The sequence below is a fragment of the Belliella kenyensis genome, from assembly GCF_022549675.1.
Taxonomy (GTDB): domain Bacteria; phylum Bacteroidota; class Bacteroidia; order Cytophagales; family Cyclobacteriaceae; genus Belliella; species Belliella kenyensis.
The window spans coordinates 57,672-115,342 of record NZ_JAKZGR010000001.1; the positions used below are offsets into that span (position 1 = coordinate 57,672).

Here is a 57,671-nt window from a genome sequence, read left to right on the forward strand (position 1 = left end):
ATAACATTATATTCACAGGGTTATCTAGTATTGTGGTGATAGCTGTTGTGTGGTTTTTGACTGATAGAGTAATCGAACCAAGATTGAATAAGACAAACAAAGTAGATGCAAACTTAGAAGACATTCCAGAGATGCAGACATTGGAGTCGAAGGAGAAAAAAGCTTTTTGGATTGCTTTTGGAACATTGATCTTAGGTTCAGTTTTACTTTTCTTTTGGGTACTTCCAGAAGATTCAGCAATGAGAGATCCAGAAGGAAATATTACTTCCCGAACTGCTCCATTGATGGCCTCAATCGTTCCTTTAATATTTATTTTGTTTTGGATTCCAGGTTTGGTTTATGGGTTTGCAAGTGGTGCTTATACTTCCATGAAAAACATGGTAGAAGGCATGAGCAAAGCAATGGGCAGTATGGCACATTATATTGTGATGGCTTTTTTCTGTGCTTTGTTTATTTATGCTTTTACAGCTTCAAAAATGGGGAGTATTGCTGCATTCAAAGGAGCAGAATTTCTTCAATCACTTGGTCTTCCAGCACAATTGACAATCATTGGAATCATTTTGCTTACAGCTGTTGTGAATTTGTTTGTAGGATCTGCGTCGGCTAAGTGGGCACTTATCAGCCCGATTTTTGTTCCCATGCTCATGCAGTTGGGAATTTCACCGGACCTTACACAAGCGGCATATAGGGTAGGAGACTCTGTTTCTAACATCATCACCCCACTACTACCTTATTTTCCTTTGATTGTGGTATTCTGCCAGAAATATGTAAAATCTACAGGAATCGGTACACTCGTTTCCATCATGTTACCTTATGCCATTACCCTTCTTATCGTCTGGACGATTTTCTTATTGGTATATTGGACCTTAGGTATTCCTCTAGGATTCCAATCGACCTATGAGTATGTGATGGTGAAATAGGGTTTAATGGAAAACACATTATCCCTTGGCATCGATCTGGTCTATGATAGGGTGAACAATACCATTTGAAAAAGATATTTTAGAATTATTCTAAAACGATGATATCTGACATTTTTATTTTTGGGAGAAAAGCTCGCAAAATAAATTTGGTCTCTTTATGGCTTGAAAATATTTCCAACCTCTCGATGATATCACTATGTTGATTGATTTCATCTTGATTATCTATGAAGCAATAGCCTTTGAAAACTCCTTTCTCAAACAGCATGGCTGATTTTTCTGAATGGGATCTCCCTTGGTCTCTGATGATTATACTATCAGCTTTTTCTTGAATACTATTCAAGAACTGCTCCACTCGCTCATTGTATGCTGAAGGTGTTTCTTGATCACAACAGGCGCCTTTGCAGGTATTGACTTGGTAGTCGTAGCAAGCGCCTTTTGGTGTTTGCAAGCTTGCAAGCTTTGGGCATAGGTTGTATTTTGAAACTGCTTCTGTCAAAAATTTCCGTGCTTCAAAATTACTTTCAAATTCTCTAATCGAAGAGGGGAGGTTTATACCTTTTGCTACTTGAAACCGAATGTATCCAGCACCGTCAAGATATTGGATCACATGCCATCCAGCACTGATGAACTTTTGAGATTTGTTGTACTTAGGCCAGAGTTTCTTGATCTCTTGCATTTCTATCAAATAGGCAAGCATTTCGCTTCCAGTAAGTTTCCAAGTTACTTTATGGATTTCCTGCTTGAGTTTGTGTTTTGCATTTCCTTGTGAGCTTCCTGTAAAATGTCCTTTGAATCTACTTTTGATATTTAGCGCTTTTCCGACGTAGATAATCTTACCATGAACATCATGAAAATAGTAGATTCCTGTCTTCTCGGGCAGTTCTTCATATTGCTGCTTTGAAATATGTGGTGGCAAAAACGCTTCACCATTGTTCTTTTTCAAAGCACTTTTAATGGTATCTGGTGCTGTTTTTAGTAATTTTTCAAATAGTAAAACTGTGGCCTCTGCATCTCCAAATGCTCTATGGCGAGAATGAATAGGTATATCCAGCTGCTCACAAAGCAGGCCTAAGCTGTAAGATTTCATGCCTGGGAAGATTTTTCTACTTTGTCTTACTGTACATATTTTTTCAGGTTTGAAAACAATCCCAACACGATCAAAAGCTTTTTGAATAAAAGTACAATCGAAGTTTACATTGTGAGCTACAAAAACTCGGTTGTTCAGCAATTCAAATATAGTAGGTGCAACTTCTTCAAAAGTTGGTGCATCGGCAACCATTTTTGCATCTATTCCCGTTAAACCAGTGATAAACCCAGGAATAAAACGCTCTGGATTGATCAAAGTCTGATACCTGTCAATCACCTCCTTGCCATTATGAATCAAAATTGCAATCTCTGTAATCCCTAATCCAACACCAGGATTTCCTCCAGTGGTTTCTATATCTACTATGGCGAATTCTCTATCAAGCATGCTGTAAATTTATAAAACAGCCGTCAGTTCATCTCATCACATGACAGTAATTGACTCAAAAAGAATTATAATGTCAATAGATAAACATCAAGCAATATGATAACCTACTTGATGTACAAAAGTTTGATCTCTAAGCTTGGTCTATTGCACGTAAGATAATGTCGCAGGCTTCTTTGATTTGATCATTAGAAATGGTTAGGGGAGGGGCTATCCTCATCGCATCATCACAAAACAGGAACCAATCAGTAATGACTCCATTAGCTATAGCATGATCTATGATAGGTTTTAGCACATCAAATGAATCAAACTCCACAGCCATCATAAGTCCTTTATTTCTGATTCCTTTTATTCTTGGGTGAATCAGAAGTGATTTGAATAGTTCAGCTTTATTGTCTACTTCTTCAATTAGCCTTTCTTCTAAAATGACTTTGATAGTTGCCAATGATGCAGCCGCACTCACAGGGTGTCCCCCAAAAGTAGTGATATGACCCAGAAGTGGGTTGTTTTTGAAAACAGCCATCACCTCTTTGTCAGCAATGAATGCTCCTATAGGCATTCCACCTCCCATACCTTTGGCGCAGACCAAGATGTCGGGTACAATTCCATAATGCTCAAACGCCCAGAACTTCCCTGTTCTACCAAAACCAGCCTGTATTTCATCCAAAACTAGAAGTGTTCCAGTTTCGTCACATCTTCTTCTCAAAGCTTGAAAATATGAAGAATCTGCTATACGAATTCCAGCCTCACCTTGTACAGTTTCTAAAATTATGGCAGCGGTATCAGTGGTAATATGTGTAAGTTGAGCTATTGAACCAAATTCAATATTTCGAACACCAGGAAGTAGCGGTCTGTAGGATCTCTTAAAAATCTCATTTCCTCCAATAGACAGCGCACCTTGTGAAGAGCCGTGATAGGCATTGACACAGGAAATGATTTCTCTTCTATTGGTATACCTTTTGGCAAGTTTCAGTGCTCCTTCTACAGCTTCACTGCCGCTATTGACCAAATAGACATTGTTCAGACTAGAAGGAAGTGTATCGGACAATGCCTTGGCCAATAAGGTTTGAGGACTTTGGACATATTCACCATAAACCATTAGGTGTAGATACTTGTCTAGCTGTTCATGAATAGCAGAGAGAACTTTAGGATGTCTGTGTCCTACATTGCTGACGCCTATTCCAGAAATCAGGTCTATATATTTCTCACCATGAGCTCCATACATGTATACGCCTTCTGCTTTTTCTATTTCTATAAGAAGCGGAAAATCAGTGGTTTGAGCAAGATGAGAAAGGAATAGTTGCCTATTATTCATGAATAGAGATGATTTTAGTGTCATTAGGATTTTACCTTTTCTACGCAACAAGGAAGAGAAAAGGAGATTTTTTGCTTGAGTCTAAATATGTAATTTTTAGAATTATTTTAACTTTCTGAACCTAAAGAAGATTCCTAGCGGTAGTTTTTTGTTAAAATTATCCACTAAGTATAACTCACCATGTTCAGCATTATTGACTTCTTTGAAATTCGAGTGAACAAGATTTGCTGCAATGATGGAACTGAAGCTCAGAGAATACATATTTAGGATCAAAAAATGCTGATTGGGCTCTAAAAGTTCCGCACATAGCTTAAGCATTTCATTGATTTGCTCTTCCAAAATCCATTTTTCTCCATCTGGACCTCTTCCATAGGCAGGGGGATCGAGTATGATTCCGTGATATTTGTTTCCTCTTCTGACTTCCCTTTTGATGAATTTCATAGCATCATCCACAATCCATCTAATACCCTCAAGTCCAGAGGATTCCATGTTATGCTTGGACCAAGTCACTACTTGTTTTACTGCATCGAGATGTGTGACTTCTGCACCCGCTGCCCGCGCAGCAATACTTGCAGCACCAGTGTAAGCAAAAAGATTAAGGATTTTAGGATTCTCTACTTGAAGTTTGTCTACAGTATCTAAAATATAATCCCAGTTGACAGCTTGCTCTGGAAAGAGACCGATATGTTTGAAAGAGGTCATTGCTAAATTCAAGCTCAAAGTTGGCTTCTGCGGCACATGATACTTGATTTGCCAATTGTGAGGAATTTTCTTTTGCTCTATCCATTGACCTTTCTCTGGGTTGTTTTTTTCTTTGGCAAAAATAGCATGAGCTTGTTTCTTCCAATCTTCTGCACTCATGCTTTTGTCCCAAATCGCTTGCGGCTCAGGTCTACTGAGAATGTAAGGTCCAAATCGCTCAAGTTTTTCAAATCCACCTGTATCGATCAACTCATAATCTTCCCAATGCTGGGGCGTAAGAGATAAAATAGTTTCCTTCATGCCACAAAAATATGTATATAATTTTAGTGAGTAGCTATAATCATTCACTGATTTTAATTTTGTACTCCAGCATCCATTGAAAAAGAGTAAAATATAGAAAGTCCACTGATTGGTTCTGCGATAATCTCGTGTCAAATGAAAATATAGTTTAGACTAATGACAGACGCGACAGCCAATATTTAGTTAATCAATAAATTTTGCATATTGAAATAAAACATATATTTCCACCAAAATTTTTTAATTTTAGGCTTTTGAAATTTTATAATTTCAAAATAAATAGAAACTTCTTCTTGATAAGCTTCTTCGAATATTGATGATAATCAATAGATTAAAGGGAACTTTTGGGTAGGAGTGAAGATTAAAATAACAAAAAAGTGAAAGCAAAAGAACCATTTGTAGATGTTGAAAAAATCCTGAAGGAAAAAAATCCAACCCTTCATCGATGGTTGCCTTCGTTCGTGATCCAATATGTGAAGCGTATAGTTCATGAAAAAGAAGTAAATCAGATCATGTTAAAAAATGGGCAATTGCATGGATTAGATTTTGTAAATGCTTTGATTGAAGAATTTGGAGTTCACGTAGAGCTCACAGGGGCTGAAAATATTCCTTTGGAGAAACCTGTGATTTTTGCTTCAAATCATCCACTAGGTGGAATGGATGGAATTGCATTTATGCATGCTCTTGGAAAGTATAGAAAAGACATTAGGTTTTTGGTAAATGATATATTGACCAATATCACCAATTTTGAACCTATGTTTATTCCGGTGAACAAGCATGGGGCAAACAGCAGAGAGGTAAGTAAGCTCATAGAGGATACCTACGCTGGAAATCATGCAGTATTGGTTTTTCCTGCGGGTCTCGTGTCAAGAAAGCAGCATGCTGGAATAAAAGACTTAGAATGGAAGAAAAGTTTTATTTCTAAATCAAAAAAATATCAAAAAGACGTAGTACCTGTTTATATTGAGGGCAAGAATTCTGGATTCTTTTATAACTTAGCGAGATTGAGAAAGCAAATCGGGATAAAGGCCAACATAGAGATGTTTTATTTGGCGGATGAAATGTTCTCACAACGAGGGAAGAAGGTAGTGATTCACATCGGAAAACCAATACCTTATCAATATTTCGATGCCTCAAAAAATGAAAAAGAGTGGGCAGAAGTTGTAAAAGAAACGGTGTATCGAATTGCCAAAAATTAAGAATTATGCAAAAATTAATACCTGCAGTAGATAGAGACCTACTCAAAAAGGAGTTGATAGCGGAAAGGTTTCTTCGATATGCTAACAATGGTAACAATCATATTTATTTAGTAGATCATCACAATGCTCCAAACGTAGTTAGAGAAATTGGAAGATTGAGAGAATTGACTTTTCGAGGAGCAGGAGGAGGTACTGGTCTTGAGATTGATATAGATGAGAATGATACTTGCGAGCATTGTTACCAGCAATTGATCACTTGGAATCCAGAAGATGAAGAGATTGTAGCTGGATATCGATTGATATATTGTAAATATGCCAATATAGATGAAAACGGAATGATTAATCTTTCGACTGCTCATCTATTCAAGTTTTCAGAAACATTTTTACAAGACTACATTCCTCATACCATAGAATTAGGTCGGTCCTTTGTACAGCCCAAATATCAGCCTAGCTTAGACAATAGAAAAGGTCTTTTTTCTCTGGATAACCTTTGGGATGGATTGGGTGCTGTGGTGAAACTTCATCCAGAAGTAAAGTATCTGTTTGGAAAAGTGACGATGTATCCACATTACCACAGACAATCTAGAGATCTATTACTTTACTTTATGAATCACTATTTTCCCGACAATATGGAGTTGGTGAGGCCTTTGGATGATTTGAAATTGGGTTATGAGACAGATATTTCAGAAATGAAGGATCTGTTTGAAGGATTGAACTACAAGGAAGGCTATAAAGTCTTGAATACCAAAATACGTGCAAATGGTGAAAACATTCCGCCATTGATCAATACTTATATGAACCTTTCACCAACTATGAAAACTTTCGGAACAGCACTCAATGATGAGTTTGGCGCAGTGGAAGAGACAGGTATTTTGATTACAATTGATGACATCTATGAGAGCAAAAAACATAGGCACATGGATACATTTGACAGAGACAGAGATTTCAACAGTAGACAATGAAAAAGACACTTATAGTAGGAGCTACTACAAATCCCTCCAGGTATGCTTACTTAGCGGCTGAACTTTTAGGTAAAAAAGGTCAACCATTTGTACCTATTGGGATAAAATCAGGGGTGTTATTTGGAGAAGAAATCATAGATATCAAGTCTATGCCAGAAATAAGAGACTTGGACACCATTACATTATATATAGGACCACAGCATCAAGAAGAATGGTATGATTATTTGATAGGTTTGAAACCTTCAAGAATCATTTTTAACCCCGGAACTGAAAATCCAATTTTCGAAATGAAGGCAAAAGAAAATGGTATAGAGGTAGCTAAAGCTTGTACTTTAGTTCTATTGAGCACAGGTCAATATTGAACTTTTAATACAGTAGTGTCTGAAAATCAGAGAAATTGAAAATTGCAAATGATCATTCATGATCATGTAAGAGATAGTTACATAATCACACCTGCGATTGCCCAGCAATTTTGAAAACTTAAAGCTGTGTGCTCTCGATTTTTTTGTGTATTATTACGGATTAATTCATAGTCTATGAATTCTCTTTTTAATATAAAAGTAGGAGCTTAAAATTAGTTATGAGCGATAACAAACAAGAAAACAATAAGGATTATTCTGCAGGTAATATTCAGGTATTAGAAGGGTTGGAAGCCGTAAGGAAGAGACCTGCTATGTACATTGGTGATGTAGGAATCAAAGGACTTCATCATTTGATATGGGAGGTAGTGGACAACTCCATAGATGAAGCACTTGCTGGACACTGCGACACGATTCATGTCACTGTCAACGAAGACAATTCCGTAACAGTAGAAGATAATGGAAGAGGGATACCTACAGATTATCACCCAAAAGAAAAGAAATCAGCTCTTGAAGTAGTAATGACTGTCCTTCATGCTGGAGGAAAGTTTGATAAGGATACATACAAAGTATCTGGTGGACTTCATGGCGTAGGTGTATCCTGTGTGAATGCACTGTCAACCATGCTAAAAGCCACAGTACATAGAGGTGGTAAAGTATATGAGCAAGAATATGCCATCGGTGTGCCACAATATGACGTAAGAGAGATCGGTACAACAGACAAGCGTGGCACCATCATTCATTTCAAGCCTGATGGAAGTATCTTCAATGCTACTGAATACAAATACGAAACGATAGCCAATAGACTTAGAGAAATGGCTTTCTTGAATGCAGGAATCAGAATCTTCTTGAAGGATCTGAGAGAGCTAGAAGATGACGGCACTCCTAGATCCAATGAGTTCTATTCAGAAGGTGGCTTGGTTGAGTTTGTTCAGTACCTCGATGATACCAAAGAAAAGATCATAGAAGAACCGATTTACATAGAGTCTGAAAAGAATTCAGTACCAGTACAAGTAGCGATGAGCTACAATTCATCTTACTCCGAAAATGTGGTTTCTTATGTGAACACCATCAATACTTATGAAGGTGGATCTCACGTTTCTGGTTTTAGAAGGGCATTGACTAGGACCCTGAAAAGCTATGCTGACAAATCTGGCATGCTGGATAAGTTGAAGATTGAAGTGTCTGGAGATGACTTTAGAGAAGGATTGACAGCTGTGATATCTGTAAAAGTAGCAGAGCCGCAGTTTGAAGGACAGACGAAGACTAAGCTTGGGAACTCAGACGTAGTGGGAGCTGTGGATAGTGCTGTATCAGAAGTACTACAGATATGGCTAGAAGAACATCCCAAGGAAGCTAAGATCATTGTAGGAAAAGTAGTACTAGCAGCTCAAGCTAGACATGCAGCCCGCAAAGCCCGTGAGATGGTTCAAAGAAAGAACGTACTCGGAGGTGGTGGTCTTCCTGGTAAATTGGCGGATTGTGCCAATTCAGACCCTACGGTATGTGAGTTGTACCTCGTAGAGGGGGACTCAGCTGGAGGTTCAGCCAAGCAAGGTAGAGATAGAGATTTTCAAGCGATCTTACCACTCAAGGGTAAAATCCTCAATGTGGAAAAAGCACATGAGCATAAGATCTATGATAATGATGAGATCAAAAATATACTTACTGCTCTTGGAGTGAAATTCGGTACGATCAATGGAGATAGAGAGCTAGACCTTACAAATCTAAGATACCATAAGATTATTATCATGACGGATGCAGATATTGACGGATCTCACATTCGAACCCTAATTTTGACATTGTTCTTTAGGTATCTAAGAAGCTTGATTGAGAATGGATATGTTTATATCGCTCAGCCACCCCTTTACCTATTGAAAAAAGGGAAGGATGAAAGGTATGCCTACAACGAGGAAGACAGAAAACTCATCACGCGAGAGATGGTCGGTGATACAGGTAAAGAAGATAGTATCAACTTGCAGCGATACAAAGGATTAGGAGAAATGAACCCAGAACAATTGTGGACTACCACCATGGACCCGAACACAAGAACCCTGAAGCAAGTTACCATTGAATCTGCCGCAGAAGCAGACCATTTGTTCAGTATGCTCATGGGAGATGAGGTGCCTCCTAGAAGAGATTTTATTGAGAAAAATGCTAAATACGCTAAAATCGATACCTGATTTTGATGTTAGCCTATTAATAAATTCTTTAAAGGGAGCACAAGCTCCCTTTTTTTATTTCGTTAATAAATTCTTAAACTTCGGAAAGATTTTATGGATTATTATTAATTAGCTTTGTCTTAAGTTTATCAATATTATGCAAATAACAACCAAAGATAAGTTCGATAGTATCATTTATTCCAGCGACTTGGTAAGTAGAGATTTGAGTTGGATTAAGTTCAATGAAAGAGTTTTTGACCAATCCGTAAAGGAGAACCGTTCAATTTTTGAAAAGCTCAAATTTTTAGCGATTACCGCTTCCAATTTGGACGAGTTTTTCATGATCAGGGTAGGGTCTTTGTACAATTACTTAGATTATGACAAAGAAAGAGTCGATTATTCAGGATTGAGAGAAGAACCTTTCAAGATGAAATTAATGCTTGAATGCCAAGATTTTCATAAATCTCAACAAGAACATTTTCAAAAGAATCTACTTCCTAATATGGAAGAGTCAGGATTTAGATTGAGTAATGTGAAAAACCTTACTCCTGAAGAGCAGGAATATATCAAGTCTTATTTTACAAAGGCCATATACCCTATGTTGACACCAATGGTCTATGATGGATATAGAACTTTTCCCATCTTGATGAACAAGCTTTTGGTGTTTGGTATAGTGACCTTAGCTCCAGGTGAGAAGAAAGAAAATAGAAAACTATCATTTGTTCAAATTCCAGCTAATATTCCAAGATTCTTTGAAGTGGAGCGTGAAGACGTGGTGATTTATATTCCGATCGAAGAAGTGATTAGAGAGAATCTGATTTCCTTGTTCAGAAATGTCAATATTGAATCTGTAAACTTATTCCGAATCACTAGAAATGGAGATTTTACACTTGAAGAAAGTGAAGATATGGATGCTAACTTCCTCGAAGAAGTAAAGCGTAAACTCAATGAAAGAAAATCTGGCAGGGTAGTCCGTATCGAAATTGAAGAAGGTTACAGCAAATGGATGATCAACCTACTCAAGGAGAGATGGAACATTCAAGACGATAGCATATTTAAAGTAGATAGGCGCAGCATGATGGACTTCACAGGTCTATGGCAAGTGATAGGCAACAAGCGATTCAAAGATAAGCTACCTCAAATGCCAGCTCCTGTTCATCCTCTCTCTTATCCTGAGGAAGGTACTGAAGATATTTTTCAAGTATTGAAAAATAGAGATATCCTTTTGCACCATCCTTATAATAACATAGACTCGATTTTGGAGCTGATAGAAAAAGCAGCAGATGATGTCAATGTGATGGCAATCAAGATGACTATATATAGGCTGGCAAGTGATTCAAGAATAACGAAAGCTTTACTCAGAGCAGCTGAAAATGGGAAACACGTCTCCGTATTGTTCGAAGTGAAGGCAAGGTTTGATGAAGAAAATAATATCAGAGAAGCAAAGAAATTACAAAAAGCGGGATGTTTCGTGATCTATGGTATATCCAATCTCAAGACACATACCAAGCTAATGCTCATCGTAAAAAAAGATGAAAATAGAATCACACGTTTCGTCCATCTTGGCTCTGGTAATTACAACGAGGATACAGCAAGGCTTTACACTGATATTGGTTTGCTGACGACCAATGAAGTGTTGGCAAATGATGTATCTGAATTCTTTAATGTAATCACCGGGCACTCTATACCTGATACATATGACAGTTTGATCACTGCTCCTCGTGATATGAGGAATCAATTGATTAGTTTTATTGACCAAGAGTCAGAAAATGCAAAACAGGGTCTACCTAGTGGTATTTTTATAAAAGTAAACTCTCTTGAAGATTCTGAAATTATTTATGCATTGTATAGAGCATCCCAAGCAGGGGTAAAGATTAAGCTAATCATCAGAGGTATTTGCTGTCTAAGACCAGGTAGAGAAAACCTAAGCGAAAACATCGAGGTGCTTTCTATTGTGGGTGATTATTTGGAGCATTCTAGAATATACCACTTCCATAATAATGGCAAAACAAGAACCTATGCAGGTAGTGCCGATATGATGGTGAGAAGCTTCGATAAAAGGTTAGAATCCTTGTTCAGGGTAGATTCGCCGCTGTTGGAAAAGCAATTGATGAATATACTGTCTTATAATCTACGAGACAATGTCAATTCCTACCGCATGCTAGAAGATGGAACCTACGAAGCAAAAGTTCCAGCAGAAGGGGAGCCAATGTTTAACATCCATAGAGAGTTTTTCAATCTCAATGTAGATGATGTGATGAATGTAAAACTAGTATGATATTAATTTATTCCAATTAGTGCAGGCCAGGTGTTTGAAGTTTTTACTCAGAAGTAATCTTCTATTTCTTTAAAATACATATCCTGGACTAAAGGCGGCTTTGTATCAAATTAATTTACCCTCCTTATGTTTTCAATAATGATGATATAAAGAGGGTAAGTTTTTTTTCAAGGATGAATTGCTTGATTTATTTGGCAATGTCTATCTTCACCTTTACTTTTTTTAGCTTTTCCTTATTCACAAGATGGACAAGTTTATCTGAAAGATTTCTTTTTACAGCCACGTAGGAAGCTTTGTCTAGTATGTAGATTTGCCCAATGTCATCGCCTTTTATGCCCCCCTTTTTTGTAAGGAGTCCAACAATATCCCCTTTGCTAATTTTATCACTTTTTCCTGCACTGATAAAAATACATTCATAAGCTGGCAAAATCAGATCCTGAGGTTTCTCATCTGGATTACAAATCTCAACCTCACCTTCTATAAATCTAGGAAGATATTCATCATCTGTAAGGAATACATAACTAGTTCCTTCAGCTTCCATTCTGGCTGTCCGCCCATTTCTATGGATGTAAGCGTCCTCTTGTTTTGGAAGCTGATAATGAATCACATGCTTGATATCTGGAATATCTAGACCACGTGAGGCCAAATCAGTCGCTATAAGGATGCTTGAAGATCCGTTACGAAATTTGATGAGGTTTATTTCCCTATCTTGCTGCTCAAGACCACCATGTAAGATGGCATGCGGGTATTCAAAATCATGAAAAAATTGGCTCAACCTATTCACAGCTTCTCTGTGATTACAAAAAATAATGCACTGCTCACCTTTAAATCCAGATACTAAGCTTAACAAAATATCACCCTTCACCTTTGTCTGAGCATGGACAACTTTTTGTTTAAGCAGATTCTTTTCAGTTTCACCGATAAAATTAAGCTTAACTGAATCATCGAATGGTAAAAAATCTGGTAATCTTCTCAAATCTGTAGCGGAGGTCAAAATAAAGCCTTGTTTTAGCTTGATGGATTTGAATATCTCACCTATTTGATCTTCAAAGCCCAGTTCTAATGATTTGTCAAATTCATCTAAGACAATAAGTTTGGTATCAGATAGGTCAATATTTTCTTGGGCTATATGATCGATCAACCTTCCTGGTGTTCCAATCACCAAAGCAGGGGTGTCAACTAGCGCATTTCTTTCAATTCTCATTTCATGCCCACCATACACGCAAGTGGCTTTGAATGGAGATTTAATAGATTTGAAAACTTCCAATACCTGTAATGCAAGCTCCCTAGTCGGTACTATGATCAGTCCTTGAACGTTTTTTGAATCAGGGTCAAAAGTTTGAAGCATAGGAATCAGAAATCCTAAAGTCTTACCAGAACCAGTTGGCGCAAGCAAGATTACATTTTTATGATTTTGGAACTTAGTGATGATTTCATGTTGAATCTCTTTCAATTCCTCAAACCCTAACTGGGATAAAACTTGGCTTACAATCTTTTGGTAATCTTTCATCCTACAAATGTAGGATTTTATACTAGGATTACTTCTTGTATTTTATTTTTACATCAGTTTCGCCAGCATCGAGGAGATCTATTTTTTTTGCTGCCTTTTTGGAGAGATCTATTATCCTTCCACTTACAAATGGACCCCGGTCATTGATACGAACCCGAACCCTTTTCCCATTAGTCTGATTGATTACCTTTACTTTGGTGCCAAAGGGTAAAGTCTTGTGAGCAGCTGTCATTTTATGTTTTTTGTACTTTTCACCATTTGCGGTAGTCCTCCCATGAAACTTATCGTGATAGTAGGAAGCTTTGCCTGTTTGCGATACTTTTGGACTGCATGATATGGAAATGAATAAAATGAAAAGTGTTAGAAAGGATAAATTCTTATTCATGGGGAGTTATTTGATCTAAAACCTGATATTCAATATTAAGTCTTTCAATCAAACAGGATGCCGAAATTGAATAAATGAATTGTTTGAAAATTGGTAGCATCCTCACCAGTTGACCTTTGACTATCTACAATTGTGACTTTTGAAAAAAACCACTTATGTAATTTCGTTTGGAACATCAATTGTCAAATTTTTATATTGCTCACTATTCATTTTGACATACAATCTACCCAGTGACTATACGAATGAAATCAAACCCATATAGAATGATGCTTTTAGGATCATTTGCATTAATTGTTTGCCTATTTGGATTCAACAATCATCAGGCTCCTTTTGAGCCATACCAACAGCAAATTCCGAATACCGACTTAAAATTCTCTATGATGCCCATACCCGCAGGTACATTTGTTATGGGAGCTTCAGTAAATGAAATAGGATTTCAAGAAGACGAATCTCCTCAGAGAGAAATACACATTGATGCATTTTGGATGGGTGCCCATGAAGTCACCTGGGATTTGTTTGAGTTATTTTTGGATAAGAACCTGGAAATTGGTATCAGTACAAAGCCCTTGACACACCAAGTTGATGGACTTACAAGACCGTCAACACCTTATTTAGATATGACTTTTGGTATGGGGAAAGGTTCCAAACCAGCAGTGGGAATGACCCAATACGGGGCAATCCAATTTTGCAGGTGGTTGTATTTGAAAACGGGAGTATTTTATCGGTTACCTACAGAAGCTGAATGGGAATATGCTGCAAGAGCAGGAAGTAGTGATAGTTATTTTTTTGGGAGTGATTCTGATTTGATGAGTGAATACGCAATCTACAGTCATAATAGCCATAAAGTAACAAGTACCGTAGGTTCAAAATCTCCTAATCCATGGGGCCTTTACGACATATTAGGAAATGTAATGGAATGGACGGGAGATTTTTATGCTAACTATGTAGATGATGAAAGTCAAAATAAAAATCCAAAAGTAGTTTCAGATCAACTCTATCCACAAGTACTTAGAGGAGGCCATTATGAAAGTGAAGTTGAAGATTTGAGGGTTGCTAGGCGCTTCGGTTCTGACCCCGTTTGGAAGCAATTGGATCCACAGATTCCAAAGAGCAGGTGGTGGTTTCCAGAAGCTCCATTTGTAGGTATGCGAGTGGTAAGACCTTTAAATACACCGTCAGAATCAGAGATCCAAGCCTATTTTGACCGTATCCCACCTGCTGATTTTTAAAAAATTTATTGGGTGTTTTTATCAATGAAAATTTCTGACATGTATATAATAAGCAAGAAAAGTTACCAAGCCAACAAAATGTTTTGACATTTAGAAATCTAGATGGACAACCTTCGTCTTGTACAAGTTACTAATGAATATTAATCAGTAAGTAATATTTTAGGAGAATGAATTAGTACTTCTAAAAAAGCGGATATTAATTATTATGGATATACGAAACTTTGCCAATAACATTACAAAATTCCGATTTATCTAACTTCCGATATAAATTGATATAGGATACTTATGGATATTGATCATTAACAACCTTTTGAGCCAATGAATTGAAGTTGCTGGCCAAAAAGTGTATAATCAGAATAATTATTATAACAATTTCAATAACCTATTAAACAATAACCAAATGAACCAAAGAAGAAAATTTATCAAGACATCTGCCCTTATCGCAGGATCGACCTTATTCAGTCCCTATGTATTGCCAAAGGCTTTTGCTACCGGGGATGATGTGATCAAGATAGCTTTGATAGGCTGTGGTGGGAGAGGAACAGGTGCTGTTTTTCAAGCTTTTGACACAGGATATAATATCAAGCTAGTTGCGATGGCGGATGTCTTCAGAGATAGGCTAGATGGGAGCTTTGCACCAATCTTTCAAAAGTATGGCAAGGATAAGGTAGATGTACCAGAGGATAGAAAGTATGTAGGATTTGATGCATACAAAGAGGCTATGAAAGAAGCAGATGTAGTGATACTTACTACACCTCCAGGATTTAGGCCTGATCACTTTGCAGAAGCTATCCGACAAAACAAGCAAGTATTTATGGAGAAGCCAGTTGCGGTTGATGCTGTTGGAATCCGTAAAGTATTGCAAGCATCCAAAGAAGCTAAGGAGAAAAAGTTGAATGTAGTAGTAGGACTTCAAAGGAGATATCAAGATAATTATAAAGAGACAATTAGTCGCATTAATGAAGGGGCTATAGGGGATATTGTGTCTGGCCAAGTATATTGGAATGATGGAGGAGTATGGGTCAATCAGCGAACAGCTGGCATGACCGAGATGGAATATCAATTGAGAAATTGGTATTATTTCAATTGGCTATGTGGAGATCATATTCTTGAACAGCATGTACATAACATAGATGTGATGAATTGGGTGAAAGGTTCATATCCTATCAAAGCGGAAGGAACTGGGGGGAGATTTACACGTACTGGAAAAGAATTCGGAGAAATATTTGATCACCATTCGGTTACCTATACTTTTGAAGATGGTTCGGTGATATTGGGAGAGTGTAGACACTTTTCGGGTGCTCACAATCGTGTAGATGAATCGTTTCAAGGGACAAAAGGGCGTGCCTATATGAATGCAGGAAACAGAGGGCAACTTTGGGATGGGAGTGGCAAATCCCTCTATGAACATGATACAAAAGGAAACAGAAATCCATTTCAAACTGAACATGACGAGCTTTTTAAAGCAATTTCATCTGGAGAGTATAAGTTTCATGATGCTGATTATGCTGCCAAAAGCACCATGACTGCTATCATGGGTAGAGCTGCTACTTACTCTGGAAAAGTTATATCTTGGGAAGATTGTATGGCTTCGGAATTAGATCTCATGCCAGAAAAACTAGGCTGGTCAGAGCTTCCAAAATCACTTCCAAATGAAGATGGATTTTATCCGATTGCAGTACCAGGCAAATCAAAAATGATATGAGCATGAAAAGGAGAAAATTTATTGAGAAGATTTCTTGGGCTACGGTATTGACTACAATGGTACCTTTTGCAATGGAAGCCAAATCTCCGAAAGCTGTTAGAAATTTCAAGCTAAACTATGGACCTCATTTTGGGATGTTTGAGCAGCACGCAGGTAAAGACTTGATGTCACAACTTGACTTTATGGCTGATCAAGGATTTCGTTCATTGGAAGATAATGGGATGCTTGGAAGATCCACTGATGATCAAAACAAAATTTCCAAAAGGCTAGAAAAGCTCAATATGAAAATGGGCGTTTTTGTAGTGGATGGAGGAGATAATTGGAAAGTATCATTGACCTCGGGGAAAAGGGAGTTTTTGGATAATTTTCTAGATACTTGTAAAAGGTCTGTCGAAGTTGCCAAAAGAGTGAATGCTCAATGGATGACCGTAGTACCTGGTTTTTTTGAAAGAAACTTACCCATAGGCATACAAACAGGACATGTCATAGAAGCGTTGAAAAGAGGTGCAGAGATCTTTGAGCCACATGGGATGGTGATGGTTTTAGAACCTTTGAGTGATACACCTGAGCTATTTTTGAGACATTCAGATCAAAGCTACAGTATATGTAAAGCCGTGGGTAGCCCCGCTTGCAAGATTCTTTACGATTCTTACCATTTGCAAAGAAATGAAGGAAATTTAATTTCGAACATTGATAAATGCTGGGACGAAATTGCCTACTTTCAGGTGGGAGATAATCCTGGTCGAAAAGAACCAGGAACTGGAGAGATCAACCACCAAAACATGTTCAAATATATCTATGATAAAGGATACGATGGTATCATTGGTATGGAGCATGGTTTGTCCCAAAGAGGATTGGAAGGAGAGAAAAAATTGATAGCTTCTTATGTTGAGGCAGATAATTTTTGATAAAACTAAAACAAATAATAATTACCCTATGAAATTCAAAATCCAGTCATTATTGATTGCACTGTTTTTATGCAGTACTTTATCCTATGCCCAATTATCTGAAACACTACCCATCATTCCCCATCCTCAAGAGTTTCAGATAGGAGATGGTGAATTTGTTTTGACAGATAAAATGCAAGTTTTCTCAGAAAATGAATCGCTTAGAAATTCTGTTTCACTCTTGAACTTTCAGCTAGAGAAATTATATGGTATACAACTAAAACCAATCCTAAGATCTGAAAATAGCACCAAAATTAAATTAATTCATGATCCAAAAGTAGAACCTGAATCTTATCAGCTTCAAGTGGATCCAAATAGCATTCAAATAGTAGGAGGTGAGGCAGGAGTGTTTTACGGACTACAATCCTTGTTGCAACTCATCAAGGAAGAAGATGGAAAATTGAAAATTGCTAGTGTCGACATCAAAGATAAGCCTGAGTTTGGATATCGCGGATTGATGATAGATGTGAGTAGACATTTTAGGTCTTTGGACGAAATGAAAGAAATAGTAGACCTAATGGCTCATTTCAAACTGAATAGATTACACTGGCATCTCACTGATGATCAAGGCTGGAGATTAGAAATAAAAAAATATCCTAAGCTAACACAGCAAGCTGCATGGAGAGATTCTACCATAATTGGTCAGTATGGTGATTTTAAGCCATTTATCTATGATGGTAAGCCGCATGGTGGTTTTTATACCCAAAGTGAGGCTAGGGAACTAGTAGCATATGCTGCCAAAAGGCATATAACAGTCATTCCAGAAATAGAACTTCCAGGTCATACATCAGCAGTCCTTGCAGCTTATCCGGAGTTTGGAAGTTTTGATGTAGTCAATGGCGTCCCGTTAAAAGGAAATATTGACGCAAAAAGAGAGAATGGAAACCCTTACAATAATGAAATTCTAGGCTTTGTACCAGGTTATTGGGGTATTCTGTACAATATTTTTGGACCAAAAGAGCAAACTTTTCAGTTTTTGGAAGATGTGCTTACCGAAGTGATGGAAATTTTTCCAAGTAAATATATTCATATAGGTGGAGATGAAGTACCAAAGGATCACTGGATTACCTCAAGTCTAGCTCAAGAAGTTATCAAAAGAGAAAAGCTTAAGGATGAGCATGAGCTTCAAAGCTATTTCATCAAAAGAATTGAAAAATTCTTGAATAGTAAGGGAAGAAACCTAATCGGATGGGATGAAATTTTGGAGGGAGGACTAGCTCCAAACGCTACAGTTATGAGTTGGAGAGGAGAAGCTGGAGGTATTGCAGCAGCAAAGATGGGACACGATGTGATAATGACACCAAACAGCCATATGTATTTTGATCATGGACAAGGAAAGCAATCAGAAGAGCCTCTTTTTATATGTTGCTATTTGCCACTTGAAAAAGTGTACAGTTATCATCCAAGACCTAAGGATTTGACAACAGATCAACAAAAGCATGTTTTGGGTGTACAGGCCAATATGTGGACTGAATATGTGCCATCAAATGAAAAAATTCAATACATGATTTTCCCAAGGCTCCTAGCTCTATCTGAAGTGGCATGGATGCCTAAAGAAAAGAAAGAGTATGATCAGTTTGCAAAAACAAGACTTCCTGAAAGTCTCAATAGACTAGAAAAATTGGGAGTAAATTTTAGAATTCCAGAAGCTCAAGTAGAAATTTCTACCAATGGAAGTAAGAAAGAAGTGAAACTAACCTCAAGTGTGTCTGGAAGTAAGATTTATTATACATTTGACGGGCATTTGGCAGATAGAAGTTCACATTTGTATCAAGATAAAATTGATATGCCCATCGTGGGTTCAGGACAAAATCCATTGAAACTGAATTACATCATCGTCACGCCTGGTAATAGACAAAGCGGAATGTATAGTATAGTCATTGATTGATTAATTGGAATTAGTTTTAAATAACTTTGCCATTGATGGGTGATAGAAACCTATCTATAATAATCGCTGTAGATTATTTTGCTATGATTGATATCTTCAATCATAGCTTATGGCGAGGGGAAGAATATACATAAAAACGAACTGCTTGATTCAACCTTAATCATTTAATAATATGAACAAAAAAAGAAGGGAATTTTTGAAAATTTCAGGTCTCAGCGGTTTCGGACTATTAGGGACTTCTTTGAGTAATTTCAGCTCTGCTGATCAGCTTAAAAAGCTTCCTGATCATATTAAAAGTCCTTTTAATCAGCATTTCAATATGTCAGGTTATGCCGCTCCAAAACTTGATAGTGTTAGAGTGGGGTTCATAGGATTGGGTATGAGAGGGCCTTCTGCTGTATCAAGAATGAGTAGAATTGAAGGAGTTGAGATAGTGGCTCTATGTGATCTTAAAGAGGAAAAAGTAAAAAAAGTATCAAGTTCATTAAAAAATATCAATTCAAAGCCGGCTCAATATGCTGGGAGTTCTGATGTATGGAAAGAATTGGTAGACAGAGATGATCTAGACCTGATTTATATAGCCACTCCTTGGGAGTGGCATACTCCTATGGCGGTGTACGCTATGGAAGCTGGAAAACATGTAGCTGTTGAAGTACCAGCAGCGAAGACAATTGAGGAATGTTGGCAATTGGTAGAAACTTCAGAAAAAACTAAAAAGCATTGTATGATGCTTGAAAATTGCTGTTATGACTTTTTTGAATTGATGACCTTGAGTATGGCTAGAGATGGTTTTTTTGGGGATATTCTCCACGCTGAGGGTGCTTATATTCACGACCTTTTAGAGCTGAATTTCTCTAAAGAAGCCTACGAAGACATGTGGCGATTGAAAGAAAATTTCAGAGATGGAAACTTATATCCTACGCATGGTCTTGGACCAATTGCCCAAATAATGAATATCAATAGAGGGGATCAATTCGACTATTTATCATCACTTTCTTCGGCTGATTTTCACATGGGAAATAAGGCGAATGAGCTCGCAAATACTGATGGATTCTATGATTCATTCAAGAATAAAAGTTTTGGAGGCAACATGAATACTACAATGATAAAGACAAAGCAAGGTAAATCTTTGATGCTACAACATGACGTAACATCACCGAGGCCATATTCTAGACTTCATGCGATAAGTGGAACGAAAGCATTTGCACAAAAATACCCCAGTGAAAGGATATCACGTGGTCATTCTTGGATATCAGAACAGGAAGTTTCTGAATTGAGAGAGAAATATACTCCAGAAATCATCAAAAAAGTAGGAGATTTGGCACAGAAAATTGGTGGACATGGAGGTATGGATTTTATGATGGAATGGCGTCTTGTAGATTGCCTTAGAAACGGCTTGCCATTAGATCAAGATGTATATGATGCTGCACTTTGGTCTGTAATTTCACCATTGAGTGAATGGTCAGTACTCAATAGATCAAACTCAATTGATGTTCCTGATTTCACTCGTGGCGCATGGAAAACCAACATACCCATTGATATTACCCTAAATGGTGGTGGCTCAACCTCAGTAAAAATGTAAAACAATTTCTTAATATTAAATTTTGATTGATACATTGATTTGAAGTTATTTTTGATTCAGCTTCACCTTGCTTTATTTTAAACTATGACACAAACAACAGATCATTCACGAAGAGATTTTTTTAAAAAAGCGAGCATGCTGTTGGGTGGACTTTCTGTCTCTAGCCCTTTGATAGCAGCTATTCAAAAAGCCTATGATATTCAATCGAATCCAGGTAGTAGCTTCTATGATGCAGAACATATCGTCTTCTTAATGCAAGAAAATAGATCCTTTGATCATTGTTTTGGATCTTTGAAGGGAGTGAGGGGATTTAATGATCCTCGCGCCATTAAGCTATCCAATGGAAATCCCGTATGGTTTCAGCCAGATAGTAATGGTAAGTCTTACCCTCCGTTTAGGTTGAACATGAAGGATTCAAATGCCACTTGGTTAGGAGATTTGCCACATTCTTGGGAAAATCAAGTTGATGCATATAATGCAGGAAAGTTTGATAAATGGATAATAGCCAAAAAGCCTTCGAATAAGGAGTTCAATCATATTCCATTGACTATGGGTTATTATCAGCGGCAAGATATTCCCTTTTATTATGCTCTAGCTGATGCCTTTACTGTTGCTGATCAGCACTTCTGCTCCTCACTGACAGGAACTACTACCAATAGGATGTTTTTTTGGACTGGAAAGACTCATGGGGCTGATGGTGATAAACCAAAAGTTAGAAATTCTGAAGTCGACTATGAAAAAGAGGTGGATTGGTTAACTTTTCCGGAAATTTTGGAAGATAATCAGGTCTCATGGAGAATCTATCAAAATGAAGTAAGCATCAAAACAGGTCTTTCTGGAGAAGCAGAAAGCCTTTTGGCTAATTTTACAGATAATAACTTGGAATGGTTTAGCCAGTATCAAGTCAGGTTCTGCAAAGGGCATTTGAATTATTGCAAAACCGTAAATGACACTTTTCCAGAAATCATAGATAAGGCAGAGAAAGAACTGCTTACCACTAAACTGGAAGACATAGCAGGTTTAGAGCTAGAATTGAGTAAAAAGAGGAAAACTCTTTTATATGCCATCAAAACTTTAAAAGATTACAGTCAGGCAAATTTCCTTAAGCTTGACCAGAGGTCAAGAAAATTACATAGCCGCGCATTTGTTACCAACGAAAATGATCCAGATTATCATAAAATTGATTCCTTTGCTTATGAAAATAATGGAGAAATCCACGAGGTTTATATACCAAAAGGCGATATATTAAAATCGTTTAGAGATGATGTCAAAAATGGGAAACTACCCACCGTGTCATGGCTAGTTGCTCCCCAGAAATTTTCAGATCACCCATCTTCTCCATGGTATGGTGCTTGGTATGTATCCGAAGTGTTGAATATACTTACTGAAAACCCTGAAATGTGGAAAAAAACAATCTTCATCTTAAACTATGATGAAAATGATGGTTATTTTGATCATATTCCTCCATTTTTAGCTCCAAATGAGCAAGACCAGCAAACTGGTAAGCTATCAAAAGGCTTGAGTACAAAAGGAGAGTGGGTAAGCTATGAACAAGAGATTCAAGCTGGATTTGATCAAAAGGATGCAAGAGAAAGTCCAGTGGGATTAGGATATAGGGTACCTCTAATTGTGGCTTCGCCTTGGTCTAAGGGAGGTTGGGTGAATTCTCAAATTTGTGATTTAACATCGAGTTTGATGTTTTTAGAAACTTTTTTAAGTAAAAAAACTAGGAAAGCAATTCATTGCCCCAATATTAGTTCCTGGAGAAGGGAGATTTGTGGAGACCTAACTTCAATGTTTAGAGAGGTAGATGGACAGCATTTAGATTTTGGGGCTATTGATCAAAAGGCTCACATGGAATGGATACATTCTGCAAAAAGTTTGAATCTTCCAAAGGATTTTGTCACGGTCCATGAGGAGGATTTGTTTTCTGACCAATGCCAACAGTTTATCAGCCCACAGGAAGTAGGAGTGAAGCCTTCCAACATTATACCCTACGAGCATTATTGTGATTTAGAATTGGATTCGAATAAAATTAAGACTTTCTTTTCATGTGGAGAAGAGATTTTTGGTAAGCAATCTAAAGGTGCACCTTTAAAAGTGTTTGCTAGAGCTGGATATCGAAATCCTCAAAAAGATTCGAATCAATTTGCGTGGGATTTTGCAGTAAAGACTGGTGATACTTTATCATATGAATGGTTTCAAGAATGTTTTGAGGATGGAGAGGTTGCACTTGATATTCATGGGCCAAATGGTTTTTGGAGATCTATAATGTCAAAAAAATCAAATAACCATAAATTGGGATTTGCAACAAAATATAAGGCGACTAATTCAGATCATATTTCAATCACACTAATCCTAAACAACAATAGCAAGGATGCTTTCACTGCTTTATTAATTGATAATCAATTCCCTGAAATTTCGAAGAAAATCCTTTTTCAACCTAATGATAAATACCTTTGGACAGTTGATCTTTCGAAAACAAAGGGTTGGTATGACCTATCAGTGAGCAAACTTGATAAAAGCTTTGAATATCATTTGGCTGGTAGAGTGGATGGTGCGTTTAGCACGATTACAGATCCCCAAATGGGGCATATAACCATAAAAGGCCAATCAATGTAAATTGACTAGCCTCTTAAAGTGATTTTCTATTTGATTGAATAACTATATAAACCCTTCAATGGATTTTTCTAGTTCCCTTGCGTGAGACAAAAACTCCTCGACATTCATATCTTTGATATAGATCAAACCATGGCTAGCTCTTACTTTGGCAGATTCATGTAAGTAGAAGTAATTTTTGCCAAGTAGTAATTGGATATCTTGGAGCTGATCTACCCAAATTCTTTTTGCGACAGTACTGAACTTACCATTATGTGCATAGCTAGGGAATGATGCATTTACTTGACTTAAATAGCAATTTGCAAATGAATCTTCCATGACAGACATATCACCAAGAGAGACTGGTACGATTACATTTGCTTCATAAGGTTCGAATTTGAACCAAACGTTTCTGTAACCTACAACCCGGAAATTCTCTAAATTTTCCTCTTCATTCCATTGTCTCACTGCCTCAGCAGTTGCCTGCAAAACCTTATAATGTGTGTCTGGTCCCGAACCCTCAGGGTCGAGGGTTAAACTCAAAATCGTTGGTTTTACTTTTCTCAGCAAATCAAGGATAGGTTCGACGTCTCTCTTCTTGTCGGGTTGCTCTGTGAAAATGTCCCCAGTATAGAATCCAAGACGTAAGTGATGTACATTTTTGACTTGAACTCCAAAATGAGCCCAAACCAACTCCTCCTCAAACTCTCTGACCATACCTTTCAACTTTTGAATTTTTGAAGGATTCTTTTCACCATCATAAGAATTCCTAAGGATACTGATCAAGTCATTGATAGTTTCTCGTAAAGTTTGTTGATTTTTCACTTCATAAATACCTACAATAGCTCGAACAAGTCTATGACATAATCCTCTCAATCGTTGATTGGCATTTTCAGAAGCCACATTGGTGAGAAAATGATAGACATCTTTATCCGTTTTAAGCTTGTAACCGACATCAAAGAAATCCTCATATTTCACCATTTGAATTTCATTATTGTCCAATAGCTTCTTTGTATGAAGCAAGGTGTCAATGATGAAAGTGTTTGTCACAGCTGTAAATCCTGAAGTAAGTACGGAGAAATGTACTTCATTTGAATTCTCTTGAAGTTGAGTAGTGATCTGAGGCAGAATTCCCAAAGAGATATCATCATGATGTGGACCAGTATGAAGAATCACCTCATTACTTTGTCTTTCTGTGCCTCTTTTCATTTTTGCGATCATGCTTTCCATGACTTTTTCAACTGTATTCTCGGAAAGATCGGGAATCATCGAAGTGTATTTATCTTTTTTCAAATCCTCCAACTTCAATCTATCTCCATACTTCTTCAATTTTTTGCATAAAGAGATCACAGCTCTTTCGGTCTTTTCCCAAGTCCATTCACCCTCTGAGTAGTAAGCATCTACTGAATCTGTGAGTTTAATCGCCGCACCTTTTGTGAGATAAAATCTACCGTTCTTCAATTTTTGAATGCTTGTAGCAGGATATAAGTTGTTCAGCGGGTTTTCTAAGGAGTCTTTGATGATCTGGGCCTTAGCCTCTCCAGCTGCTATTATGATGGCGACTGCGTCTGAATTGTAAGTGATCGTATCCAAGCCTATCGTAATGACTAGCCTATTTGAAGAAACCTCAATGCCACCCAAATCACCTGCTGCTACTGCTTGAGTTTCGAAGTTTGTTTCTGTCAGCCTAGTTGCTGAATACATATGGGTGCCTCGCGTGTTGAAGGCTATGTGTCCATCGGGACCTATTCCACCAAGGAAAAAACCAATGCCTCCCTTGGACCTGATTTTATCTTCATATTCACCACACCATTTATCGATGAGATAAATTGATTCTTGCTGAATCCTCTCCAGGTCATTGATCGGCTCCCTAAACCTTAAAGAAAGATCTACATGAAGCTTTGGAAAAACTTCACTGAAATGCCTTCCTCCAGCAAGTGGAATTTCATCAGAATTTATAAGTATTGCATTATCAGGATTTAGACCGAAACCTTCAATGTAAAATTTGTTTACATAGTGAAAGAAACTGTTTGCTTGCTTTGATGAGATGGGGAAAAATTCATCTATTTGTACAAATGTAAGGTTTCGTAAGTTTGGCTTTTCACATTTATCCAATCCATATTTTTTCCTGATATCCTTACCCTTCTGATTTTCCCAATTTTCAAGAATGTACTTTGTCCACTTGATAAAATATTCAGGAGTCTTTCCAGTTGGTAGACTGATTACTCCATCAGGATTGCTTGAAACCCACTCTAGAAACCTACAAGCTGTGATCAACCCTAGTTTGGGAAAGTTATCAACTGTAATGTAAGGAGTCAAAGTATTGCTAGCCTTTTGTTTAGATTCATGAACAAATGCTAGTTCGACGGGACTGAGATTAATCTGAGTATTCATGGTCATTGATATTTGGAAATGATATGGTGTTTATTTTACTAAATTCGATTTTATAATGAGCTACTTTTGACTTCTTTTAATTATTGATTTAAGTCCCAAATGGTTTTGAAATAACAGCACCGAATATTTTTTATTCATCTTATTCAAATGTTTTTATTGAATAAATAATTAATTGAAACTGAAATTTTCCGAAATAAAAGTAGTAATAAAACGAATGAATATGAAAATAAATCAAATAAAAAATAGCAAAAAATTTGTTGAAAACTTATTTAATTTTCATGATGGTTTTAATTCCTTTTGGTATTATGCAATTTGAAAGAAATTATGCTTATCTTTGAATTCACTATTTAATTCGTGAGTTTAGTAATAAACATCCCCAAATGAAAAAAACGGCTTTAAGAAGATCGAAAATACTTGAAGAATTGGAATCAAGCGGTCAAGTAAATGTTGCTGAACTCAGCAAAGAGTTTCAGGTGAGCGAGGTGACTATCAGGAATGATTTGGCAAATTTGGAGAGAAATAAGCTATTGGTCAGGGCTCACGGAGGTGCTTTTAAGACAAATACCTTGGCCGTTCATGTAGCAGAAAGAAAGAAGACCAACTTAGAAGCCAAAAAAGCTATCGGAAGGGCAGCTGCTGAATTGATAGTCGAAGGAGACTCCATCATTCTGGATTCAGGGACTACTACCTTGGAGGTATCTAAAAATATAGGGAATTTTGAAAGGCTATCAGTTATTAGCAATGCTTTGGACATCATCAATAACCTTGCTAGCTCAGAAAATATTGAGGTGATAGTACCAGGCGGATTTTTGAGAAAGTTTTCGATGTCTTTAGTCGGTCCGCTTGCAGAAAAAAACTTCAAGCAAGTGCATTGTAATAAATTGTTTTTAGGTGTAGATGGATTCAAATCAGATCATGGCATATATACTTATAATATGGAAGAAGCGTACCTCAATCAATTGATGATAGAGGTAGCGGAAGAAGTAATTGTCGTCGCTGATTCTTCCAAATTCAAAAAAATTGGATTCGCATTTATAGCAGGCTTTAGTAAAATCCATAAAGTGATTACCGATAATGGTATAGAAGAGGAATTTATTAAGATGCTTCAGAGGAATAATGTAGAGGTTATAATTGCAAATTAAAATTCTATAGAACTTTTTAGGTTGTTAAACTTACGTAACAATGCGTAGCATACATTCTTGGTTATCTTATTCGGGTTTAGCTATCTTCATATCTAGATAAAAAACTAAATATTATGAGCTGGATAGCATACATTATTTTTGGATTGATTGCAGGTGTTATTGCAAAGATGATTCATCCAGGAAAGGATCCTGGAGGATGGATAATTACTATTTTGCTGGGGATCTTAGGTTCTTTGGTAGGAAGATGGTTAGCTGGTATTTTAGGCTTGGTGGTCAGTGGGAGTTTTTGGAGTCCTATGAATTGGATTGTATCCATTGGCGGGGCTGTACTACTGCTATTCATTCATGCTAAGTTGACCAAAAAATAAATTTTTGTTTTTTCTTATAAACAAACTTTTTCTTGTAATTGGGGGTTCTAAACTTACATTTTCACAATTAAGTTGAACTTAGAATCGAAAGAAATGCAAGATTTAGAACAAAAAACAGTTTTGATTACAGGTGGGAGTAAAGGAATAGGATTTGGTATTGCTGAATCCTTATTAGCAGCTGGTATGAGAGTCGCCATCACCAGTAGATCTCAAGAGGCTGCTGATGAAGCTGCTTCCAAATTGCAAAAAATAGGTAAAGGGGAGGTAATCGGAATAGCCGCAGATGTAAGAAATCTAGAGTCTCAAGAAAATGCTGTAAGTAAATTGATAGATCAGTGGGGACAACTGGACGTAGTCATTGCAAATGCTGGAATTGGTCACTTTGCTTCGATAGAAAATTTGACCTCAGAACAATGGCAAGAAACAATAGATACCAATTTGACAGGTGTTTTTTATAGCATCAAAGCAGGACTTGAAGGATTAAAAAGCACCAAAGGTTATTTTATAACAATCTCAAGTTTGGCTGGAACAAACTTTTTTGCAAATGGGTCTGCATACAATGCAAGTAAGTTTGGAGTCACAGGTTTTTCACAAGCTGTGATGCTAGATTTGAGAAAGTATGGAATCAAAGTATCTACGATTATGCCTGGCTCTGTGGCCACTTACTTCAACGATCATCAGCCTAGCGAAGCAGATGCTTGGAAGATACAAATTGAAGATTTGGGTCAGATGGTAGTCGATTTATTGAGAATGAATCCTAGAACCCTACCGAGTAAAATCGAAGTGAGGCCTACCATGCCTCCAAATGCTTAATGGATCAATCGTGTTGTTAAAAAAAATGGCCTTTCTCCATAAATGATTCACTATATTTGAGTTCGAGTGAAGTGCTCTTATTTAACTTCACTTGAACTCAATTATTTTTTTCTTAGTTTTCCAGTTGATATACTTGTATTGATTGTAATAACCTAATCCATATTGACTTAAGTTTTGAATCGTATATCAATCTAATACTCCAATACTTTTATCCTCATCGTGCATGTTGAATCTTCTTAGGATTTGATTGATGTATTTTAGGTCGCTTTTAGGCATTGGGTCACCTGATCTCTGAAGTGCGATTAGATTTTCTCTGTATTTTAGAAATGAGGTTTTTGCATTTTTGAAATCTTCCATTCTTAAGTATATCAGGCCCTCTTCCAAATCTAAATCAACCATTGGTTCCAAAGCCATCTCTCTTGCATTATTGATATATGTGAGTGCTTGAAGATTAGTATCTAAATCGTTGCCCAACCTTCTGTACAATTTACTCAATAGTAAGTATTCATCTTCGGTAGCCATTTCCATGCTTTCTATTCGTTCTGCTAGAAGTAGAGAATATTCGTAATTCTTGCTGTAAAATTCCTGCCAAGCCGTATAACTAATGGCATTTGATAAGATAGCCATTACTTGTTTATTAGAGGTATTGTATTGACCAATATGCTCTTTCCAGTATTCTGCGGCTACACTTTTGACAAGTTTGTTTTGTTCATTGTTGTAATTTGCACCTATCCTTTGCATATTTTCTGCTGTAAGGTAAGATGCAGCTAATCCAAGGGTATAAGCATCGTCAAAATTATAATAGGTTCCATTTTTTGCATTCCCATAAGCCATTACAGCAGAAGATGCTAAGGTGGTGATGGTGCCCCAGGTTCTTGCTCGATTTTCTGCTTTGATTGCTTGATTGAGATTTATTAAGTTATGGTCGAGTACTGTATTCGCAAGGCATTCAGAGAGCATCTTGACGATATCGGCTTCATCTTTTGCCAAAGAAAGTGATCCTGTTGTCAATATGATCATCCCATTATCAAATGAAAAGTATGTGGGTTCGGTTGATTTGATTATAGCCAAATGAACTACACGGTTCTTGTCTTTGATCAAATAACTTGGGTGAATTTTAAAAATCAATTGATATAGATAATCGTACAATACCTCATCTTCGAATACTAAATTGTTCTGCTTGACTTCTTCCAAAAACTCCATTGCATCTGTGTGTAAAAGGTCTCTATTAGAACTGTACCAGCCATTGTTTTGAATATCACGAGCTCGGTATTTGAACCATTGATTTTCCCAAAATGTAAAGTCATCATCAATTAAGTCAATTCTATCGGTATTTACGTGGACATTATCAAATGAACTTTTAATAAGGTATTGAGTTCTTTCTGAATACTCGGTTTCCTTATATCCTAAAATATTCACCGTATCTCCCACTTGAAAAGTCGAAAATTTTCTATTGACTATTCCTTGTTTGTGTTTTTGTGAGAAGGAGTGAAGAGAAATTAAAAATAGAAGAGAGAAAATTACTAGCTTTTTGGTCATGATTTTGCTGGATTAGTTATTAAAACTAACGACAACTTTTTTCAAAGGTTAGTATAAATCCAAAAACTTAACATCAGGCAGTCAAAATTATGGCTTGTTAGTGCAACTAAATTGAATAATTCTCAAGCTGAAGACGAAATTTTACTCAGACATTTTGCTTCAGATGTAGACTTCTATCTTGATAATCTTAATTATGGATATACAGAACTTTACCAATAACATTACAAAATTCCGATTTATCTAACTTCCAATATAAATTGATATTGGATACTTATGGATATTGAGCATTAACAAGCTGTTGACCCAATGAATTAAAGTTACTGATAAAAAAAAGCGTTTGATCAGAATCTTAATTTTTCATTTCCTTATCGGTATATCAATTCGCCAATACTACCAAATGTTCATCTCAAAAATCAACAAGTAACCAATTCTATGAATATCCGAATTAAGCTAAATCGACTATTATAAGATTAATTGACAAAGTTTTGAGTTTTTAAAAATTTCAAAGAAAAGAAGTGTCTTCCATTGCTTCTTGTGTCATTTTTTCTGCTATTTCCTTTCCCAAATACCTATCAATAAGATGATGTCCTAGATACAATAGAGGTGTAAGAAGTATAGCCACAGAGAACTTGTAGATATAATTGATAATCCCAACAGACACAACTTGCGCCCAGCTCCAATTTCCAAAAATGTAAAATGCAATTCCTAAGACCACAAAGGAATCAATAAATTGGGAAACCAATGTAGAGCCAGTAGCCCTAAGCCAGATCATTTTGGAACCTGTGATAAGTCTCAACTTTTGAAATACATAGACATCTATAAGTTGTCCTAGAAGAAAAGCAATCAAAGAACCGATGATAATGCCAAGTCCCTGTCTAAAGATCGTATTGAAAGCATAATGGATATTGAAATCATTACCTTCTGGATCTGGGCTATTGACTTCAAGCCAGAATGGTGCTGGAGCAAGCTGGGTGACAATGGCTATGATTACAAATATATATGCAATAAAAAAGGCCGTGATAAAGCTTATTTTTCTAACTCCTTTTTTTCCGAAATACTCATTGATGATATCTGTCGTGATAAAAACAATTGGCCAAATGACTGCTCCTGCTGTTAGGTTAAAGTCAAGCACATAATCTCCAAAAAAAGTCCAACCTACAGGTTCAAAACCAAGAGTCATTTCTCCAGAGAAAATCTTTACCCCGATAATTTCTGCTAAGATTGCGTTGGTAAGAAAAATGCCTGAAAGAATTATGAATAGATTGGTTTTCTTTGATTGAAAAGCGGCAGCTTTTTTTGTGGCTACAGGTAATGGTTCTATCATATTTACACTATTGGATAAGTAATGCCTTCTTCCCCTAATACACTTTCAGAAAATGATGCTTGAGCCTGTTCTAATAAAGGTGCTAAGTTTAGGTATCTTGTTGAGAAGTGTCCTAGTATTAATTTTTTTGCGTTGATCTTTGCAGCAATGAGTCCCGCTTGTCTGGCCGTGCTGTGAAATGTATCTACTGCCCTTTCTACTTCATCATCTCCAAATGTAGCTTCATGATAGATGGTAGTCACCCCTTGGATATTGGCAGTCAAGTCGATTGGGTCATAGATTGTATCTGAGCAAAAAGCGTATGACCTCAAAGGAGCAGGAGGGATGGTGTACTCTGTTACGCTGTAGTGGTCACCGTTTTTATCGGTATAGTCTATACCTTTTCTTAGAGAGTTGATTGCTTCTATACTTATTTTCTTTTCAAGAAGTTTTGCTTTATTCATATTGAGCAAACCCTGCTTTTCTTGAATAAGAAACCCCGTACAAGGTATGCGATGCTTAAGTGGAAAAGAGTAAACGCGAAAATTTCTTTCCTCCAATATCAATGCTTTCACATCCGCATCTGTAGATACGAACCTTATAGGATAATTGAGTTTGGTATTGCTATACTTTAGCTGAATGGTAATGATTTCATCAAGTCCTTTGGGACCAAAAATAGTGAGAAGCTTCGATCTCCTATGTAAATGAAAAGTGGTGATCAATCCCATGAGACCATAATAATGATCACCATGTAAATGCGAAATAAATATATAATCTATTTTACTATATCGCAATTTGAAACTGCGCAATTGGTTTTGAGTGCCTTCTCCACAATCTAAGAGGAGATAAGATAATCCAATATTAACCAATTGCGCAGTCTGATTCCTGCCATGGGCAGGAATGGCAGCATTTGAGCCTAAGATTGTGACGGTAAAATCCAAAATTAATCTTCTTCCTCTTCTGCACCAGCAGTTTTGATGGTATGCATAAACACGGCCTCGGCAGCTTCTTCCAAGGTATCTACTATGGTAAATACTTTGTCAAGCATAGAAATTTTGATCAGCTTCAATACATGCTCTTGGGGAGCTACGATGACAAAAATTCCACCTTCTCTATTGAACTCTCTATTTCCCACAAGCAATGCGCTTAATCCACTAGAGTCAGCATATTTTACATGACTCATGTCAAGAATAAGGTTTTCATATCCTTCAGCATGTACAGTCAGTAATTCTGACTTTAGCTTTGGAGATAATGAAGAATCTAGTTTCTCTTCTTGTGGCGTAAATACAACGTATTGCTCTTTTTTATCAACTGTATATTTCATATCCTAAGTTTGTTTTCAATAATGCTTTTGTTCGTCTTTTGGTTCAATATTTCGATAGTGAACCTCAATAATTCTTGATTTGTTCTGCCAAAGATTATTTTTCATGAAAATGTTCAATCTTTGACCTTGTTTATTTTAAATTTATCTTGAATTGAAACCTGTTTACATGCAATTTGTTCACATTAAATGATCTAAAACAGCTTTTTCAATTCGTTTTTCTATTTCTAATGTTTCAGCTTTGACGAAAGTTTCTCCAGTTATTTTTTCAAATAGTTCGATGTACCTATCAGAAATTTCTTGAACAAATGCTGGTGGCATATCAGGTACTTGCTGTCCTTCTTTTCCTTGAAAACCATTTGAAATCAACCATTGTCTCACAAATTCTTTTGACAACTGTTTTTGAGGTAAACCTGCGGCTTGGTTTGCTTCATAGCGATCAGCGTAAAAGTACCTTGATGAATCAGGTGTATGTATTTCATCTATGAGGTAAATTTCACCATCATACTTTCCGAATTCATATTTTGTATCGACTAAGATAAGGCCTTTTTCAGCTGCGATCTCTGTGCCTCTGGCATATAGTGCATGGGTGTATTTTTCTAAAATCTGATAATCATCATGCGATACAATTCCTTTAGCTAATATCGACTCTTTGGATATATCTTCATCATGTCCTTCGTCTGCTTTTGTCGTAGGCGTGATGATAGGATGAGGAAGCTTATCGTTCTCTTTGAGACCATCTGGAAGCGCTACTCCGCAGATGGTTCGCTTTCCTGCTGCGTATTCTCTAGCAGCATGACCAGCCAAATATCCTCTGATGACCATCTCCACTTTGAAAGGTTCACATTTTTTACCCATAGTCACATTTGGATCAGGGTGGGAGGTGACCCAGTTGGGCACAATGTCGGAAGTAGCCTCAAGAAATTTTGCTGCAATTTGATTCAAAACTTGTCCTTTGTATGGAATTGGTTTTGGTAAAACTACGTCAAAAGCTGAAATCCGATCAGTAGCAATCACTACTATTGATTTTTCAAATTTGTATACGTCTCTGACTTTCCCCTTATAAAATCCTATCTGGTTAGGAAATCGAAACTTGGTCTCTTTTATTGCGCCTTTCATCTTGATGTTATTTGGACAAAAATAAAAAAAGCAAGTGGGAATAGAACTGGTTTTCTGATTTTAAATAAATTGTATCCCAAGCTTTTTTGATTATATGCCCATCATTTATTTTGTTTTTTCACTTACAAACTTCCCTTCTTTGAAGATACGCTCTATGACTATTTCTCCGATCTCATTGTATATCTTTTGGTTACCATGAACCATCCCTCTTACATAGGGTAGTTCCTCCTTGATTTTTCCATTTGGGTGATATACTTTGGTTGTTCCATGCTGTCGACCATTTTGATATAGAGCTACTTTTTTAATTTGATTTGATTCATAATAGGTATTGATCTTCTCGATGTTACTTAACCTATCATAAAAGATTTGTTCTTCGATTTGACCTGTAGGGAAGTAGCTTTCCGCTAGTCCTATAGGAAGTCCATTTTTATATTTGCTTTGTTCGGCAAGCTGCTCATTTTCATAGAAACTTTTGAATAGCCCATCTGGGTCCCCTCGCTTGTATTTTCCAATTTTAGCGATTTTTCCATTTTCATGAAATTGGATATACTCACCGTGCTGATAACCTGACTTGTAGTTGATCTTTGACTTGATTTTTCCAGATTCAAAATACATCCTCATGGTTCCATGAATCTGACCTTTTTTATAAGGAATAATTGATTTTGGAACTTCCCCTGCATGATATTGAAATTGATCTCCCTCTAGGATACCGCTTTTGAATTGCTTTCTTTCAAGGATTTCCCCATTTTCACTATAAATCAAAGTTTCACCATGAGGTTTGTTATTGGAGAAGTTGGCTTCTTGCTTTATGTTCCCATTAGGAAAATATGTCAACAACTTTCCCTCAATTTGATTTTCGTGGTAAGATACCTCTTGGATTTTATTCCCATCCTCGTCAAAGGTTGTTGAGATTCCTTCCTTCTTATCATTCAGATAATTTGTCAGTCGCAATGTATCTTGAGTACCTGGGAAAAAATCAACAAAAACCCCTTGTCTTTGGCCTGACTTAAATTGCCCTATTACAGCCAAGCTACCACTTTCATAATATAAACTGTATGCACCATCTCTTACACCACTCCTTTGTTCAAAGACCTCCTTGATTTTTAAATTTTCTTCTTCGTAGTATGTTTTTACTTGCTGATTTTGAGCGTGTAATACACCTATAATTGAAGTAAATAATAAGATGGTGAATAGCCTTATCATGATATATTTACAGCTTCTCGATAACTATGGCAGATGCACCTCCGCCTCCGTTGCAAATACCAGCTACTCCGATTTTACCGTTTTTTACTGTCAGCACAGTATGCAAAGTAGCAATGATTCTAGCTCCAGATGCTCCGAGTGGATGTCCTAAAGAGACAGCCCCACCAAAGACATTCAATTTATCATTGTCTAAGTTGAGCTGCTTTTTATTGGCTAGTGCTACAGCTGCAAATGCTTCGTTGATTTCATAAAAGTCTACATCATTCTCTGTCAGACCTGCATGCTTAATTGCTTTAGGAATAGCCAATGCTGGAGCAGTTGTAAACCATAGAGGATCTTGTGCAGCATCTGCAAAGCCCCTGATTTTTGCTATTGGCTTCAAGCCTAGCTCTTGAACTTTTTCTTTGGAAGCCAAAATCAATGCTGATGCTCCATCATTCATAGTAGAAGCATTGGCAGCAGTGACAGTACCTTCTTTATCAAATACAGGTCTCAAGCTGGCTATCTTATCAAACATTACATTCTTGTATTCCTCATCCTCGTCTATGACGATTTTCTCTCCTTTTCTACCAGTAATTTCTACAGGTATAACTTCATCTTTGAATACACCGTTTTTCCAAGATTCAGCTGATCTGTTGTAAGATTGGATGGCATATTCATCTTGATCTTCACGGCTAATTTTCATTTCTTTGGCTGTATTTTCTGCACAATTTCCCATTGGGAATTTGTTGTAAACTTCAAAAAGTCCATCTTTAGCTAATCCATCAACAAATTCAGCATTTCCGAATTTGTATCCAAACCTAGCTTTCGGTACATAGTAGGGCACATTGGACATACTTTCCATACCTCCCGCTACAACGATGTCATTTTGACCAGTCATGATGCTTTGTGCTGCAAACATTACTGCTTTCATCCCTGAAGAGCAAACTTTATTGATGGTGGTGCAAGGCACATTATAGCCTATGCCAGCCCCAACTGCTGCTTGCCTCGCTGGTGCTTGACCTAAGTTAGCAGAGAGTACATTTCCCATCAATACTTCATCCACGGATTCTGCTTTGACTCCACCTTTTTTCAAAGCCCCTTGGATAGCTATACTGCCTAATTCGGTGGCTGATAATCCTGATAACTTTCCTCCAAAGCTTCCTAATGGAGTTCTTACAGCTGCTACAATAAATACTTCTTTCATTGGGTTTATATTTAGGTTAGAATGTTTTAAAATTATAGGATTTTGAATTAGATAGTGGGGACTATGTCTCATATCTTTATTTAATCAGTACTTTGGGTACACATAAATTATAAATAATTGTGATTTGAGACGCATGACTAAACGCAACTATTTCACATCCAAATGATTGGGCTGGAAGGGACTTTATTCTTTATCCTTCTTTTAGTTTAATTCCGAGCTATCGGGACTAAGATTTTGAACCATAAAGCTACCATTCTGGCAACCCTCTTTCGGGTCTTTTCGTTGGATTCTTTCTGTTTTGCTGAATGTAACGCAGCTCTGCTGCATTCATCGCTTCTAGAATTTGGGCAGCTTGCTCTGGGGTCAAATTCATTTCTTTAAGCCGCTCTTTCAATTGTTCTTTTGCCTTTTCTCTGTCGCTCAGATCGCTTTCTAAATTGCTTTCTTTGTTTTCAGACTCTTCTTTTGATTGCTGCCCTTCCTTATCTTCTTTTTGTTCTGATTTAGATGCTTCATCTTCGTTGGTTTGTTCATCACCCTCACCATCCTTCTTATTTTCATCACTTTTGTCTTGCTTTTGATCTTCCTGATCTTGATTTTCTTGGTCATCTTGATTTTCATCATTTTCACCTTCTTGATCTTGCTGATTTTGATCAGGATTTTCTTCTAGCCACCTAGCCAGCAATTCATAATTGTAGCGAGCGGCTTCATTGCTTGGGTCTTTGATCAATGAAAATTTGAATGCTTCTAAAGCTTCTTCATATTGCTGATCTTGAGCTAGTAATATACCATTGTGATTGAATGAAAATGAAGCAATATATTTGTTTGCTGAACTGATCAAGGTAGTGAAGGTTCGCTGTGCTTCTTCTCTTTGATCATTGTTCATATAACTTAGGCCAAGGTTGAATTGAACTTCTGGCGAATCAATCTCAAAATCCGACATCAAAATAAGATGGTCTGCCACGGACTTTTCATAAGCTGCTGAAGCATAGCTTTCTTTGGCGGTTTTAATTGCCTTATTCATCTTAGTGATCAGAAGCCACGAACTTGGGATCAATAATAGAAGCAAAAATATGGTTCTAATAATAGCTATCATAATTGGCTTAATTCACTTATAGATTTATCGTTCTGAAAGGTAAAATCATATCTATTAATGCTAGGGCAAGACCTGCCAGGAGGAAATAGAAGTATTTATTGGCTGATGCTTCAATCATTCTACTACCAGTGACAGCGCCTTCTTGTCTTTCTATAGCAGCGATGAGGTTCGGGATTTCTTGATTTTCATCACTTAATTCAAAGTATCCTCCGTCAGTTTGGGCTGCCAAATACTTAAGACTAGAAGGATCTAATCTGGTAATTGCAGGTTGGTTAGTTTTAGGATCTATGATCAAGCTATTGCCTTTCGGGATGGTGCTACCTTGGGAGGTGCCTACGCCCAAGCTAAATATTTTAATTCCTTCATTGTTCAAATCATTGATGATAGCCCTGAAGTTTTCTCCAAAATCTTCTCCATCAGATATCAATACAATGGACTTGCTATTGGCTTCTGGCCTGTCATCACTGGTAAATTTACCCATAGCCAACTGGAGAGGTGCAAGAAGGTCAGTACCTTGATTTGGGACTAAGTTGGTGTTTAATCCATCGATATGAAGATTGATGACATTTTGGTCAAAAGTAAGAGGACATTGAATAAAAGCCTCGGAACTGAAAATAATCAAACCTAACCTATCTCCAGCAAACTGTTTGGCAAGATTTTTTAGTTCAAATTTTACTTTTTGGAGTCTACTCGGGCCGATATCGGTAGCATTCATGGATTGGGATAAATCTACTACAAAGTAAATGTCCTTACCTTCCTCTTTGATTTCCTTCATCGAAGTGCCTACAGAAGGGCCTGCTATTGCAATCAAAAACAAAGCAAAATAAGCAAGCCTTAGAAATAGCTTCAGGATCAATCTATGCTTCTTGACCTTAAGTTTTCTATTGATCAAATAAAATCTATACAAGTAAATGGCGTAGAGCAATCCGAATGCAATTGCCAGCCCTATTATTAATTTTCCGTCAGGATAAGCCCAAATCATGCCTTGAAATTATAAAATATTAACGAATTTACGAGTCGATTAATTTTTTGATTTCAGAATTTGTTAGATAAATTATGTTAATTTCCATACTTACAGGCTCTATTGGAAAGTCAAGTTCGTCTCTCTTGGAGAATACAATTTTGTCCACAACGTCCATGCCTTTAATGACTTGACCAAAAACAGTGTATTCATTATCGAGTCGATGCAGTCCGGCTTGATTGTGTACGATATAGAACTGACAAGTTGCTGATAGTTTTTCTGGATTATCATCTCTACCTGCACCCACTGCGCCATATACATGGGTAATTCCTTTGACAAATTCAGGTTCCAAAAGGTATTCTGGATCATTGAAACCTTGCTCAGTATCCGGACAGCCTGCTTGTGCCACGAAATTTGGAATAACCCGATTGAACGTCAATGAATCCCAATAATTATTTTCTGCTAAGTCAATAAAGCTTTGCTTGTGTTTGGGCGTCTCATTGAAAAGCTTGATGAAAATATCCCCCTGACTGGTCTTAATCAATCCAATTGCCTCTTTGCTTTGTGATTGGCTCTTCATTGAAAGCCCAAAGCAAAGACAGAGTAAAAGCCAAATTCTTATCATTCGGCTAATATAATAAAAGGAGGTAAACATTTTTCAGAAGAAACCAATTACAGTTGCCTCCAATTAAAAATATGGATATACGGAACATTGCCAATAACATTACAAAATCCTTATTTATCTAACTTCCGATATAAATTGATATTGGATATTTATGAATATTGACCATTAACAACCTGTTGAGCCAATGAATTGAAGTTACTGACAAAAAAAGCGTATCATCAGTTTAAAAAATATGTTTTAATGGATTTCATGTCAAGCTTAATGCTTTTCATTTTTATTTTTAAAGATAGGGGTTTTAGTAAGTTTTGAGACAATTGGTGTCAATAATGGGATTTACACTGATTAGGCTATTTTTTTATAATAAATTTAGTGTTAGTTTAGGAGATGGTTATTTTAGTTTTCCATAATACACTGAAATTTAAATATTTGAAATCAAACTTTTTGTTTGTTTTATTTCGAAGATAGTAATTTACTCAAAACTACGCAAAGTGAATTTTGATTGATATAGGTGCAATTGAAATGGTGTTAGATGATGTAAGAAAAGTAAGTTTATAAGTTAAACAATATAGGAATAATGAAAAGGAAGGAATTTTTAAAGGTATTTGGATTAGCGAGTACAGGGGTTTTGTTGCCTGAAGTATCAAGTGCAAAGGGTTCTCCAGAAGCTTTCCATATGAGAGATGTTAAGGTATATGATAATTACTTGAAAGGAATCCAGTATTACGATTTTTCTAAGATTTTTAAAGATATTAAGGTAGGGAATGAGCTAGAGATAGAGAGGTTTCCAAACCATAAATTTGACAAGTTTGCAGTAGGCATCAGAAGAGGGGAGAATTTTCTAGGATATATACCAGCATATGAGAACATCGTATTGGCAAATCTCCTAGATGCGGGAGTACCACTGTACGCAAAAATCACTACTCTTGATTCCTACCGAAGTGTAGGAGTAGGCATCTGGGTTTCCCTCGTTACAACGCAACACGAATCCATAGAACCCTTGACAAACCAACCGGCAGATGATGTGGAAGATTGGTATAGGAGGTAAAAAACGACCCCGAATGATAAGATCAATCGGGGCCCTTTTAAATGTTTTCACAACGGAATAATCCTTATTGTGAATTGCTTCAAATTAGTATTTCAAAGATAATAGATAAACTCAAAAATAAAAATATTATGAAAAGGATTTTAGGATTGGATTTGGGGACAAATAGTATAGGGTGGGCTTTGGTGGAGCAAAACTTCGATGAGAAGAAAGGTAAAATACTTGGTATGGGGAGTCGGATTATTCCGATGGATGCAGGTGAAATGGGAAAATTTGCCGAAGGAGGTGTTATCTCCAAAACTGCTGAACGAACGGGTTATAGAAGCGCAAGAAAACGCTACGAACGAAGTCATCTACGTAGAGAACGGCTGCATAGAGTGCTGAATATTTTAGGTTTTTTGCCTGAACATTATGCCAATGACATTGATTTTGAAAAGCGTTTCGGGAAGTTTAAAGACGAAATCGAAACCAAATTGGCTTGGAGACCTAGCGGCAAAAAGGAAAATGGCAAAGATAAATTTGAGTTTTTGTTTCAAAAGTCTTTCATCGAAATGGTGGAAGATTTTAAGGCTTATGGGCGAGATTTGAAAATTCCCTACGATTTGACCATTTACTATTTGCGAAAAAAAGCTCTTACCCAAAAGATAGAGAAAAAAGAGTTGGCCTGGCTGATTTTGAATTTTAACCAAAAACGGGGGTATTATCAATTGCGGGGCGAGGAGGAAGATATAAACGAGAATGTAAAAGAATTTGTAATTGCTTTAACCATTACAAAAATTGAGAAGGGTGAAGTAGATAAGAAAAACGACAAACGGACTTGGTACAAATTGACTTTGAGTAATGGGTGGGAATATTCTGCAACTTTTACTACCGAACCTAATTGGTTAAACGCAGAAAAAGAATTTTTGGTGGTGGAAGAATATGACGACAACGGCAAAATTAAAATTATAAAAGATAAAAAGACAGACACAACTGGGAGAGAAAAAAGGCGGATTTCCATTTTGCCAACATTTGAGGAAATTGACCTCATGGCAAAAAAAGACCAAGACAAAATTTATGGTAAAATAAAAACACGAACCGAAGTAACCATCAGCAATAGTGGGACAACAGTTGGTGAATATATTTACAACACTTTGCTAAAAAATCCTAAGCAAAAAATCAGAGGAAAATTAGTGCGAACCATAGAACGTAAATTTTACAAAGATGAATTGAAACAGATTTTAGAAAAGCAAATCGCCTTACAACCCGAATTGTTTACGGAAGATTTGTACAATGCTTGTGTTCGTGAATTGTACAAAAGCAATGATGTGCACCAACAGCAACTTAGTGCTAAAAATAGTTTTGTTCATCTGTTTTTAAACGATATCATTTTTTATCAACGTCCGCTCAAAAGCCGAAAGTCAAGTATCGGGAATTGTTCGTTGGAGTTCAGGTTGCATAAAATCAACAAAAAGGACGACAAAGGAAATCCGATAAAAGATTCATATGAAAAAGATATAAACGGAAAAGACGTTGAAGTAAAAGATTACCTGAAAGCCATTCCGAAATCCAACCCGTACTACCAGGAATTTAGAGTTTGGCAATGGCTGTACAACTTAAAAATTTACACCAAAAAAGACGATGCCGATGTGACAGAACAATTTATCGAATCGGTGGAAGATTTGGAGAAATTGTTTGAGTTTCTAATGAGTAAAAAAGAGGTTAATCACCTTGATATTTTAACCCATTTTATTGAGCCTATTGTAAGAGAAAAATTCCCTAGTGCTAAGTCTAAAGCGTTTAAAACAGAGCTAACAAAAGAAATTGCCAAGTACCGCTGGAACTATGTGTTTGACGATTCAAAGGATAAGGAAGAAGACAAATCCAAAAGATATCCGATGAACGAAACGGGTTATGAAATCCGTAGACGAATAGAAAAGGTAGAAAACGTTTCTGCCAACTTCTTAACAAGAGAAATTGAACAACAACTTTGGCACATCATCTACTCGGTTTCAGACCCGAAAGAGTTTGAAAAGGCAATTGAAAAATTTGCCGTTAAACACCATTTAAACACGATTTCATTTGTAGAAAATTTTAAAAATTTCAAACCCTTTAAAAGCGATTATGGTCAATATTCTGAAAAAGCCCTCAAAAAAATATTGTCCTTAATGCGAGTTGGCAAATATTGGAAATGGGAAGCTATTGACTCCAAAACACAAGCCCGAATTGACAAACTACTCACGGGCGAATTTGATGAAGAAATACAAAATCGAGTTCGTGAAAAGGCTGTCAATTTAACGGAACAAAATCATTTTCAAGGTTTACAACTTTGGTTAGCACAATATGTAGTATATGACCGTCATTCGGAAGCTTCTGATATTGGAAAATGGTCTTCTGTTGAAAGTTTAGAAAAATACCTTGAAGAATTTAAGCAACATTCACTTGGCAACCCGATAGTAGAGCAAGTGATTACAGAAACGCTTCGTGTGGTAAAGGACATTTGGAAACATTATGGTAAGGGAACGGAAAATTTCTTTTCTGAAATTCACGTGGAACTCGGTAGGGAAATGAAAAATACGGCGGATGAACGCAAACGCTTAACAAGTATTGTTTCTGATAATGAAAGTACTAATCTTCGTATTAAATCAATGCTATTAGAGTTTGAAAACGATGATTATTTTAAAAATCAAGAGAATTATAAAAATGACAAAGGAGAAACACCTGATCTTTACAGTAAAGGTAATAATCCTGTAAGAGCATACTCACCTTCCCACCAAGAAATTTTGAAAATCTATGAAGATGGTGCATTGAGCAAATATTCAGAAATAGAACTCAAAAACGAAAATTTTAAAAATGCAGGCAGAGAAGAAGCGAAAAATGTGTACGAAGTATCAAGAAAAGCAAATCCCACAAAAGCAGAAATTACTCGCTATAAACTGTGGTTAGAACAGAAATACCAATCGCCCTATACTGGACAAATGATCCCGTTGAGCAAGTTGTTTACTCCGGCTTATGAAATAGAACATATCATTCCACAGAGCCGCTATTTTGATGACAGTTTGAGCAATAAAGTAATTTGCGAGACGGAAGTAAACAAACTAAAAGACAATCAACTTGGGTTGGAGTTTATTAAAAATCATTTTGGGCAAAAAGTAACGATTGAAGGCAACCGAGAAGTTCCTATTTTTACCGAAGAACAGTATAAAAGTTTCATTGACGAACATTACGCCAAAAACAAAGCTAAACGCACCAAATTGTTGTTGGAAGAAATTCCAGACAAGATGATTGCCCGTCAAATGAACGACACCCGCTATATCAGCAAGTTTGTTTCGCAAGTTTTATCAAATATTGTACGTGCCGATAAAGACGATGACGGAATAAATTCAAAAAACCTCATTCCGGGCAACGGAAAAATAACATCAACCTTAAAACAAGATTGGGGCTTAAACAATGTGTGGAATGTACTTATTTTGCCACGATTTGAGCGAATGAATATTCTTACAAACACAACCGATTTTACCGCAACAAACAAGGAAGGTCACGCCATTCCTGCCATTCCGTTAGAACTTTCAAAAGGTTTCCAAAAGAAACGCATTGACCACCGCCACCACGCATTAGATGCATTGGTAATTGCTTGTGCTACGAGAAGCCACGTAAACTATCTGAATAACACATCAGCAAAAGCAGAAGACTTAATAAATGAAGAGAGGAAGAAAAAACAATTAGAACAAAGGAATAAGTTAAAAAACAGTCTGTGCTTCAAAACCAAGCCTGATGAAAAAGGAAATTATAAGTGGGTTTTCAAAAAGCCTTGGGAAAACTTTACGGTTGATGCCAAAAACGAATTGGAGAGAATTGTAGTGAGTTTCAAGCAAAACCTTCGTGTCATAAACAAAGCCACCAACAAATATGAGAAAATAGAAAACGGTAAAAAAGTACTAGTGGAGCAAAAAGGCTTGAATTGGGCGATTAGGAAACCAATGCATAAAGAAACTGTATCGGGTTTGGTTAACTTGCCGAGAATAAAAGTTCCAAAGGGGAAAATAATAACAGCTACACGTAAAAGTTTAGATACTTCGTTTAATTCAAACAGCATAGAAAATATTACAGATACTGGGATTCAAAAAATTCTGATAAATCATTTAGAAACATATGATGAGCCTAAAATCGAAATCGAAGGAAAGGATATTTCCGACAGAATTTTAAAAAGAAAAGAGTTAATCAAGAAGAAAGAGTTGGTTGAACACCCTGAATTGGCTTTTTCTCCTGAAGGGGTCGAAGAAATGAATAAAAATATCAGGAAACTCAATGACGGTAAAGCACATTACTCTATTTTTAAAGTACGTACATTCGAACTAGGAAGTAAATTCCAAGTAGGACAAACAGGCAACAAAAAAGCCAAATATGTAGAAGCCGCCAAAGGTACAAATCTGTTTTTTGCTGTTTATTGGGACGAAAAGAAACAAAAACGTGGTTATGAAACCATTTCGCTAAATGAAGTGATAGAACGTCAAAAGCAAGGCTTGAGTTCTGCGCCTGAAACCAACGGAAAAGGAGACCAGTTTTTATTTCATCTCTCACCAAACGACTTGGTTTACGTGCCAACACTTGACGAATTACAAAACAATATCAATATTGATTTTGGTAATCTGACGAAAGAGCAGGTAGACAGGATTTACAAAATGGTTAGTAGTACAGGAAGTGAATGCCATTTTGTACGTATTGACATTGCATCATTGATAAAAAGTTATGATGCAAAAAGTAAAATCGGTGAGCTTGGAAGTTTAAATAAATTAGAAACTACTATGGATATTTCTGAAAGAATTAAAGAAGTCTGCATCAAACTCAAAGTAGATAGACTCGGGAACATTTCAAAAGCATAAACTATATTAAGTAATATATCCACCTCCAAACCCTTGAGGGGTTAAAGATTGGAAACGTTACAAAAGGATAAAACAATGGCTCACAAACTAAAAATAGAACTGGACTTCACCGACCCCAAAATCTATAGGACGGTAATCGTACCAGAGCAGTTCACTTTTCATGACTTGCATATCGTAATACAGTGCGTGATGAATTGGGAAAATGCCCATTTATACCAGTTTAATCTGGGGCAACCTTATTCCAGTGATATTACCGCCTTATCCCTTGGAGATGAAGATGATTTTGATGCTATTTTCGGTAAAAGGTTTGAGAGATTTGATTCCGAAAAGACCTATTTGTCCGATTTTTTTAATGGACAAAAAAAGAAAGTCGCCTACATCTACGATTTTGGTGATGACTGGTTTCATACCATCAAAGTTTTGAACAAGCCCCAAGAAGAAGTGATGATACCCCGATGCATTAAGGGTGAAAATGCAGCACCTTTTGACGATTGCGGTGGCATTCCTGGATTTTATGAGATATTGGAGGTAATGGAAAAGAAAAGAAAAAGTCCTGAAGATAAAGAGCTGCTCGAATGGTGCGGTATCCCTAAAGGTAAAACTTACGAGAATATATATGGCTTTGATATAGACTGGGCAAACCAAGCTTTGCGTGAGGTTTTCGGACGCTCTGGAGGTGAGGGTGAATAGAGCCCTTCAAGGGTTCAAAACCCTTGAAGGGCTGGAACCAAGCATGATAGCGGCGATCATTTAAATGAAATCGATAATAATTAGATAGTATGCAAGACAAACAAGCCATATTGTATCCAGAAGGAACCTATCATATCTACAATAGGGCAAATGGAAGTGAGCAAATGTTTTTGTCTGAGGATAATTATGGATACTTTTTAAGTAAGTATAATGGTTATATTTCTCGAGTTTCCAACACCTTATGCTATTGTTTGATGCCTAATCACTTTCATTTTCTGGTGAGGATAAAAGGGGAAAAAGATATCATAGATGAGATATTGAAAAAGGGAGGGGCAAGTGCCAAAACCCTTCAAGGGTTCAGAACCCTTGAAGGGTTTGATCGGCAGAAAATCATATCCTCTTTTCTTTCACTTCAATTTTCACATTTATTCAATAGTTACACGCAAGCTTTTAATAAACAGATAGGTAGAAAGGGCAGCCTATTCATGCATCCATTCAAAAGAAAATTGATACAGGATGAAAAATACTTGAGAAAACTGATCCATTACATACATTATAATCCGATTGAAGCAGGTTTGACTAAAAGCCTAGAAGGATGGAAATATTCCTCCTATAATGCAATTGTATCAAGATCAGAAACCAGATTGCAAAGAGAGGAGGTACTTGGTTACTTTGATAACCTTGAAAATTTCATTTATTGCCATAAATCCCCTCCCAATGTATCTGGAATGGAATAAGCAGCTCAAAGCCATAAGCCCTTCAAGGGTTTTGAACCCTTGAAGGGCTAGTAACAATATCAGCAAGACCATGATCAAACGCACCCTCTTCTTCGGCAACCCTGCCTACCTCAGCACCAAAAACGAGCAGCTGCATATCAGTTTTCCTGAAGAGGATAAGGCGGATAGGGCAGTTCCCATAGAAGACTTGGGAATGATCGTACTGGAAAATCAGCAGATTACTATCACGAATGGCTTATTAGCCAAACTCACCGATAGAAAAGTAGCCATTGTCTCTTGCAATGCCCAACACCTGCCTGAAGGCCTGCTGCTACCGATGCAGGGGCATTCAGAACAAACAGAGCGGGTTCGCTATCAATTAGAGGCTTCTCAACCATTGAAAAAGAACCTTTGGCAACAGACCGTAACCGCAAAAATCAAAAATCAATATGCGCTTTTGCAAGAAAAAGGGAAGGAGTCCAAACGGATGGAGTACCTGTACAAAAATGTAAATTCTGGAGATTCCGGTAATCACGAAGCTCAGGCAGCTGCTATTTATTGGCAGGAATTGTTTGAAATCCCTGATTTCAATAGAGGACAAATGGGAATTCCCCCGAATAATTTATTGAATTATGGCTATGCCATTTTAAGAGCGGTGATTGCGAGGGCCTTGGTTTCTTCCGGGATGCTTCCTGGAGTGGGGATTTGGCATCGAAACAAATACAATGCATACTGCCTGGCAGATGATATTATGGAACCATACAGGCCTTATGTAGATTTGGTGGTATCCCATATCGTAGAGACTCAGGATGAATATTCAGAGTTGACCACTGAACTCAAAAAGGAGTTATTGAGTATTCCTGCTTTGGATGTAAATATAGACGGGCAAAAAAGTCCTTTGATGGTAGCAGCCTCAAGAACCACAACTTCCTTATTTGAGTGTTTTGCGGGAATTAGCAGGAAAATCATTTACCCAGAATATGGATGAGAAATATTATTCAAGGCTTAATCAGTACAGAAGTTTGTGGGTTTTAGTTTTCTTTGACCTGCCCACCGAAACCCGCAAGGATAGAAAAGTTGCTACTTCTTTCCGAAAGAAATTGCTGGATGATGGTTTTGCGATGTTTCAGTTTTCCATTTATATGCGATTTTGTGCCAGTAGGGAAAATGCCGAGGTGCATATCAAGCGAACCAAAAAAAATCTTCCCCCTAAAGGAAAAGTTGGGATCATGTCAATTACAGACAAACAATTTGGGATGATGGAGATATTTTATGGTACCAAACAACAAGATACAGAACCACCGTCTCAACAGTTGGAATTGTTTTAGTATTTAGGGCAGACCTGTCAGGTTTTAAAAACCTGACAGGTCTTTCTTTTTCAACCCCAAAAACCATCTGTTTTTATTTTTCTAATTATACACGTAAAAAACAGCATACCAACCACTTATCGTGGGGTATGCTGTGATTTCCATAGGAAGATACTAATTTGAAAGCAATTCACAACAACCAGGTAATTGAATCCTTCAATCACCTTGCTGTGATTTCCATAGGAAGATACTAATTTGAAAGCAATTCACAACAGTTAGTGCAGTGGTTAAAAGCCCCCACTGCTGTGATTTCCATAGGAAGATACTAATTTGAAAGCAATTCACAACTATAGTTAAAAGACCATCTAAATACTTCTAGCTGTGATTTCCATAGGAAGATACTAATTTGAAAGCAATTCACAACCTTTTCTTAGTTCCTCTTCGAAATATTCTAGCTGTGATTTCCATAGGAAGATACTAATTTGAAAGCAATTCACAACCCTTAGCCCAATAAACAATATATTCTTGCCGCTGTGATTTCCATAGGAAGATACTAATTTGAAAGCAATTCACAACACTTATCTACCAGTTCTTGTGCTTTTTCTTGCTGTGATTTCCATAGGAAGATACTAATTTGAAAGCAATTCACAACAGTACCTGAGATCAAGGAATCTTTGATCCTGCTGTGATTTCCATAGGAAGATACTAATTTGAAAGCAATTCACAACGGCCAGGTTTGTTTATTTTTATGCTTAACGCTGTGATTTCCATAGGAAGATACTAATTTGAAAGCAATTCACAACACCTTGTACTCAAAATCTTCAATCGCTTGAGCTGTGATTTCCATAGGAAGATACTAATTTGAAAGCAATTCACAACTAACATCAAAATAAACTATCCGCTGGTACAGCTGTGATTTCCATAGGAAGATACTAATTTGAAAGCAATTCACAACTAAGTAAGATAATTCATAGTTATTAACGTGCTGTGATTTCCATAGGAAGATACTAATTTGAAAGCAATTCACAACGATTCCATGATTTTTTTTATTCTATTCATAGCTGTGATTTCCATAGGAAGATACTAATTTGAAAGCAATTCACAACAGGGATATACTTTCACGCTTCCAGATGCGAGCTGTGATTTCCATAGGAAGATACTAATTTGAAAGCAATTCACAACGTGTTATTGATAAATCAAAGTACGTAATTAGCTGTGATTTCCATAGGAAGATACTAATTTGAAAGCAATTCACAACGCTCCGAATAAGTTCTAAAAAGTTTGTTAGGCTGTGATTTCCATAGGAAGATACTAATTTGAAAGCAATTCACAACTATAATAGTCTATAAAGCCTTCATCCTCAGCTGTGATTTCCATAGGAAGATACTAATTTGAAAGCAATTCACAACTCAAGTCAGCCTTTACAAATGCCTTTCTATGCTGTGATTTCCATAGGAAGATACTAATTTGAAAGCAATTCACAACAAGATGGATGAAGTACCGTGAAGGATTCACGCTGTGATTTCCATAGGAAGATACTAATTTGAAAGCAATTCACAACGCTCTGACCAAGTTACTTTCCTGTCTTTATGCTGTGATTTCCATAGGAAGATACTAATTTGAAAGCAATTCACAACAACCTTCAGGAAGATCAAGACCTTTGTCATGCTGTGATTTCCATAGGAAGATACTAATTTGAAAGCAATTCACAACCAGCTTGATTACGTGCTTTTTCTTCTTTGTGCTGTGATTTCCATAGGAAGATACTAATTTGAAAGCAATTCACAACTAGCCACAAATTTAATATCAAGCTCTGGAAGCTGTGATTTCCATAGGAAGATACTAATTTGAAAGCAATTCACAACATAGAGGAGATCACCAGGGCGGCCATAGGGCTGTGATTTCCATAGGAAGATACTAATTTGAAAGCAATTCACAACGGATATCTGTTTCAGTCCTGTATCTGATATGCTGTGATTTCCATAGGAAGATACTAATTTGAAAGCAATTCACAACTAACCAAACTCTTTCACTCAGGAGAAAAAAGCTGTGATTTCCATAGGAAGATACTAATTTGAAAGCAATTCACAACCCCCAGAGCTGCTAAAAGAAAGAATAGATGGCTGTGATTTCCATAGGAAGATACTAATTTGAAAGCAATTCACAACTGGGCAATACTTCACATATCACACCTACAGGCTGTGATTTCCATAGGAAGATACTAATTTGAAAGCAATTCACAACTTCATAGACTGGAATATGGAGTAGTGGAGGGCTGTGATTTCCATAGGAAGATACTAATTTGAAAGCAATTCACAACCTATCCGCAATACCCTTGAAGCATCTTACAGCTGTGATTTCCATAGGAAGATACTAATTTGAAAGCAATTCACAACTAGCGAACTTATTCCATTTTGTTTAACTATGCTGTGATTTCCATAGGAAGATACTAATTTGAAAGCAATTCACAACCAAGGCATCAACCAATAAACCTACCCTTAAGCTGTGATTTCCATAGGAAGATACTAATTTGAAAGCAATTCACAACATTTTCAGCGTGTCATCTATAGAAGGCCAGCTGTGATTTCCATAGGAAGATACTAATTTGAAAGCAATTCACAACAGTTCGTTGAATTATAAGTCTGCGCTGTCAGCTGTGATTTCCATAGGAAGATACTAATTTGAAAGCAATTCACAACAAGAGAATTGAGGGCAAAGATGTGATCGTCGCTGTGATTTCCATAGGAAGATACTAATTTGAAAGCAATTCACAACCGTATATGCTTTTATAATGAATCAAAAAATGCTGTGATTTCCATAGGAAGATACTAATTTGAAAGCAATTCACAACACTGGACTTCCGTCTACTAAGGCTGCGACTGCTGTGATTTCCATAGGAAGATACTAATTTATTCACTAGTTTGATTTGTTTTCAGCGGAGTTCATATACCTCCCGTTGGTCGGTGCGAAAGCACGATATCTCATTGTTATTAAATTAGATGTCTTGCTTCTTGTATCTTTTGTCTTATTCGATTTCCATAGGAAGATACTAATTTATTCACTTGTTTGATTTGTTTTCAGTGGAGTTCATATACCTCCCGTTGGTCGGTGCGAAAGCACGATATCTAATTGTTATTAAATTGGGATTGTCTTGATTCTTGTATCTTGTATCTTGTATCTTCAATCTTTTGTCTTATTCGATTTCCATAGGAAGATACTAATTTATTCACTAGTTTGATTTGTTTTCAGCGGAGTTCATATACCTCCCGTTGGTCGGTGCGAAAGCGCGATATCTAATTGTTATTAAATTGGGATTGTCTTGATTCTTGTATCTTGTATCTTGTATCTTCAATCTTTTGTCTTATTCGATTTCCTTAGGAAGATACTAATTTATTCACTAGTTTGATTTGTTTTCAGCGGAGTTCATATTCCTCCCGTTGGTCGGTGCGAAAGCACGATATCTCATTGTTATTAAATTGGAATTTGTCTTGATTCTTGCATCTTGTATCTTGTATCTTTTGTCTTATTCGATTTCCATAGGAAGATACTAATTTATTTACCACTCGTCTCTTTTCATCCCTCTCAGCAGATCTCAGTGCTTTCAATTTCTTCTATTTTTGAATGTTATCACTAAAAAATACCCTAATCGGGGTATTTTTTTGCATTTACCTAACTGGTAACTTGCATACTCAATCGGAATTGTATGCAGTTACTCATTAACCTTAAGAGAATAAGTAGCCATAATCGACTAGCTGTCAATTATCAATACCAGCTATCCAATTGTTTGGACTGTATTTTTGAACAAGCCGCTGTAGAATTGATTTCAAATCATTCTGAACATCAAAAAGTAAATCAAAAAAAATTTCCATTTACATTTTCCGAACTTACTTTTGATCAGCTTTATGCGTGCAAAGATCAATTTTTTATGCATCATCAAGGGGAGAGCGCTACGCTTGAGGTAAGGATATGGGACGGGATCAGTATCAGAGATTATTTGATTGATTTGTTTCAAGACCAAAGAATTAGCTTTTCTTTTGGCAATGAGGTGGTAGAATATCATGTCACAAGTGTCAATACTATAAGACCCCCTAAATTCAAAGCAGAAATGAATTATAGTGCTATTACCCCCTTGTTTCTTACAAAACAAGTGGAGAACATAGGAATGGATATTATTTCTCCAGGTGATGCTGCTTACTCAGAAGTTTTTAAAACTAATTTGCTGAAAAGGTTTACCATTCAGTTTCCTGAACTTAAAGGATTAAAGGATTTGAAAAATTGCTGTCCAGAGATGGATTTTGTGCCAACATCTCAGGCAATAGAGCAAGAGCGTGTATTCAATATGTATGACTTAGATTTAATTCATCTCACTGGTTTTAAATTTGATTTCAAACTCAAAGCTTCGCCCATATTGCAAGAGTTTGGGTATTACGCTGGATTTGGTGCTCAAAGCTCATTAGGTTTTGGTTGCGTAAAAGCAGTATAATAATTGCCATTTCTCAAAATATTAATTTTGGGAAATGGAATGACAAGTTTTGCAAACATGTCAAATGTCATTGCTACAATCAGCAGCCCTTTCCTTGTGTAAAACTTCAGTATGAGAATTAAATATTGGTATATTTTCAAATATTCCTATAATTTTATCTTACCAATTGACTTTTGATTTTTCATAAAACTATGATCTTACCAAATACTTTAAAAATTCAAGCAGAGGCATTGCCTTTTTTTAACATTTCTACCTACCAAAACGGAAGAAGTTTTATAAGGAGCCTTTATATCCAAAATAGTGGCGATTCACCTACTGAAGCAGTTACAATCAAGATCTACACAGACTCTGCGGGACTAGAGCCATTTGAATATAGTTTACCTTACCTTCCTGCTCAAAGCAACATTTTGATACCGACAGATAAGATTAAGATTAACAAAAATCATCTACATCAATTATCTGAAAGTGAGCAAGTCACTGTTTTTGTAGAGGTCTATGATCAAAAAGGTTTAAATAGTCAAGAAAAATTGGAGGTTGATTTTCAGCCTTTAGAACATTTCGGGGGATTTGAAGTATTGCCGGAATTGATAGCCTCTTATATCACTCCAAATCATCCTTACGTCTATCATATCAAAAGAAAAGCCATTGAGGTATTGGAGAAAAAAGGGCTTCCAACGGCCTTTGAAGGATACCAAAAATCAGATCCTGAAAGGGTACTACAAGTCCTTTCTGCCATTTATACTGCCATTCAAGAGGAAAATATCATTTACAGTTCGCTTGCGCCAGGATACGAGCAAAGAGGTCAACGCCTTAGGCTACTTCATACGATTCAAAAAGAGCAATTTGCAAACTGCATCGATATAAGTCTCCTATTTGGAGCCTGTCTTGAAGCGGTAGACCTGAACCCCATTTTAATCATTCTTGAAGGCCATGCGTATGTAGGCTGCTGGCTTCATGATGACAAATTTCCAGAGATTATTAATGACGATAAAGCAGCCATCACAAAAAGACTTTCTAAAGGTATTCGAGAAATCGTCGCATTGGAAGCTACCAGCGTCTGCAAAGGTAATGATGTAAAATTCAGTGATGCACTGGCATTGGGAGAGTCCCAACTGATTCAAAATGAGAAATTCTTGCTTTCGGTAGATATAAAGCGTGCAAGGACGGCATTTATCCGTCCACTTCCACTTTTGCATGAAGGCGATACAATGATCTTGGATACCAGTGTAGCTTCCAGCCCAATAGCAGGTGAAATGGAGGATAGATTCGAAATCGGAACGATATATCAGGACGAATTACTTTCTAAGCCTCACTCTAGAACAAAGCAAAAAGTATGGGAAAGAAACCTACTAGACTTATCCCTAAGAAATAGCTTGCTGAATTTGAGGATGACGAGAAATATGCTTCAGATTGTAGATATTGATATCAGTCACTTTGAAGATACGCTATCAGAAGGAAAGTCATTTTATATCATGCCAAGCATGCAGGCTGATGTTCAGAAGAAATATAATCTTTTTTCGGCTCCACTTCATCAATCTTCTTCACTATTTCAGCTAGCTAGCGAAGAGCTCAAATCCAACCGCTTGCTTACTTATTATCACCAGCAAGATTTGGATAATATATTGACTTATATTCATAAAAATGCAAAACAAGCCATAGAAGAAAATGGGTCAAGTACCCTTTATTTGGCCGTAGGATTATTGAAGTGGTTTGATAAGAAGACTCCAGAGCAAACCCGATATGCTCCTATACTTTTGGTACCAGTAGAGATAGGTCGTAGATCTGTAAACAGCAAATTTACTCTCAAAAGCAGAGAAGAAGAGACCATGATCAACATCACTTTGGTGGAGTTTCTCAGACAAGAGTATGAGCTAAATCTAAGCGCTTTGGAACAGCTTCCCTATGATGACAAAGGTGTAGATGTAGCCAAGGTAATGGGTATTCTTCGAAGAGCTGTGATGCAAATGAAAGGATGGGATGTAGAAGAGCAACTTGTACTGGGGAATTTTTCCTTCAACAAACTAATCCTTTGGAAAGATATTGTTGACTATACAGAGGATCTGATGAAGAGTTCGATGGTGAAAAGTCTAATCGAAGGAAGACTCACCTTCGAAGAAAATGATTCGATAAATATAGAAGATTCACTTGATAGAATAGCATCCGCAGAACTAGCGCTACCTATACCTACGGATGCTTCTCAGATGGAAGCAGTATGGGCAGCTGATCAGGGCAATAGTTTTATCTTGCATGGACCTCCAGGTACAGGTAAGTCACAGACTATTACCAACATTATTGCAAATGCCCTTTTCAAAGGAAAGAGGGTATTGTTTGTAGCTGCCAAAAAAGCTGCTTTGGATGTAGTGCACAAAAGGTTGGAAAGTATAGGCCTGGGGACATTTTCACTAGAGCTTCATTCTAATAAATCCAAGAAATCTGACGTGCTGGAGCAGTTGAGTCAGTCAATCGACGCCATCAGGCAGACAAGCAATGTAGATTTTGAGGTGGAAGCTCAAAGACTTGATGCAGCAAAAGAATCTATAAGACATTACGTGGAGTTGCTACACAAAACGCAAGTCACTGGATGGAGCTTATATGACAGCATGGTGGTCCTGGAGGATTATGAGCATTATCAATTTGGTCGAAAACTCCTTCCTCAAGCCATTTTGGACAAGCTGAATCCAAATTTGTGGAGAGAATGGTTGGATTGGTTACCTCAGTTTCAGACCCTTATTGGTATTGTCAAGCACCCTTCTGAAAATCCTTTGGAGTCTTTGAGAATCAAGCAATACGCTCAGAGTCTTCATGAGGAATTAATTCAAAAAGTTGAAGAATTGATTCCTACACTTGAAAAATTAGAGCAAAACATAAATAATGCAAAAGTATCCTTAAACTTATCCGTCGATATCAATAACAAAGCTGATCTAGATAGATTTACCGAAGTTTTGTCTCAAATCCTCCTTCTGGAAGATATTCCAGTGCCATTGTTCAAGTTCTTAGCGAAAAGAGATAATCAAGAAATTTTTGAAGAATGGATTAAGCTTTTGGAGACCTTTATAGAAAAGCGAAATCATGTCCTTAAGGATTTTGAGAGCACGATTTTTGAATTAAATGTGAATATTAAGGAGCTAGAATGGAAGCAAGCAAATCAGAAATGGTTTTTGAGCAAATGGATACAAAAAAGTAAGATAAAAAAGGAACTAGCACTACACGCTACCAAAGGCATAAATGGAGAGCAACAGATCGATGAGCTATTCCGAGATTTTAGGTTTTTAAAAGAAACCTCTGCGCTACTTAGTCAAAATAACTTCAAAAATGTGACTGATGCTTTGGGCAGGTTGTATAAAGAAAACAATACTGATATAAGTGAAATTAAAAGAAAAATAGCCCCATATCAGCGACTATTTTCTTTTCTGAATCATTGGGGTGGTACATTTACTCATCAATGGATAAATCAATTGCCGCTACAAAGTGAAGATTCTACAGGGGATATTTTTGTCGCAAAGGAAAAGGTGATTAAAAGTTATCTCAAAGATGCGAAGATATTCAACAGTACATTGGATAGGTTTGAAAACCTATCAGGAAGTCATATAGATTCAGAAAGTGATTGGATTGATCATACGAGGGAATTTTTGAACCAACTCCAATATGAACTTCCAAATCTAAAATCATGGATGAGTTTTAAGAATTTGCTTGAAAAAGGAAATGAACTTCATCTTCAATGGTTGATTGATGGTTATTACAATAAGGCATTTCAACAATCAGATACCGATGCATATTTTCAATACACAGTTCATCGATCTGTTGCTGAGCAGATCATAGCCAAGCACGAAGAGTTGAGCTTGTTCAATGCGGAACTATTTGATCAAAAAGTAGCCCATTACAAGAGGGTAGCGGGGCAGTTTAGGGAATTGACTATTCAAGAATTAAGGTTCAAACTTACCTCAGCCCTTCCCAATACAAATTTCGAAGCTATGCATAGTTCAGAGATCGGTATTTTACAACGTGCCATAAGAAGTAGAGGTCGAGGTATTAGTATCAGAAGACTTTTTGATCAGATCCCTACACTTTTACCTCGTGTGGCTCCATGCATGTTGATGAGTCCAATATCCGTGGCTCAATACTTTGATGTGGATCAAAAACACTTTGATTTGGTCATATTTGATGAGGCTTCTCAGTTACCTACCTGTGAAGCAGTGAGTGCCTTATCACGTGCTAAGCAGGCAATTGTCGTAGGAGATCCGAAGCAAATGCCTCCGACTTCATTTTTCAATACCATAAAGTTGGATGAGGACAACATGGATGTGGAAGATCTTGAAAGTATTTTGGATGATTGCTTATCTCTTTCTGTGCCTAGTAAGTACTTGCTGAGACATTATAGAAGTAAGCATGAGAGCTTGATTGCTTTTAGTAATGCTAATTTTTATGAAAACAAGCTATTGACTTTCCCTTCGGCAGATGATTTAAGTAGAAAAGTAACCTATCAACATGTGCAAGGACATTATGACAAAGGGAAATCCAGAACCAATTCAGCCGAAGCCAATGCCATTGTGAAATATATATCCGAGCATTATAAAAATGAGAAAACAAGATCAAAGAGTTTGGGGGTAGTTACGTTTAGTCAAACGCAACAAACTCTTGTTGAAGATAAATTACAAGACTTGTATATAAAAGATCATGAACTGGAAGCCTTGGTGAATGAAAACTCAGAACCCTTGTTTGTCAAAAATCTAGAGAATGTCCAAGGGGATGAAAGAGATATTATCTTATTTTCTATAGGATATGCACCAGATGAATCTGGAAAAATGAGTATGAACTTCGGCCCACTCAATAGAAATGGGGGATGGAGAAGACTTAATGTGGCCGTAACACGAGCTAGGAACGAAATGATCGTCTTTGCCACGTTAAAAGCAGAGCAGATTGATCTGAACCGTACAGCTTCGGAAGGAGTGGCAGGCTTGAAAGCCTTCCTGAACTTTGCTGAGAAAGGACAACTGACCATTGCGGCAGATCAATTGGAGTCAATAAAAGGTAAAAATCAGCTTTCAAAAGCTGTTAGTAAAAAACTATTATCAAGAGGATTGGCTGTAAAATGTGATATAGGAAGCTCAAACTTCAAAGTAGACTTAGGCATAGTTCACCCTGATCGACCTGATGAATTTATACTTGGAGTTATTTTAGATGGTCATTATTACTTCAATGCAAAAACCTCGAATGACAGAGAGCTTGTTATGCCATCAGTGCTTCAAGCTTTGGGTTGGAACATCCATAGGGTTTGGGCGATGGATTGGTATGAAAACTCCAACAAAATAGTGGATCAAATCCTCATGAAGGTAGAATCATTGCGATCAAATACGCCTAAGGAGGATTTGACTGGAGTTCAAGAGGCTAAGGTTCCTAAAGAAGAAGCTGAGAAAGCTGGACTGAGTCAAGCCAATGTAAAACCTGTTTTTTCAGAAAAAATTGATAGAAAGCGACCATATCTTTCGTATCAAGCAAAACCAATTTCTTGGGCAAATAGCGAGTCAATATATGAACCATCCAATCGCATCATAGTGAAAAGTCAAATGAGCGAAATAGTAGAAGTGGAGAGTCCCATAAGTAGAGCATATTTATTTAGGAAAATCTTAAATCTTTGGAATATTAACAGAATAGGAGGTAGGCTACTGCCATTTTTGGAAGAAATCATTGAAGAGTTAGGATTTGAAAAGCGAGAACATCATCAGACATTCTATTGGAAAGCAGGGAGTAATTTTGAAATGGATCATTTTAGAGATTATCATGAAGAAAAGCGATCTTTAGAGGATGTGGCACCCGAGGAGATTCTTGTGGCAATGGTAGAAGCAATAGCGCAAAACTTAAGTCTCGACCAAGATGAATTGATTAGGTATTCGGCTAAAACATTTGGCTTCAGTAAGGTAGGAAATCAGATTGATACCATTCTTCGTCAGGTGATAGATTTAGGCTTGGAGCGTCAATTGATTAAAAAAGAAGGGAA

At 36.9% G+C, this 57,671-nt stretch carries 39 protein-coding genes and 1 CRISPR repeat array (2 of these 40 cut by a window edge); of the genes, 23 read left to right on the forward strand and 16 right to left on the reverse strand.

Annotated elements, in window-relative coordinates; all coding sequences use genetic code 11:
- A protein-coding gene (locus MM214_RS00235; protein ID WP_241290700.1) for an AbgT family transporter crosses the window boundary here: on the forward strand, nucleotides 1-920 show its 3' portion. The gene continues 634 nt to the left of window position 1, outside the view; the window shows 920 of its 1,554 coding nt (coding positions 635-1,554); its start codon lies off the left edge, out of view; the stop codon is at nucleotides 918-920.
- An 85-nt stretch (nucleotides 921-1,005) separates the two neighbouring features.
- Here MM214_RS00235 and MM214_RS00240 read toward each other — a convergent pair whose 3' ends face one another.
- The 3 genes from MM214_RS00240 to MM214_RS00250 form a co-directional block, all read right to left on the reverse strand.
- Nucleotides 1,006-2,391, reverse strand: a complete 1,386-nt coding sequence (locus tag MM214_RS00240; protein ID WP_241290702.1) for an exonuclease domain-containing protein — start codon at nucleotides 2,389-2,391, stop codon at nucleotides 1,006-1,008.
- 130 nt (nucleotides 2,392-2,521) lie between these two features.
- A complete protein-coding gene (locus MM214_RS00245) occupies nucleotides 2,522-3,703 on the reverse strand; it encodes an aspartate aminotransferase family protein (RefSeq protein WP_241290704.1) in 1,182 nt (393 codons plus the stop codon).
- A 102-nt stretch (nucleotides 3,704-3,805) separates the two neighbouring features.
- Entirely contained in the window at nucleotides 3,806-4,705 is a 900-nt protein-coding gene (locus MM214_RS00250; RefSeq protein ID WP_241290706.1) for a class I SAM-dependent methyltransferase, read from the reverse strand.
- A 374-nt stretch (nucleotides 4,706-5,079) separates the two neighbouring features.
- Between MM214_RS00250 and MM214_RS00255 the strand changes: the two genes are divergently transcribed.
- The 5 genes from MM214_RS00255 (at nucleotide 5,080) to ppk1 (ending at nucleotide 11,662) form a co-directional block, all read left to right on the forward strand.
- Nucleotides 5,080-5,901: a 1-acyl-sn-glycerol-3-phosphate acyltransferase gene (locus MM214_RS00255; RefSeq protein WP_241290709.1), complete on the forward strand. Its 822-nt coding sequence runs from the start codon at nucleotides 5,080-5,082 to the stop codon at nucleotides 5,899-5,901.
- Between the two features lie 5 nt (nucleotides 5,902-5,906).
- Nucleotides 5,907-6,863: a GNAT family N-acetyltransferase gene (locus MM214_RS00260; protein ID WP_241290711.1), complete on the forward strand. Its 957-nt coding sequence runs from the start codon at nucleotides 5,907-5,909 to the stop codon at nucleotides 6,861-6,863.
- Nucleotides 6,860-7,225 carry a CoA-binding protein gene (locus MM214_RS00265; protein WP_241290713.1) on the forward strand — a complete coding sequence of 122 codons (366 nt, stop codon included), beginning with the start codon at nucleotides 6,860-6,862 and terminating at the stop codon, nucleotides 7,223-7,225. The genes MM214_RS00260 and MM214_RS00265 overlap by 4 nt, the downstream gene beginning before the upstream one ends.
- Before the next feature lie 218 nt (nucleotides 7,226-7,443).
- A complete protein-coding gene (gene gyrB / locus MM214_RS00270) occupies nucleotides 7,444-9,405 on the forward strand; it encodes a DNA topoisomerase (ATP-hydrolyzing) subunit B (RefSeq protein WP_241290715.1) in 1,962 nt (653 codons plus the stop codon).
- A gap of 136 nt (nucleotides 9,406-9,541) precedes the next feature.
- On the forward strand, nucleotides 9,542-11,662 hold the full coding sequence (gene ppk1, locus MM214_RS00275) for a polyphosphate kinase 1 (RefSeq protein ID WP_241290717.1): 2,121 nt from the start codon (nucleotides 9,542-9,544) through the stop codon (nucleotides 11,660-11,662).
- Between the two features lie 187 nt (nucleotides 11,663-11,849).
- On the opposite strand, the gene MM214_RS00280 is transcribed toward ppk1, so the two are convergent.
- Together MM214_RS00280 and MM214_RS00285 are read right to left on the reverse strand one after the other, a co-directional pair.
- Entirely contained in the window at nucleotides 11,850-13,172 is a 1,323-nt protein-coding gene (locus MM214_RS00280; protein ID WP_241290719.1) for a DEAD/DEAH box helicase, read from the reverse strand.
- A 28-nt stretch (nucleotides 13,173-13,200) separates the two neighbouring features.
- Nucleotides 13,201-13,557, reverse strand: coding sequence for a septal ring lytic transglycosylase RlpA family protein (locus MM214_RS00285; RefSeq protein WP_241290721.1), 357 nt, complete (start codon nucleotides 13,555-13,557; stop codon nucleotides 13,201-13,203).
- A gap of 266 nt (nucleotides 13,558-13,823) precedes the next feature.
- Here MM214_RS00285 and MM214_RS00290 point away from each other — a divergent pair, with 266 nt between their 5' ends.
- From MM214_RS00290 to MM214_RS00315, 6 genes are all read left to right on the forward strand, one after another.
- Nucleotides 13,824-14,786: a formylglycine-generating enzyme family protein gene (locus MM214_RS00290; RefSeq protein WP_241291232.1), complete on the forward strand. Its 963-nt coding sequence runs from the start codon at nucleotides 13,824-13,826 to the stop codon at nucleotides 14,784-14,786.
- A 400-nt stretch (nucleotides 14,787-15,186) separates the two neighbouring features.
- On the forward strand, nucleotides 15,187-16,491 hold the full coding sequence (locus MM214_RS00295) for a Gfo/Idh/MocA family protein (protein WP_241290723.1): 1,305 nt from the start codon (nucleotides 15,187-15,189) through the stop codon (nucleotides 16,489-16,491).
- A gap of 2 nt (nucleotides 16,492-16,493) precedes the next feature.
- Nucleotides 16,494-17,399, forward strand: a complete 906-nt coding sequence (locus MM214_RS00300; protein WP_241290724.1) for a hydroxypyruvate isomerase family protein — start codon at nucleotides 16,494-16,496, stop codon at nucleotides 17,397-17,399.
- 28 nt (nucleotides 17,400-17,427) lie between these two features.
- Nucleotides 17,428-19,326 (forward strand): beta-N-acetylhexosaminidase, encoded by a 1,899-nt coding sequence (locus tag MM214_RS00305; RefSeq protein ID WP_241290726.1) that lies wholly within the window; start codon nucleotides 17,428-17,430, stop codon nucleotides 19,324-19,326.
- A 172-nt stretch (nucleotides 19,327-19,498) separates the two neighbouring features.
- Nucleotides 19,499-20,908 (forward strand): Gfo/Idh/MocA family protein, encoded by a 1,410-nt coding sequence (locus MM214_RS00310; protein ID WP_241290728.1) that lies wholly within the window; start codon nucleotides 19,499-19,501, stop codon nucleotides 20,906-20,908.
- A gap of 84 nt (nucleotides 20,909-20,992) precedes the next feature.
- On the forward strand, nucleotides 20,993-23,530 hold the full coding sequence (locus tag MM214_RS00315; RefSeq protein ID WP_241290730.1) for a phosphocholine-specific phospholipase C: 2,538 nt from the start codon (nucleotides 20,993-20,995) through the stop codon (nucleotides 23,528-23,530).
- 42 nt (nucleotides 23,531-23,572) lie between these two features.
- Here the strand turns inward: MM214_RS00315 and MM214_RS00320 are convergent, their stop codons facing one another.
- Entirely contained in the window at nucleotides 23,573-25,900 is a 2,328-nt protein-coding gene (locus MM214_RS00320) for a glucosamine-6-phosphate isomerase (protein WP_241290732.1), read from the reverse strand.
- Nucleotides 25,901-26,280: 380 nt separating this feature from the next.
- Here MM214_RS00320 and agaR point away from each other — a divergent pair, with 380 nt between their 5' ends.
- The 3 genes from agaR to MM214_RS00335 all read left to right on the forward strand — a co-directional run bounded on the left by agaR (nucleotide 26,281) and on the right by MM214_RS00335 (nucleotide 28,223).
- Complete coding sequence (gene agaR / locus MM214_RS00325) at nucleotides 26,281-27,042, forward strand: transcriptional repressor AgaR (RefSeq protein ID WP_241290734.1); 762 nt, start codon at nucleotides 26,281-26,283, stop codon at nucleotides 27,040-27,042.
- Nucleotides 27,043-27,155: 113 nt separating this feature from the next.
- Nucleotides 27,156-27,410 carry a GlsB/YeaQ/YmgE family stress response membrane protein gene (locus MM214_RS00330; RefSeq protein WP_241290736.1) on the forward strand — a complete coding sequence of 85 codons (255 nt, stop codon included), beginning with the start codon at nucleotides 27,156-27,158 and terminating at the stop codon, nucleotides 27,408-27,410.
- Nucleotides 27,411-27,503: 93 nt separating this feature from the next.
- The gene (locus tag MM214_RS00335) at nucleotides 27,504-28,223 is read left to right on the forward strand and encodes an SDR family oxidoreductase (RefSeq protein WP_241290737.1); all 720 of its coding nucleotides are present in this window, start codon (nucleotides 27,504-27,506) and stop codon (nucleotides 28,221-28,223) included.
- A gap of 186 nt (nucleotides 28,224-28,409) precedes the next feature.
- Here MM214_RS00335 and MM214_RS00340 read toward each other — a convergent pair whose 3' ends face one another.
- From MM214_RS00340 to MM214_RS00385, 10 genes are all read right to left on the reverse strand, one after another.
- Entirely contained in the window at nucleotides 28,410-29,762 is a 1,353-nt protein-coding gene (locus MM214_RS00340) for a hypothetical protein (protein ID WP_241290739.1), read from the reverse strand.
- A gap of 502 nt (nucleotides 29,763-30,264) precedes the next feature.
- A complete protein-coding gene (locus tag MM214_RS00345) occupies nucleotides 30,265-31,086 on the reverse strand; it encodes a queuosine precursor transporter (protein WP_241290741.1) in 822 nt (273 codons plus the stop codon).
- A gap of 2 nt (nucleotides 31,087-31,088) precedes the next feature.
- Complete coding sequence (locus MM214_RS00350; protein WP_241290743.1) at nucleotides 31,089-32,006, reverse strand: ribonuclease Z; 918 nt, start codon at nucleotides 32,004-32,006, stop codon at nucleotides 31,089-31,091.
- A gap of 2 nt (nucleotides 32,007-32,008) precedes the next feature.
- Entirely contained in the window at nucleotides 32,009-32,389 is a 381-nt protein-coding gene (locus MM214_RS00355; protein WP_241290745.1) for an STAS domain-containing protein, read from the reverse strand.
- Nucleotides 32,390-32,566: 177 nt separating this feature from the next.
- Nucleotides 32,567-33,505 (reverse strand): phosphoribosylaminoimidazolesuccinocarboxamide synthase, encoded by a 939-nt coding sequence (locus MM214_RS00360; RefSeq protein WP_241290747.1) that lies wholly within the window; start codon nucleotides 33,503-33,505, stop codon nucleotides 32,567-32,569.
- Between the two features lie 105 nt (nucleotides 33,506-33,610).
- Entirely contained in the window at nucleotides 33,611-34,708 is a 1,098-nt protein-coding gene (locus tag MM214_RS00365; RefSeq protein ID WP_241290749.1) for a toxin-antitoxin system YwqK family antitoxin, read from the reverse strand.
- A 7-nt stretch (nucleotides 34,709-34,715) separates the two neighbouring features.
- On the reverse strand, nucleotides 34,716-35,894 hold the full coding sequence (locus MM214_RS00370; protein WP_241290750.1) for an acetyl-CoA C-acyltransferase: 1,179 nt from the start codon (nucleotides 35,892-35,894) through the stop codon (nucleotides 34,716-34,718).
- A gap of 247 nt (nucleotides 35,895-36,141) precedes the next feature.
- Nucleotides 36,142-36,990, reverse strand: a complete 849-nt coding sequence (locus MM214_RS00375) for a hypothetical protein (protein WP_241290752.1) — start codon at nucleotides 36,988-36,990, stop codon at nucleotides 36,142-36,144.
- 16 nt (nucleotides 36,991-37,006) lie between these two features.
- Complete coding sequence (locus MM214_RS00380) at nucleotides 37,007-37,972, reverse strand: vWA domain-containing protein (RefSeq protein WP_241290754.1); 966 nt, start codon at nucleotides 37,970-37,972, stop codon at nucleotides 37,007-37,009.
- A 28-nt stretch (nucleotides 37,973-38,000) separates the two neighbouring features.
- The gene (locus MM214_RS00385; protein WP_241290756.1) at nucleotides 38,001-38,531 is read right to left on the reverse strand and encodes a peptidylprolyl isomerase; all 531 of its coding nucleotides are present in this window, start codon (nucleotides 38,529-38,531) and stop codon (nucleotides 38,001-38,003) included.
- A gap of 619 nt (nucleotides 38,532-39,150) precedes the next feature.
- Here MM214_RS00385 and MM214_RS00390 point away from each other — a divergent pair.
- From MM214_RS00390 to MM214_RS00425, 8 genes are all read left to right on the forward strand, one after another.
- Nucleotides 39,151-39,621 (forward strand): HIRAN domain-containing protein, encoded by a 471-nt coding sequence (locus MM214_RS00390; protein WP_241290758.1) that lies wholly within the window; start codon nucleotides 39,151-39,153, stop codon nucleotides 39,619-39,621.
- Between the two features lie 128 nt (nucleotides 39,622-39,749).
- Nucleotides 39,750-44,480 carry a type II CRISPR RNA-guided endonuclease Cas9 gene (gene cas9, locus MM214_RS00395; RefSeq protein WP_241290759.1) on the forward strand — a complete coding sequence of 1,577 codons (4,731 nt, stop codon included), beginning with the start codon at nucleotides 39,750-39,752 and terminating at the stop codon, nucleotides 44,478-44,480.
- A gap of 75 nt (nucleotides 44,481-44,555) precedes the next feature.
- Nucleotides 44,556-45,170 (forward strand): plasmid pRiA4b ORF-3 family protein, encoded by a 615-nt coding sequence (locus MM214_RS00400; RefSeq protein ID WP_241290761.1) that lies wholly within the window; start codon nucleotides 44,556-44,558, stop codon nucleotides 45,168-45,170.
- Between the two features lie 89 nt (nucleotides 45,171-45,259).
- The gene (locus tag MM214_RS00405) at nucleotides 45,260-45,907 is read left to right on the forward strand and encodes a hypothetical protein (protein WP_241290763.1); all 648 of its coding nucleotides are present in this window, start codon (nucleotides 45,260-45,262) and stop codon (nucleotides 45,905-45,907) included.
- 70 nt (nucleotides 45,908-45,977) lie between these two features.
- Nucleotides 45,978-46,874, forward strand: coding sequence for a type II CRISPR-associated endonuclease Cas1 (gene cas1 / locus MM214_RS00410; protein WP_241290765.1), 897 nt, complete (start codon nucleotides 45,978-45,980; stop codon nucleotides 46,872-46,874).
- A complete protein-coding gene (cas2, locus tag MM214_RS00415; protein WP_241290767.1) occupies nucleotides 46,867-47,214 on the forward strand; it encodes a CRISPR-associated endonuclease Cas2 in 348 nt (115 codons plus the stop codon). Before cas1 ends, cas2 begins: the two co-directional genes overlap by 8 nt.
- 130 nt (nucleotides 47,215-47,344) lie before the next feature.
- Nucleotides 47,345-50,044: direct repeats of the CRISPR family, unit length 46 nt; unit sequence GCTGTGATTTCCATAGGAAGATACTAATTTGAAAGCAATTCACAAC.
- An 852-nt stretch (nucleotides 50,045-50,896) separates the two neighbouring features.
- A complete protein-coding gene (locus MM214_RS00420; RefSeq protein ID WP_241290769.1) occupies nucleotides 50,897-51,676 on the forward strand; it encodes a CRISPR-associated endoribonuclease Cas6 in 780 nt (259 codons plus the stop codon).
- 191 nt (nucleotides 51,677-51,867) lie between these two features.
- Nucleotides 51,868-57,671: the 5' portion of a DUF3320 domain-containing protein gene (locus MM214_RS00425; protein WP_241290771.1), read on the forward strand. The gene runs 19 nt beyond the window's last position; only the first 5,804 of its 5,823 coding nucleotides appear in the window; the start codon lies at nucleotides 51,868-51,870; its stop codon lies off the right edge, out of view.

Coding starts and splice junctions, on each gene's coding strand:
- MM214_RS00240 (WP_241290702.1), bottom strand. CDS start 2,391: ATGCTTGATAGAGAATTCGCCATAGTAGATATAGAAACCACTGGAGGA.
- MM214_RS00245 (WP_241290704.1), bottom strand. CDS start 3,703: ATGAATAATAGGCAACTATTCCTTTCTCATCTTGCTCAAACCACTGAT.
- MM214_RS00250 (WP_241290706.1), bottom strand. CDS start 4,705: ATGAAGGAAACTATTTTATCTCTTACGCCCCAGCATTGGGAAGATTAT.
- MM214_RS00260 (WP_241290711.1), top strand. CDS start 5,907: ATGCAAAAATTAATACCTGCAGTAGATAGAGACCTACTCAAAAAGGAG.
- MM214_RS00265 (WP_241290713.1), top strand. CDS start 6,860: ATGAAAAAGACACTTATAGTAGGAGCTACTACAAATCCCTCCAGGTAT.
- gyrB (WP_241290715.1), top strand. CDS start 7,444: ATGAGCGATAACAAACAAGAAAACAATAAGGATTATTCTGCAGGTAAT.
- ppk1 (WP_241290717.1), top strand. CDS start 9,542: ATGCAAATAACAACCAAAGATAAGTTCGATAGTATCATTTATTCCAGC.
- MM214_RS00280 (WP_241290719.1), bottom strand. CDS start 13,172: ATGAAAGATTACCAAAAGATTGTAAGCCAAGTTTTATCCCAGTTAGGG.
- MM214_RS00285 (WP_241290721.1), bottom strand. CDS start 13,557: ATGAATAAGAATTTATCCTTTCTAACACTTTTCATTTTATTCATTTCC.
- MM214_RS00290 (WP_241291232.1), top strand. CDS start 13,824: ATGCTTTTAGGATCATTTGCATTAATTGTTTGCCTATTTGGATTCAAC.
- MM214_RS00295 (WP_241290723.1), top strand. CDS start 15,187: ATGAACCAAAGAAGAAAATTTATCAAGACATCTGCCCTTATCGCAGGA.
- MM214_RS00300 (WP_241290724.1), top strand. CDS start 16,494: ATGAAAAGGAGAAAATTTATTGAGAAGATTTCTTGGGCTACGGTATTG.
- MM214_RS00305 (WP_241290726.1), top strand. CDS start 17,428: ATGAAATTCAAAATCCAGTCATTATTGATTGCACTGTTTTTATGCAGT.
- MM214_RS00310 (WP_241290728.1), top strand. CDS start 19,499: ATGAACAAAAAAAGAAGGGAATTTTTGAAAATTTCAGGTCTCAGCGGT.
- MM214_RS00315 (WP_241290730.1), top strand. CDS start 20,993: ATGACACAAACAACAGATCATTCACGAAGAGATTTTTTTAAAAAAGCG.
- MM214_RS00320 (WP_241290732.1), bottom strand. CDS start 25,900: ATGAATACTCAGATTAATCTCAGTCCCGTCGAACTAGCATTTGTTCAT.
- agaR (WP_241290734.1), top strand. CDS start 26,281: ATGAAAAAAACGGCTTTAAGAAGATCGAAAATACTTGAAGAATTGGAA.
- MM214_RS00330 (WP_241290736.1), top strand. CDS start 27,156: ATGAGCTGGATAGCATACATTATTTTTGGATTGATTGCAGGTGTTATT.
- MM214_RS00335 (WP_241290737.1), top strand. CDS start 27,504: ATGCAAGATTTAGAACAAAAAACAGTTTTGATTACAGGTGGGAGTAAA.
- MM214_RS00340 (WP_241290739.1), bottom strand. CDS start 29,762: ATGACCAAAAAGCTAGTAATTTTCTCTCTTCTATTTTTAATTTCTCTT.
- MM214_RS00345 (WP_241290741.1), bottom strand. CDS start 31,086: ATGATAGAACCATTACCTGTAGCCACAAAAAAAGCTGCCGCTTTTCAA.
- MM214_RS00355 (WP_241290745.1), bottom strand. CDS start 32,389: ATGAAATATACAGTTGATAAAAAAGAGCAATACGTTGTATTTACGCCA.
- MM214_RS00360 (WP_241290747.1), bottom strand. CDS start 33,505: ATGAAAGGCGCAATAAAAGAGACCAAGTTTCGATTTCCTAACCAGATA.
- MM214_RS00365 (WP_241290749.1), bottom strand. CDS start 34,708: ATGATAAGGCTATTCACCATCTTATTATTTACTTCAATTATAGGTGTA.
- MM214_RS00370 (WP_241290750.1), bottom strand. CDS start 35,894: ATGAAAGAAGTATTTATTGTAGCAGCTGTAAGAACTCCATTAGGAAGC.
- MM214_RS00375 (WP_241290752.1), bottom strand. CDS start 36,990: ATGATAGCTATTATTAGAACCATATTTTTGCTTCTATTATTGATCCCA.
- MM214_RS00380 (WP_241290754.1), bottom strand. CDS start 37,972: ATGATTTGGGCTTATCCTGACGGAAAATTAATAATAGGGCTGGCAATT.
- MM214_RS00385 (WP_241290756.1), bottom strand. CDS start 38,531: ATGAAGAGCCAATCACAAAGCAAAGAGGCAATTGGATTGATTAAGACC.
- MM214_RS00390 (WP_241290758.1), top strand. CDS start 39,151: ATGAAAAGGAAGGAATTTTTAAAGGTATTTGGATTAGCGAGTACAGGG.
- cas9 (WP_241290759.1), top strand. CDS start 39,750: ATGAAAAGGATTTTAGGATTGGATTTGGGGACAAATAGTATAGGGTGG.
- MM214_RS00400 (WP_241290761.1), top strand. CDS start 44,556: ATGGCTCACAAACTAAAAATAGAACTGGACTTCACCGACCCCAAAATC.
- MM214_RS00405 (WP_241290763.1), top strand. CDS start 45,260: ATGCAAGACAAACAAGCCATATTGTATCCAGAAGGAACCTATCATATC.
- cas1 (WP_241290765.1), top strand. CDS start 45,978: ATGATCAAACGCACCCTCTTCTTCGGCAACCCTGCCTACCTCAGCACC.
- cas2 (WP_241290767.1), top strand. CDS start 46,867: ATGGATGAGAAATATTATTCAAGGCTTAATCAGTACAGAAGTTTGTGG.
- MM214_RS00420 (WP_241290769.1), top strand. CDS start 50,897: ATGCAGTTACTCATTAACCTTAAGAGAATAAGTAGCCATAATCGACTA.